Genomic DNA, 56,647 nt, shown 5'->3' with positions numbered 1-56,647 from the left:
ATTGCCGGCAGGATAGTCCCTAAGGTCATCAGGCGTATTCACATTCAGAAATAGCGATTCATCATCATCCAGCAGCACCGCATGTCCACCCTGATCGCGCAGGAACTGCATCAGGCGACGCTCACCAGCCTGCAGGTATTCACCGAGTGGCGTACGGAGATCGCGATGAATAAGCGCCAGAGTAGGATGATCCCGGGTTTGTGAGCGCACCCACACTGCGGGGGCATCGCCTCGTTGTTGCATCAGCCGCTCCACGAAGTTGAGCGGGATAGCGGGGGTGTCGCAGGCGCTGAATACCGCCCATTCCCCTTCAATCTCACGCAACCCACTGTAGATACCGGCCAGCGGACCGGGATAATCCTCAAAGACGTCCTGCACCACGCGGCATCCGCTTAACTGATAGCGATCAATATTACGATTCGCGTTAATCATGACAATGTCGACTTGTGGCCTGAGCCGTTCAAGGACATGCTGATAAAGCGGCCTGCCATCCAGCTGTACTAGCCCTTTGTCCTGACCACCCATACGGCGGCCCTGACCACCGGCCAGAATGATGCCGGTTAATATTGTCATGACTGTGCCCTCGCTGATGACGCACTGTGAAAGGAGAAATCTGAATGAAATGCCATCGTTTAAACGAGTTAATCGAGTTGCTGCAACCCGCCTGGCAAAAAGAGCCTGATCTTAATCTGGTCACATTTTTGCAGAAACTGGCTCAGGAATCTGGTTTCCGTGGCCCGTTAAGTGAATTAACCGATGATGTATTAATTTACCATCTCAAGATGCGTGACTCAGCCAGCGATGATGAGATCCCAGGCCTGAAAAAAGATTATGAAGTTGATTTTAAAACAGCACTGCTCCGCGCACGGGGTGTCATTAAACAGGACGAGTAGTGTTATCCTTGGCTGCTATTTGCAAGGGCAACTACAGGTAACATGATGAGCGACGCTGCTTTTAACTTCCAGACATTGAATCCCGACGTGTTGCTTGATGCGCTCTGGGAAACAGGAATTCGCGTCGAATCGGGTCTGACAGCCCTGAACAGCTACGAGAACAGGGTTTATCAATTCAGCGACGACGAAAAACGCCGCTATGTTGCGAAGTTTTATCGCCCACAGCGCTGGCGTGCCGAACAGATTGCTGAAGAACATCAGTACGCACTTGATCTGCTGGCTGACGAAGTGCCCATCGCGGCGCCACTGCGGTTAAAGGGTGAGACACTGCATAGTCACGCTGGCTTCTTCTTTGCCGTATTCCCCAGCCTGGGCGGACGGCAATATGAGACAGACAACGAAGATCAGATGGAGTGGGTAGGCCGCTTCCTGGGCCGCATTCATCAGACCGGGCGTAAAGCGCTGTTCAGGCATCGGCCTGCCATCGGTCTGGATGAATATCTGCATGAACCCCGGCAGGTGCTGGAGCACTCTCTGTTAGTGCCTGCATCGCTTAAAGTCGCACTGCTACAGGCTATCGATAAGCTGGGAAACACGCTGCAACAACAGTGGCACACCACGTGGCAGCCGCTACGATTACATGGCGACTGCCATCCGGGTAATATCCTGTGGCGTGACGGACCGCTGTTTGTCGATCTGGATGATGCCCGTAATGGCCCGGCCGTGCAGGATCTCTGGATGCTGATCAGCGGCGATCGTCAGGAACAGCGTATTCAATGGGATATACTGCTGGAGGCGTACAGTGAGTTCAGTGATTTTGATATTAATGAATTGTCACTGATTGAACCTTTACGCGCCATGCGCATGGTTTATTATCTGGCCTGGGTTGTCCGACGCTGGCAGGATCCCGCTTTTCCGCGCGCTTTCCCCTGGATGACAGATGAAGATTTCTGGCGCAGGCAAATTTCACTCTTTACCGAGCAGGAGAAGCTGTTGCAGGAACCTCCTCTGCAGCTGACACCGCAATATTAATGACGTAGTCAGGAGAATTTTTCACGATGAAAAAAATTTGGTTTGCACTGATGGGTTTAGTGCTGGCATTCAGCGCATCTGCTGCCCAGTTCACTGAAGGTAAACAATATGTGAGTCTGCCTAAACCTGTGGCCGGCGAACCTCAGGTGATGGAGTTCTTCTCCTTCTTCTGCCCGCACTGCTATCAGTTTGAACGTATTTATCACGTCAATGACGCGGTGAAAAAGAATCTGCCTGCTGACACTAAGATGGTGAAATACCACGTCGATTTTCTCGGTGGAGAGCTGGGGCCGGTCGTGACCCAGGCCTGGGCTGTCGCGATGGCGCTGGGCGTTGAAGATAAAGTGACAGCACCGATCTTCGATGGCATTCAGAAAACGCAGACCATCACCGATCCTGCCAGTCTGAAAGAGACCTTTGTCAAAGCGGCCGGTATCTCTGCGGCGGACTATGATGCAGCCTGGAACAGCTTCGCCGTAAAAGCGCTGGTTGCGCAGCAGCAAAAAGCCGCTGCTGATGTTGATCTGCGTGGTGTGCCTGCTATTTTCGTGAATGGCAAATACATGGTTAACAACGGCGGTCTTGATACCAGCTCTATGGATAATTTCGTCGCAGACTATGCGAACGTGGTTAAATTCCTGGTAAGCCAGAAGTAATCAGCCTCACACCCCCGTTAAACGCCAGCTCTGCTGGCGTTTTTTTTATGCCTTTGAACAACGGGCCAATTTTTGTCCATCTCCAGGGCATAAATTTAATATCCACACAAGGGATCGCGCTATTAAAAATAGCGATCGGGTCACGGAAATTAAATAAACCAATGAAATTTATGGTTTTTATTCAGGTTCCGATTATTTATTTTCCTGAAAAACAGCGCGTTATAATTTTTACGCACAAAGTTATCCACAGAACGATCGTTGCGATCCTGTCCCCAAAAGCGTGAAAAACTCCAGACGTGGCACGCCTTAGTTCACCATTTCTGCCTGGTTGTGGCATCCTTATAGCCCAACTCATAGCAACGAAGACTACACAGACTTATGGCGCAAATAGCAGAAAATCCCCTGATTCTGGTCGATGGCTCATCCTATCTTTATCGCGCGTATCACGCGTTTCCGCCGCTGACCAACAGTGCAGGTGAACCCACTGGCGCCATGTACGGCGTGCTCAACATGCTGAAAAGCCTGCTGGCGCAATACAATCCGAGTCACGTTGCTGTGGTATTCGATGCCAAAGGCAAAACCTTCAGGGACGAGCTGTTTGAGCATTACAAATCTCACCGTCCCCCGATGCCTGACGAGCTCCGTGCACAAATTGAGCCGCTGCATGAGATGGTGCGGGCGATGGGGCTGCCGTTGCTGGCTGTGAGCGGCGTCGAGGCTGATGATGTCATCGGTACGCTGGCGCTGGAAGCGGAGAAAAAGGGTCTCTCAGTACTGATCAGCACCGGCGACAAAGATATGGCGCAGCTGGTCACGCCCGCCATCACGCTGATTAACACTATGAGCAACACCATTCTGGGACCAGAAGAGGTTGAGCAGAAATATGGTGTTCCACCCGCATTGATCATCGATTTCCTTGCCATGATGGGTGATAGCTCCGATAACATTCCTGGCGTGCCAGGCGTCGGTGAGAAAACGGCACAGGCGTTGCTGCAGGGGCTGGGCAGCATGCAGACGATCTATGACAATCTGGACAAAGTGGCCGATCTCGGCTTTCGTGGTGCCAAAACCATGGCGACCAAACTTGAGCAGAATCGTGATGTGGCGTTTCTCTCTTATCAGCTGGCGACCATTAAGACAGACGTTGAGCTGGCGCTGCCCTGTGAAGAGCTCACAGTCACTGAGCCCGATACAGAGGCATTGCAGGCCCTGTTCAGTCGTTACGAGTTCAAACGCTGGCTGAGTGACCTGCAGGACGGTAAATGGCTGCAGGGTAAAAAGAGCACTACGCAGGCGCAAAAAGCGCAGGCCGATGAACCGGCCCCGGTGGCGGAAACCAGCAGCGTGTTACCGACCGAGGGTTATGTCACCATTCTGGATCAGGATCTCTTTGATAGCTGGCTGGAGAAGCTGAAAAACAGCGAGGTCTTTGCGTTTGATCTGGAGACCGACGCGCTGGATACCCTGAGCGCTAACATCGTCGGCATCAGCTTCGCGGTGGCGCCCGGTGAAGCCGCCTATCTGCCGGTTGCCCATGACTATCTTGATGCGCCTGATCAACTGGATCGCGCTACCGTTCTGGCACAGCTCAAGCCCTTGCTGGAAGATGAGAGCGCATGGAAAGTTGGCCAGAACCTGAAATACGATCGCGGCGTGCTGAAAAACTACGACATTGAACTGGCCGGTATCAAATTCGACACCATGCTTGAGTCCTATATCCTCAACAGCGTGGTGGGCAAACATGACATGGATAGCCTGGCCGCTCGCTGGCTTAACCATAAAACCGTGACCTTCCAGGAGATCGCCGGTAAAGGCAAAAATCAGCTGACGTTCAATCAAATCGCGTTAGAGCAGGCATCCCATTACGCTGCAGAAGATGCAGATGTGACCCTGCAGCTGCATCTGAAGATGTGGCCAGAGCTGGAGAAAGAAGCGGGCCCGAAAAAAGTCTTCGAACAGATTGAGATGCCGTTACTGACGGTGATTTCGCGCATAGAGCGCAACGGTGTGCTGATCGATCAGTCTATTCTGGCGCAGCATTCGAAAGAGCTGACGGCCCGACTGGCTGAGCTTGAGTTGAAAGCGCATGAGCTGGCGGGGGAACCCTTCAACCTCTCATCCACCAAGCAGCTTCAGGTGATTCTGTTTGAAAAACAGGGCATCAAGCCCACGAAGAAAACACCAGGCGGCGCGCCTTCAACCAGCGAAGAGGTGTTAGCCGAGCTGGCACTTGATTATCCGTTACCCAAAGTGATTCTGGAGCATCGCGGCTTATCCAAACTTAAGTCTACTTATACGGATAAATTACCGCTGATGATCAATCCGATCAGTGGCAGGGTACATACCTCTTATCATCAGGCCGTCACCGCAACCGGACGTTTATCCTCTGCCGATCCGAATCTGCAAAACATTCCGGTGCGTAATGATGAAGGACGCCGAATCCGTCAGGCATTTGTAGCGGCCAAAGGCCATCGCATTGTGGCGGCAGACTATTCACAAATCGAACTGCGTATCATGGCGCATCTCTCTCAGGACAAAGGATTACTGGACGCTTTTGCCCAGGGCGAAGATATTCACCGCGCGACGGCATCCGAAGTGTTTGGCGTGGCGCTGGATAAGGTCAGCGGCGAACAGCGTCGCAGCGCCAAAGCGATCAACTTTGGTCTGATTTATGGCATGAGCGCCTTTGGTCTGTCGCGTCAGCTGAATATCGGTGCGGGTGAAGCGAAAAAGTATATGGATCTCTACTTTGAACGCTATCCGGGCGTCCTGCGCTATATGGAGAACACACGCCAGCTGGCGGCGAGTAAAGGCTATGTCGAAACGCTGGAAGGCCGTCGGCTGTGGCTGCCCGATATTAAATCCGGTAACGCCATTCGCCGGAAAGCCGCTGAACGTGCCGCGATCAATGCGCCGATGCAGGGAACGGCAGCGGATATCATTAAGCGGGCAATGATTGCCGTGGATAACTGGCTGGAACAGCAAAACGACAATGCCGTCAGAATGATCATGCAGGTTCACGATGAACTGGTGTTCGAAGTCAAAGCCGAGGCGGTTGAAGAGGCGAGCCAGAAAATCCGTGCGCTGATGGAAGGTAGCGTGCAGCTCGACGTACCTTTACTGGTTGAGGTCGGTGTGGGTGACAACTGGGATGAAGCCCACTGATTCGATGCGTGTGGTCGGTTCTGAAGAACAGAACCGGCCCTGAATCAGGTATAAGAAAATCGTTTAGTTGACCGGTTTAGCGTGGTCAACGCTGGCACTGAGAGAAAACGCTTTTCTAACTGCTTATGGTCTAAACATTTTTTTCGTCATTAAACTACATCGCAACGCTATTTTTGTGACGTGCATGGTAAAAAAAGTCCTGTTTCATGTAAGTAAGCAACAAAAAAGCCTTTGTCACGCACAGAAAATCAGGTAAAGTTCGTCGCGTAGGGTACAGAGGTAAGATGTTCTATCTTTCAGACCTTTTACTTCACGTAATCGGATTTGGCTGAATTTAGCCGCCCCAGTCATTCTGTGACTGGGGCGTTTTTTATTGGGCTTTTTGTACCGTCAGCATCACCGGCACAAGGTTGCCACTCACTCTTCCGCGTCCTGATCTTCAACCGCAGGTTCAAGCGTATTAAACCAGCTGTCCAGCTTCTGACGAACCTTATCCACGCCGATTTTCTTCAGCGATGAGAAGAGCTCTACCTGCACATCACCAACAAATTCGAGTGCGGCTTCACGCACGACATTGAGCTGCGCTTTACGGGCACCTGAGGCCAGTTTGTCTGCTTTAGTGAGAAGCAACAGCACCGGAATGCCACTTTCCACTGACCACTGAATCATCTGCCGGTCGAGATCTTTCAGCGGATGACGGATATCCATCAGGATAACCAGTCCTTTCAGCGCCTGACGTTTTTGCAGGTATTCACCTAACGCGCGCTGCCACTTCAGCTTCATCTCTTCCGGGACTTCGGCATAACCGTAACCGGGCAGGTCGACCAGACGCTTACCTTCTTTCACTTCAAACAGGTTAATCAGCTGCGTACGTCCCGGCGTTTTACTGGTACGCGCCAGACCCTTCTGATTGGTTAACGTATTCAGCGCACTCGATTTTCCCGCGTTCGAGCGGCCAGCGAAAGCCACCTCAATTCCGGTATCGGCAGGCAGATGGCGGATATCCGGCGCGCTCATGACAAAGTGGGTAACGTGGTAATTCAATTCAGACAAGGTGACACTCCAGAAAACGCATTAAGGCAATGCGGGCGATTATACGCGTTATGACGCGAAAGTGCTCAATCGCATCTCGGTAACAAACTTTGTAAGAGATTTGCCATTCACGGTGCGGGTTATTTCGCTTTTTACTTTAATTACTAAAAATAAAAAAATATGTAATTCAACCCTTTATCTTAAAACGTTCTTTTTTTGAACTAACTATTTTTGACACTGACTTGAGGCTTTTACCAGTTGGTCTACATTAGTGTGCAGTGCACGGCAGCACACATCAGGATGATGCGCTCAGGGATACCAGGAGGGTTATGAGCGATGGAATGGAACAGGGTCAGGGATGCGGCCAGACAGGGATAAGGAATAGCTCAGGAGTTGAGCAGGCGCGGGATTAACCGGGATGTTACGAGCCGAAAAGGATTTAAAACATGATTCCTTCTTATGAAGGTATGAAATAAGGCGACAGCTTGAGCTGTCGCCTTTTTTCTTTGTCTACTTTCTGCTAGATTTCGCCGCAATTCTATACTGAATAAAAAAAGCCGGGACCGAATACTATGAAGCAACCTGCACGAGCTGCTAACGGCAAACCTGCCGTCAAAGCCAAACGCAAATCGCGTGACGATATCAACCATGAAGCACGCGATCGCAAACGTGATAAAAAGCATCGCGGACATGCATCTGGCAGCCGTGCTAATCCGGCTGCGTCCGAAAACAATGGCGGACGTCAGGCGGACAGCGTCAAAGATCCGCGCATCGGGAGTAAAAAACCGGTGGCCCTGATCGCTGAAGGAAAAACCGCTGCCGTTAAACCAAAGAAAAGCGCAGAAAAACCGGCAGCAGAGAAGAAAGTGCGTCTGACACCAGAAGAAGAGCTGGCGAAGCTGGAAAATGACGAACGTCTGGATGCGCTGCTGGATCGGCTGGAAAATGGCGAAACGCTGTCGGCTGAAGATCAGGGCTGGCTGGATGCCTCGCTGGATCGTATCGACGAACTGATGGAGCAGTTAGGCATTGTGATGGATGATGCCGAAGATGAGCAGGCTGAAGAAGATATGTACCGTCTGCTGAAAGGCAACTAAGCAAATTTGATCGGCATGCGTTACCCGCATGCCGCGCTTAGCAGGTAAACGACAATGTTTTGGCCTGGATCAATTTTCGCGCTGCTGGCGACATGTTATCTGCTGTGGTTATTGTTTAAACTACGACGCCTGTCGCGTCTGAAGCAACGTTTACGTCGGGTCTCATCCCGCTCACCTTTTATCTCCTCTTCTTCGCGACCTTCTCTCAGACGACGTCACCGGAAGGAGTGAGCATGCCATCGCAGCAGATTGAGTGGGATCAGGCGTTAATTGAAAAGTACAATTATGCCGGCCCGCGTTACACCTCCTATCCCACTGCGCTGGAGTTCAGCGAGCAGTACGCGGAAAACGACTTCCAGCGTGCCGTGGCGCGTTACCCTGATCGTCCGCTGTCGCTCTATGTCCATATTCCCTTCTGCCATCGTCTCTGCTACTTCTGCGGCTGCAATAAGATAGTGACGCGTCAGCGCCACAAAGCGGATCGCTATCTGGATGTGCTTGAGCAGGAGATTATTCAGCGCGCGCCGCTGTTTCGTCAGCGTCAGGTCACGCAGCTTCACTGGGGCGGCGGCACGCCAACCTTCCTCGACAATGCGCAGATTTCCCGGCTGGTGGGTTTACTGAAGCAGCATTTCAGCGTGGCCGATGATGCCGAAATGTCGATCGAAGTGGATCCTCGGGAAATTGCGCTGGATGTGATTGATCACCTGCGATCGCTGGGATTTAATCGTCTGAGCATGGGGGTGCAGGACTTCAACAAATCGGTGCAGGAGCGGGTTAACCGGGTACAGGATGAAGAGGTGATTTTCGGGCTGATGGCGCGTGCCCGTGAACAGGGGTTCAGCTCGACCAGCATTGACCTGATCTATGGTTTACCCCTGCAGACGCCCGCCAGCTTCGCCTGGACGCTGGAGCGGGTACTGGCGCTGAGCCCGGATCGTCTTAGCGTCTTTAACTATGCGCATCTGCCGGCGATGTTCGCGGCACAGCGTAAAATCAAAGAGGGTGAACTGCCATCGGCTCAGCAAAAGCTGGATATTTTACAGCAGACCATCGCAACCCTGACTCAGCAGGGCTACCAGTTCATTGGAATGGATCACTTTGCGAAGCCGCAGGATGAACTGGCTATCGCGCAGCGCAAAGGGCAGCTGCATCGCAATTTCCAGGGATACACGACGCAGGGCGACAGCGATTTGCTGGGGCTTGGCGTCTCTGCCATCAGCATGATTGGTGACAGTTATGCGCAGAACCAGAAAGACCTTAATACCTGGTACAATTGTGTGGAACAGCAGGGAAATGGCCTGTGGCGTGGCATCGCCTTAACCGACGATGATTGCCTGCGTCGTGACGTGATAAAAACGCTGATTTGCAACTTCTCGCTGAATTTTGCCGCGACAGAAGCGCAATGGGGAATTCGCTTCAGCGACTATTTTGCTGAGGACCTGGCGCTGCTGAAGCCGTTGATAGCCGATGGGCTGGTGGAACAAACCGCTACGGGGCTGGAGGTGACGGGAATTGGCCGGTTACTGATCCGCAATATTTGCATGTGCTTTGATCGCTATCTGCGTCAGAAAGCGCGTCAGCAGCAGTTCTCCCGCGTTATCTGAAGAAACGGGCTGGCAGACTACACCAGCCCGTACTGAACCGCTTATTCCATGCCCAGCTCTTTGAGCTTGCGCGTCAGCGTGTTTCGTCCCCAGCCCAGCAAACGTGCCGCTTCCTGTTTGTGGCCCTGCGTATGACGCAGCGCAGTGGTGAGCAGCGTGCGCTCCATCTCCGGCTGGGCTTCTGACAGCAGATTCTGATGACCGGAACGCAGAGCGCGATCGGCCCACTGTGCCAGCAGCGTTGCCCAGCTGTCAGGCAGCGACTGCACCGGATTCTCCGGCGTACTGGATTCAAACAGTTCTCCGGGCAGGTCCTGAATCAGGACTTCCTGACCCGCAGCCATCACGGTCAGCCAGCGACAGGTGTTCTCCAGCTGACGCACGTTACCTGACCAGTGCAGTCGGGTTAACGCTGTCTCGGTTTCCGGATGCAGAATCTTCGCTTCCACACCCAGCTCACGCGCCGCCACCTGCAGGAAATAACGCGCCAGACGCGGGATATCCTCACGACGCTCACGCAGCGGTGGCAGATGCACACGAATCACGTTCAGGCGGTGAAACAGATCCTCACGGAACTTGCCTTCCTGTACGCGTAATTCCAGATTCTGGTGGGTCGCCGCGATAATACGCACATCCACTTTGACCGGCGCATAGCCACCAACGCGATAGAACTGGCCATCGGCCAGCACGCGCAGCAGACGGGTCTGCACATCCAGCGGCATATCACCGATCTCATCCAGAAACAGCGTGCCGCCATCCGCCTGCTCAAAACGGCCCTGACGGATCTGGTTCGCCCCGGTAAAGGCGCCTTTTTCGTGACCAAACAGTTCTGATTCAATTAAATCTTTGGGGATCGCCGCCATGTTGAGCGCGATAAAGGGCGCTTTGGTGCGCGGGCTGTGGCGATGCAGCGCATGGGCCACCAGCTCTTTACCGGTACCGGACTCGCCGTTGATCAGCACACTGATCGACGAGCGCGATAATCGTCCGATGATGCGGAACACATCCTGCATCGCGGGCGCTTCACCGATGATATCGGTGGTGGGTCCGCTGACCGGCTGATTACGTGGCTGCTGCTGCTCCTGATAGTGGCTGATAGCACGCTCGACCAGCGCAACCGCTTCATCGATATCGAACGGCTTAGGCAGGTAATCAAAGGCACCCTGCTGATAGGCGCTGACGGCAGCGTCCAGATCTGAATGCGCCGTCATTATGATGACCGGAAGCATCGGATGACGCTGTTTAATCTGTTTCAGCAGCGCCAGGCCATCCATACCGGGCATGCGAATGTCTGACAGTAAAACGTCCGGGGTCTTGGTTGAGAGGGCATCCAGCACCTCGCTTGCGCTGTCAAAAGTCGCACAGCTCAAACCGGCTCCAGTGAGCGCGCGTTCAAGCACCCAGCGGATGGAGCTATCGTCATCGACGATCCAGACTATCCCTCGTTGCATAGAAACCTCACTGGCGAATAGGCAGGTAAACCGAGAATTCGGTGTGTCCCGGCCAACTGTTAAATTCTATTTTTCCTGAATGTTGATCAATCAGGCTACGGGCGATGGAGAGGCCTAAACCGGTACCGCCTTCGCGTCCGCTGACCATCGGATAAAACAGCGTATCCTGCAGCTGGGCCGGAATGCCGGGGCCATCATCTTCAATATCAATACGTGCCACCAGGCGATAACGCGTGCCGTGCAGCGTCAGCTGGAAAGCCGTGCGGGTGCGGATAATAATGGTGCCGCCATCGTCGCCCAGCGCCTGAAGCGCATTGCGCACCACGTTAAGCAGCACCTGTTCAATCTGATCGGGATCGTGCGGCAGTTCCGGCAGGCTGGGATCATAATCCCGTACCAGCGAGACATTCTCCGGCAGCTCCATCGACACCAGATTGACCACCCGTTCGGCCACCTGATGAATGCTCTGCGTGATGTGCATGCCCGGCTGCTGCGGCCCCAGCAGACGATCAACCAGATTCCGCAAACGGTCGGCCTGTTCAATAATCACTTTGGTATATTCATTCAGCGAGGGATCGGGCAGGGCGCGGGATAAAAGCTGTGCCGCGCCGCGCAATCCTCCCAGCGGATTTTTAATCTCATGGGCCAGGCCGCGAACCAGATCGCGAGCGGCCACCTGCTGGGCGTGCTGTAACTGCTCCTGACTGAGACGACGCTGATTATCCATCGGCGCCATTTCCATCAGGATTAAGCCATCGGGTAACCGCTGGGCGGTCAGCGACATAATGTGCGCGCGACCATCTACCACCAGCGTGACCTCACTGTCAGTAAATCCCTGGCCAGCCTCAAGACTCTCGCGCATCACCTCGATATTCAGCGAAAAGTAGCCGGTTAATTCCGGTAACGGCGTGCCGAACAATTTGCGTGAGCTTTGCGCCAGTAATTGCTGCGCCGCCGGGTTGGCGTAATGAATAACCAGATCGTTATCCACCAACAAAATACTGTTGATTAACGCGTTGAGAATCTGCCCTGCATCGGGCAGAGAGCCAGTTGCCATACAACGTTCCTCTGCACTAAAGAGGTGCATTTTAGTCTTTAAGCCGAAAAGAGGGCGAATGAACGGTGAATTCGCGGAGAAAAAAGCCCATCCGAAGATGGGCTAAAAGTTTCCACGGCAACAAAAAACGTCTGACCAGTTAAACGCTGTAGTAGAGCTCGAACTCAACCGGGTGTGGCGTCATGCGAACGCGATCCATCTCTGCTTTACGCAGTTCGATGTAAGCATCGATCGATTCGTCAGTGAATACACCGCCGCGGGTCAGGAACTCGCGGTCTTCGTTCAGTGCATTCAGCGCTTCTTCCAGAGAGCCTGCAACTTTTGGAATCTCAGCTTCTTCTTCCGGTGGCAGGTCATACAGGTTCTTGTCCATCGCATCGCCAGGATGGATTTTGTTGATGATGCCATCCAGGCCAGCCATCAGCAGTGCGGTGAACGCCAGGTATGGGTTAGCCGCTGGATCCGGGAAGCGCGCTTCGATACGACGCGCTTTCGGGCTGGCAACAACCGGGATACGGATTGAGGCTGAACGGTTACGGGCAGAGTAAGCCAGCATAACCGGTGCTTCGTAACCCGGGACCAGACGCTTGTAAGAGTTGGTGGTCGGGTTCGCCAGGGCGTTGATCGCTTTAGCGTGCTTGATGATACCGCCGATGTAGAACAGCGCCATTTCAGACAGGCCGCCGTACTTATCGCCGGCAAACAGGTTCTGGCCACCTTTGGAGAGTGACATATGGCAGTGCATGCCTGAACCGTTGTCGCCAAACATAGGCTTCGGCATAAAGGTCGCGGTTTTGCCGTAAGCGTGCGCAACGTTGTGAACCACATATTTGTAAATCTGAATTTCGTCCGCTTTTTTGGTCATGGTATTGAAGCGGGTTGCCACTTCGTTCTGACCCGCGGTCGCCACTTCGTGGTGATGCGCTTCAACAACCAGGCCCATCTGCTCCATGGTCAGACACATGGCAGAACGGATGTCCTGTGATGAGTCAACCGGTGGAACCGGGAAGTAGCCGCCTTTCAGACCTGGACGGTGACCTTTGTTACCGCCTTCGTACTCTTTACCGGTGTTCCATGCCGCTTCGATATCGTCGATAGCAACGTGTGAACCGGACGTCGATGAGCCGAAACGGATGTCATCGAACAGGAAGAATTCTGGTTCTGGTCCAAACAGTACGGTATCAGCGATGCCGGAAGAGCGCAGGAAATCTTCAGCGCGCTTAGCGATAGAGCGTGGATCGCGGTCGTAGCCCTGCATGGTGCCTGGCTCGAGGATGTCACAACGGATGATCAGCGTAGAATCTTCGAAGAAAGGATCCATGACCGCCGTGGTGGCGTCAGGCATCAGCACCATGTCTGATTCGTTAATGCCTTTCCAGCCGCCGATAGACGAACCATCGAACATTTTGCCTTCTTCGAAGAAGTCAGCGTTAACCTGGTGAGCAGGGATCGTAACGTGCTGTTCTTTACCTTTGGTATCGGTAAAACGCAGGTCAACAAACTTAACTTCATGCTCGTTCATCATCGAGAGAACGTGTTCAGCGGACATACTCAACTCTCCTGGAAATGGTCTTTCATTATCTACATGGCGAGGAAACGTCGTTTCCGGAATACGTTGCGGGAAAACAACTCCCTGACCAACCTCTTCCGGCACGCTCTTCAACCGACATCTGTCTGGCGTTTACGCTTGATTTAGATAAAGCGAATTCTGTGCCAACTTTTTTGATGATGCTTAAATCGCCTTGTGGTGCACCTTTTTGTCATAAAGCGGCTGCACCACGATCGTTTTATTGCACCACTGTGGTGCTTAATGGTCATCTGGTGGCACTATTTTGGTGCATCAGACCAACTTAGTGCATTTTCTGCACCGGTAACAGGGCAAATTGGCCTCCATGCAATAAACTTTCAGTGAAAAGTGTGATCGTGTTCAGTCTTCCGCTTAATCAGTGTACAATAACGCGCTATTTCTAATGCCTGAGGCAAAGCTGTGATCGAAAATTTGCGTAACATCGCCATCATCGCGCACGTTGACCATGGAAAGACCACCCTGGTTGACAAACTGCTGCAACAATCCGGTACTTTTGATGCCCGTACCGAAGCAACAGAGCGCGTGATGGACTCCAATGATTTGGAGAAAGAGCGTGGGATTACCATCCTCGCAAAAAACACCGCCATTAAGTGGAATGACTACCGTATCAACATCGTTGATACCCCGGGACACGCCGACTTCGGTGGTGAAGTTGAGCGCGTCATGTCCATGGTGGACTCGGTGCTGCTGGTTGTAGATGCGATGGATGGCCCTATGCCGCAAACCCGCTTCGTGACCAAAAAAGCGTTCGCGCATGGTCTGAAGCCGATTGTGGTTATCAACAAAGTAGACCGCCCTGGTGCGCGTCCGGATTGGGTTGTTGATCAGGTCTTTGACCTGTTCGTTAACCTGGATGCTACTGATGAGCAGCTCGACTTCCCTATCATTTTCGCCTCTGCGCTGAATGGTATTGCTGGTCTTGAGCACACCGACATGGCTGACGATATGACCCCGCTGTATCAGGCGATCGTCGACCACGTTGCACCTCCGCAGGTTGAGGCTGACGCCCCACTGCAGATGCAAATCTCTCAGCTGGACTACAACAACTACCTGGGCGTGATCGGCATCGGCCGTATCAAGCGCGGTAAAGTTAAGCCTAACCAGCAAGTCACTATCATCGATAGCGAAGGCAAAACCCGTAACGGTAAAGTCGGTAAAGTCCTGACTCACCTGGGTCTTGAGCGTATCGACAGCGACCTGGCAGAAGCGGGCGATATCATTGCTATCACCGGTCTGGGCGAGCTGAACATCTCTGACACCATCTGTGATCCACAGAACGTGCAGGCGCTGCCAGCACTGAGTGTCGATGAGCCAACAGTTACCATGTTCTTTAACGTCAACACCTCACCGTTCTGCGGTAAAGAAGGTAAGTACGTGACTTCACGTCAGATCCTTGAGCGTCTGAACAAAGAACTGGTTCACAACGTGGCACTGCGCGTTGAAGAAACCGAAGATGCTGACGCGTTCCGCGTATCAGGTCGTGGTGAGCTTCACCTGTCAGTTCTGATCGAAAACATGCGTCGTGAAGGTTTCGAACTGGCGGTATCCCGTCCGAAAGTTATCTTCCGCGAAATCGATGGCCGTAAACAGGAGCCATTCGAGAACGTTACGCTGGATATCGAAGAGAACAACCAGGGTTCAGTCATGCAAGCCATGGGTGAGCGTAAGGGCGATCTGAAAAACATGGATCCGGATGGCAAAGGCCGCGTACGTCTCGACTACGTGATCCCAAGCCGTGGCCTGATCGGCTTCCGTAACGAATTCATGACCATGACTTCCGGTACCGGTCTGCTCTACTCTACCTTCAGCCACTACGATGACATTCGTGCGGGCGAAGTGGGCCAGCGTCAGAACGGCGTACTGATCTCCAACGGTCAGGGTAAAGCAGTTGCGTTTGCACTGTTCAGCCTGCAGGACCGCGGTAAGCTGTTCCTGGGTCACGGTGCAGAAGTCTATGAAGGCCAGATCATCGGTATTCACAGCCGTTCTAACGACCTGACAGTTAACTGCCTGACCGGTAAGAAACTGACCAACATGCGTGCTTCAGGTACTGATGAAGCCACGACGCTGGTTCCGCCAATCAAGATGACCCTTGAGCAGGCGATCGAGTTCATCGATGATGACGAACTGGTAGAAGTTACACCACAGTCAGTGCGTATCCGTAAACGTCACCTGACTGAAAATGACCGTAAACGTGCATCACGTGGTCCTAAAGACGCATAATTGCGCCTTTAACTGATAAAGAGCCCCGCCTGCGGGGCTTTTTTTTTGCCTGAAATTCCTGCCTCTTCAGCCGGGCCAGCGATTATTTGTGGGATATGTCGCGCTTTTTACCTGCCCGCTGCCGTTTACGCTTTTCTCTCCGCGAGTGCCTGTTCAGCCTGCCCTTTTGCCGCTAGAGTGAATACTCCAGGGAACAGAAGGAGACACACCATGCTGTATATCTTTGATTTGGGCAATGTGATTATCGATATCGACTTTAACCGCGTGCTGGGTGTCTGGAGTGACCTTAGTCGTGTGCCGCTGGCCTCGCTGCAAAGCCATTTCCAGATGGATGAGGCGTTTGAACAACACGAACGTGGCGAGATCAGCGATGAAGATTTCGCGCTGGCGCTATGTGAAAAGCTGGAAATCGCGCTGAGCTATGAACAGTTTGCCGCTGGCTGGCAGGCGGTATTCGTTGACGTGCGTCCGGAAATCCTGGCGCTGATGAACCGGCTGCGGCTGGAGGGCCATCGGGTGGTGATCCTCTCTAACACCAACAAACTGCATTGCGAATTCTGGCCAACACAGTATCCGGACGTGCAGCAGGCAGCCGACAAGCTCTATCTCTCCCAGGAGCTGGGCATGCGTAAACCGGAAGCCCGGATTTATCAGCATGTGCTGGACGCAGAAGGTGTGGCTGCCGATCAGGCGGTATTTTTTGACGATAATCCACAGAATATTGAGGCGGCCCGCGCCCTGGGTATTGAAAGTGTACTGGTTACTGACAGTAAAACGGTACCCAACTGGTTTGCAGGTCAACAGTAATTCATGATGTCACGTAAATTTCGTCCCGGGCTGCATGCGTTCTGGTTGTGGCTCAAACTGTTGTGGAAACGCATTGATGAGGATGGCATGACGACCCAGGCCGGTAATCTGGCTTTTGTCTCATTGCTGGCGCTGGTGCCGCTGATTGCGGTGGTGTTTGCCCTGTTTGCGGCGTTTCCGGTCTTCTCTGATATCAGTGTGCAGTTGAAGCACTTTGTCTTTACCAATCTGATGCCGGCTGCAGGTAACACGCTGCAACGCTATCTTGAGCAGTTTGTGGCTAACGTAAACCGGATGACGGCGGTCGGAGCGGTCGGCCTGATTGTTACCGCCTTACTGCTGATGCATTCCGTCGATACCGCGTTAAACACCATCTGGCGCAGCAACAAGAAGCGGCCGATGGTCTATTCCTTTGCGGTCTACTGGATGATCCTGACACTTGGCCCGTTACTGGCCGGTGCCAGTCTGGCGATCAGCTCCTATCTGCTGTCGCTGCGCTGGATTAACGCGACAGGCGTCACCAGCCTGGTCGATCAGATGCTGCGTATTTTCCCGCTCCTGCTGTCGTGGCTCGCCTTCTGGTTGCTCTACAGCATCGTTCCTACCCAGCGAGTGCCGCCGCGCGATGCGCTGATTGGCGCGCTGGTTGCCGGTGCGCTGTTTGAGCTGGGCAAAAAGGGCTTTGCGCTCTATGTTACTATGTTCCCCTCTTATCAGCTGATCTACGGCGTACTGGCCGTGATCCCCATTCTGTTTCTCTGGGTCTACTGGACCTGGTGTATTGTGTTGTTAGGCGCTGAAATCACCGTTGCGTTAGCCGACTATCGGCAGTTAAAGCAGCAACACAAAGAGGAGCAACGCGAGGAAACATGATTGCATTGATTCAACGCGTACAGCGCGCCAGCGTCAGCGTCAATCAGGAAGTGGTCGGTGAAATCGATGCCGGTTTACTGGTTTTGCTGGGCGTGGAAAAGGGCGATGACAACGCGCGTGCGGAACGTCTCGCAGAACGCGTATTGGGCTATCGCATCTTTAGTGATGAGCAGGGCAAAATGAACCTGAGTGTTCGCAAGGCGGGCGGAAGCGTGCTGGTGGTGTCACAGTTTACGCTGGCCGCAGATACCCAAAAAGGGATGCGTCCCTCCTTTTCGGGTGGCGCCGAGCCCGCTGAAGCCGAGCGGCTGTATGAATATTTCAGCGACTGCTGTCGCAAGCAGGGCATCACCACGGCTAATGGCCGTTTTGCTGCGGATATGCAGGTCTCGCTGGTGAATGATGGTCCTGTGACGTTCTGGTTACAGGTGTGAGAACGTCAGCTGAGCGGCAGGGAACTGGCCACACATCCGAGCGGGAGAAACATTACATGTATCACCTTCGCGTGCCACAGACGGCGGAAGAGCTGGATATCTATTATCAGTTCCGCTGGGAGATGTTGCGTAAACCTCTGCGTCAGCCGCAGGGGTCGGAACGTGACGCCTGGGATGCGCTGGCGCATCATCAGATGGTGGTTGATGAGCAGGGAAATCCGGTCGCCATCGGCCGTCTCTATATTAATGCCGACAATGAGGCCGCTATCCGCTTCATGGCCGTTCATCCTTCGGTTCAGGGCAAGGGACTGGGTACCCTGGTGGCGATGACGCTGGAATCCGTGGCGCGTCAGGAAGGGGCTAAGCGGGTAACCTGCAGCGCCCGCGAAGATGCTGTCGCTTTCTTCGCTAAACTCGGCTACATCAATCAGGGCGAGATTACCGCGCCGCAGACGACGCCGGTTCGTCACTTTCTGATGATCAAACCGGTCGTCACGCTTGACGATATCCTGCATCGCGCCGACTGGTGCGGTCAGCTGCAACAGGCCTGGTATGATCATATCCCGCTCAGCGAAAAGATGGGCGTCCGTATTCTGCAGTTTACCGGGCAAAAATTTATCACCACCATGCCTGAAGCGGGCAACCAGAATCCACACCAGACGCTGTTCGCTGGCAGCCTGTTTTCGCTGGCAACGCTGACCGGCTGGGGGTTGATTTGGTTGCTGCTGCGCGAGCGTCATCTGGGTGGCACCATTATTCTGGCGGATGCGCACATTCGCTACAGCCACCCCATCAGCGGACGGCCTGGCGCGATTGCCGACCTGGGCTCATTAAGCGGCGATCTCGACCGCCTGGCTCGCGGACGTAAAGCGCGTGTGCAGCTCGAAGTTGAGCTGTTTGGCAATGATGAGTGTGGCGCGGTGTTTGAAGGGGTCTATATCGTCCTGCCCGCCGATCCTGACGGGCCGCTGGAAGAAGGGGGTTCCGGCGCGCGTATCAACTAATCATCAGGGCCGCTTCAGCGGCCCTGATCTGTTGTTAACGTACCTCGCCAGCCTGCATGGTCTGCTGCAGTTGCTGACTGTCGGTTGTCACCGACAAACTGCCATTAACCGTCGGGCGCAGCGGCTGATTTGCTGTTAATGCACCGTTCAGCTGCAGCTGCATATTACTGTCACCGGTTAACGGCAACGCGGGCCATCCCCAGTTCTGCAACACATTCACTGGTACAGCACGACCTGTCAGTTGCAGCGTCAGCGGACGGGCTGGCTGCTGGCCTACGGTGGCCGTCCCTTCGAGCAGGCCCTTATTACTGAACGCACTCAGCTCCGTAACCTGAATCTGCTGCTGGTCAGCGCTCAGCGCAATCGACGGATGACGCAGGTCGGTGCGATTAAAGGTTGATTCTGCTGCGTTCAGGCTGAGCTTACCCGACCAGATCCCCCACTGGTGCTGCTGCGCCAGCAGCAGGTTTTCACCGGATCCATCCAGTGAGGTCAGCTGGAAGGGAAAAGCCGGATTGATGTCGATTATCAGGTTTCGGTTAGAGGTGAAGCGAGTCACCTCTACGCTATCCAGCCACGCGGGCAGTGTCGCCTGCCAGCGATCGCCCCAGTCCTGCGGCAGAGTGTATTCCAGTCCCGCCACCGCCAGGTTTTTCAGTGTCAGGCGTTTATCGCTACGCGACCAGTCACCGTCAGCCCGAATCACCCCATTCGCCCAGCGTGAACTGAACTGCGTCAGCGCCACGCCCTGCGGTGAGAAGTCCAGGTTAACGATGGGGTCATTTAGTTCGAATCCACCGTTGATAAAATTGCTGGCATTCAGCGCCAGCGAACCATCGTTACTCTGCCAGTCATCACCCTGCCAGTTAACGTTTCTCAGCGTCAGATCCAGATCCGTTACCGCCCAGTCAGGCCCCTGCAGGCGGGCATCGGTCATGTCGAGCCGCGTAATGGCGATCGAGGGGACAACCTGCAGGCTATGCAGGAAATCTTTCAGGCTACTGGTGGTCTGCAGACGGATGTCGTTCAGTCGCAGCTGATTAATTTTCCAGTTGCCCTGGGCATCGCGCTCACCGTTGCCAGTCATAGAGCCACGCGCCAGGTCGGCACCAATATTGTCAAAGCGCATCCGACCCTGGGCAACACTGCCCTGGATCAGTACGTTTTCACCCGGCACGTTATTCAGTGTCATGCTGCCTGCGCTCATCTGGAAGCGGGCATCGCGGCCCAGCATATCAAGGGCAGTGGGTTTCCACGGCAGAATGCCGCCATTAACCTGCTGAGCAAACAGCGGTAACGCGCTGTTGGGGCTGTCGATACGCATATTGTTGAGTTGCAGGCGATCGGCCTGAATCGGTAGCGCGCTGCCTGGCGCCAGATTGGCCAGATTCACTTCTCCGTCGCGCAGCTCAAGGCTGCTGAAATGCAGCGGATCGCTGAACTGAATCAGTGCCAGACCGAGATCGACCCGTTTCGCCACCAGAACTGCAGGCTGTCCATCGTGACCAAAGCTGAAGTCATCCAGAATGATGTGAGAGGGAGAGGAGAAATTGTGTTCAATTTTACTCAGGGAGAGATGCCATTCGGTTTTGTCACTCACCCAACGGCTAAACCAGCCTGCACCCCACTGTGTCTGCAACAGAACATAGATCACGACCAGGGTGAAAAGCAGCAGCAAAAGTAAGGTGAGGAAAAACTTTCCAATAAATTTCATAGCATCCTTCCCGAGTTAAATCCGGTGAGAGGTTGTTATGCCTGAATTACCGTTACAGCTCAACAGCCTGGATGTAAATCCGAATAATTAGCAGGCAGGCCGAAGCCTGCCTCTGGCCTTACTTCTCTGGCGGAAAAATCAGGTTGAGTGCGATAGCGGTAATACCGCCCGCCGCAATACCGGAAGAGAGCAGGGTTTTCAGCCAGTCAGGCGCAAACTGCAGGATCAGCGGCTGCTGGGAAACGCCCAGGCCCACCGCCAGCGACAGCGCAATAATCATGATGGCGCGGCGGTTAAGCGGCTCGCGTGACACAATGCGGACACCCGAGGCGGCGATGGTGCCGAACATCACAATGGTGGCGCCGCCGAGTACCGGTTCAGGGATCATCTGCACCAGTCCGCTGACCGCCGGGAACAGCCCCAGCACAATCAGCATCAGCGCGACAACAAAGCCGACGTAGCGGCTGGCAACACCGGTCAACTGGATCACGCCATTGTTCTGACCGAAGCAGGAGTTCGGGAAAGTATTAAACAGCGCGGAGACAAAGGAGTTGAGGCCATTCGCCAGCACGCCGCCTTTCAGGCGTTTCATATAGAGGGGTCCGCTGACCGGCTGCTCTGACACATCCGAGGTGGCGGTGATATCGCCGATGGTCTCCAGAGAGGTCACCATAAACACCAGCATCAGCGGGATGAGCAGATTCCAGTCGAAGCCCAGCCCGTAATAGAGCGGGGTCGGCACCACGATTAGCGGCTGATCGATGGGGATGCCGGCAGCAGGCAGCATGCCCATCGCCCAGGCCAGCAGATAGCCCACCGCCATGGCAATAACCAGGGAGGCAACGCGCAGGTAGGGGTTCTTCTGCCGGTTAAGTAGCACGATCACCAGCAGCACAGCCCCTGCCAGCATCAGATTTTTCGGCGCACCAAAAGTATGATCGTTAATTGCGCTGAAACCGCCGCCAATGGAGGTCAGCCCTACCTGAATCAGCGACAGGCCGATAATCATCACCACGATACCGGAAACCAGCGGCGTAATAATCCGGCGCGCCAGGTGCAATACGCGTGACAGCACCATTTCGGTACAGGAGGCGAGCATCAGCGTACCAAACAGCGCCGCCATCATGGTGGGCACGTCAGCGCCGCCATTTTTTAGCGCCATGCCGCCCATAATCAAGGGCGTAACGAAGTTGAAGCTGGTGCCCTGAATTGACAGCAGGCCCGAACCCACTGGCCCCCATGTTTTGATTTGCAGCAGTGATGCCACACCCGATGCAAACAGCGACATGCTGATCACGTGCCGGGTATCCTCTGCGGGCAGCCCTAACGCCTGACAAATCAGAATCGCGGGGGTAATGACCGCGACAAACATCGCCAGCAGATGCTGACCGGCGGCAAACAGCGTTTGCGGCAGGGGAGGACGATCTTCAAGACGATAAATCAGTTCGCTTTGCGTGGCGGAAGGCTGTTCTGGCTGCGGATTAGTGGACATCTTCTGTTCTTCCCGAAAAATAATGTGGCGATTGTAATCATCCGCAGGCTAAAAGCAATCGTTTGCCCGGCAGGGATAAAAAAGCCGAATCAGAGGGGGATCGTTCAGACGTTGGTATAACGGGTGTTCTCTGGCAGCCAGCGTTCAATTAATGCGCTGGCCTGCTCGGGATAGTGCTGGTGGATGTGGCGCGCCACACGCTGAACTTCGGGCACCATCGCCGCATCGCGCAGCAGGTCGGCCACTTTAAATTCGGCATTGCCGGTCTGACGCGTGCCCAGCAGTTCACCCGGCCCGCGAATCTCCAGATCGAACTGGGCAATGACGAAGCCGTCATTGCTGTCGCGTAGCACCTGTAAACGCTTCTGCGCCGTCTTGCTCAGCGGCGCTTTGTAGAGCAGTACACAGTGTGATGCTACGGCACCACGGCCCACACGGCCCCGCAGCTGATGCAGCTGCGCCAGCCCTAACCGCTCCGGGTTTTCGATGATCATCAGGCTGGCATTCGGCACGTCCACGCCAACCTCAATCACGGTCGTCGCCACCAGCAGCTGCAGTTCATTCGCTTTAAACGCCTGCATCACCGCCTGTTTTTCCGCAGGCTTCATACGGCCATGCACCAGCCCGATGTTTAAGTCGGGCAGCGCCGTTTTCAGGGATTCCCAGCTGGCTTCTGCCGCCTGTGCTTCCAGCAATTCTGACTCTTCAATCAGGGTACAGACCCAGTAGGCCTGACGCCCTTCGCGGCAGGCATGCTCAACCCGCGCCACAATCTCATCGCGTCGGGTATCGGGGATAGCCACGGTGGTCACCGGTGTACGTCCCGGCGGCAGCTCATCGATGGTTGAGGTATCGAGATCGGCATAAGCGGTCATCGCCAGGGTGCGCGGAATTGGTGTGGCGGTCATGATCAGCTGATGCGGATGGAAGCCCTGCTCCTCACCTTTCTCCCACAGCGCCAGTCGCTGGTGGACGCCGAACCGATGCTGCTCATCAATAATGACCAGTGCCAGACCGTTGAACTGCACCTGCTCCTGAAACAGGGCATGTGTGCCCACCACCATCGCCACCTGACCGCTGGCTATCGCTTCCTGCTGTGCCTGGCGGGCTTTGCCTTTCTGTTTTCCGGCCAGCCAGCCCACTTCAATGCCCAGCGGCGCAAACCACTGGCGGAAGTTACTGGCGTGCTGTTCAGCCAGCAGTTCGGTCGGCGCCATCAGAGCAACCTGCTTACCATGTGCGATAACGTTCAGCGCAGAAAGCGCGGCGACCAATGTCTTACCCGAGCCGACGTCACCCTGCACCAGCCGCATCATCGGAAAGTCATTTGCCAGATCTTTCTCTATCTCCGCCACCACGCGTTTCTGCGCATTGGTCGGTGAAAAGGGCAGCGCTGCCAGCAGCTGGTCGCTAAGGTTGTGCCGGGGAAGCATCGGTAAAGCGTAATAGCGCTGAGCACCGGCGCGTACCGCCAGCATGCTGAGGTTGTGTGCCAGCAGCTCTTCCAGAATCAATCTGCGTTGTGCCGGATGACGACCACTCTCCAGCTCGCTGAGTTTTAGATCGGGTGGTGGACGATGCAGCGTGCGGAGCGCATCTGGCAGGCTGATTAAACCGCCGCTCAGTTCCTGCGGCAGCAGTTCGGCAATCGGGCAGCTCTCCAGCAGCGTCAGTGCCTGATCGGTGAGATTACGCAGCGTGGCCTGCCGAATACCTTCGGTGGTGGGATAAACCGGCGTTAAGGTCTCTTCCAGCGTCACATTGCTCTGTTCGCCCTGGATCCGGTATTCGGGATGGATAATCTCAGCGCCACGCTGACCGCGTTTAATTTCACCATACGCGGTGACGCGCCGGCCCGGCGACAGGTTGTTCTTCATCCCGGCATTGAAATTAAAGAAGCGCATCGTCAGTACGCCGCTGCCATCGCTAATCTGGCACACCATCATCCGGCGGCGACCAAAGGTGATATCTGTGTGCAGCACTTCGCCTTCTACTGTGGCCCAGATACCGGGCAGCAGATCATCAATGGCATAAAGTTGGGTACGATCTTCGTAGCGTAGCGGGAGATGAAGCAGGAGATCCTGAATGGTATGCAGGTCAATTTTGGCCAGCTTTGCCGCCTGGCTGGCACCGACGCCGGTCAGGGTACTGAGCGGGATGGCATCCAGCAGACGGCCTTTCATCTTCTTTTACCGGTCGATTGCATGGTTGCCCACCAGCTGGGATCGGCGTCGACTTCGCCCTGCGCATTGATGCGCGGATAGGGTAAACCTTTCTGTTTTGCGACCCGCGCCAGTACCGGGAATCCGCCTTCGAACAACAGACGTTGCTGCTCATCTTCGTCCAGCAGGCTGTAGTCGCGCAGGTACAGACCCGCGTTCTGCCGCTGCCGCTGTGCTTCATACAGGATCAGCGCGCAGGCAACCGAGACATTCAGCGACTGCACCATACCCACCATCGGAATCACAATCTGCCGATCGGCCAGCGCCAGCGCTTCTTCGGTGATGCCGGTTTTTTCCTGGCCCATCAGGATGCAGGTCGGAAGGGTATAATCGATCTCACGGAAATCCACGGCATCGGCAGAGAGATGGGTCGCTAAAACCTGCATCTTCTGTTGTTTGAGCTTTTTTACAGCATCGCCGATGGTGGGATGGGTGACCACTTTAACCCAACTGTTGCTTCCGGCAGATGCGGAAGCCTGAGTGCGCATCCGCTGGCTCGGCCAGACGGCATGCACTTCGTGGATGCCGACGGCGTCCGCCGTGCGGATCACTGCGGAAACATTGTGCGGTTTATGCACCTGCTCCATACAGACCGTGAGATCGTGCTGGCGCAGTGCCAGCATCGCCTGAATCCGGGCAAATCGTTGATCGTTCATGCCTAATTACGGTTACGATGGACTTTAATCACATCCGGCATCACGCGAATTTTACGCATGATATTCGCCAGATGGACGCGATCACGTGCGGTCAGGCGGATAAAGGCGCTGTAAACGCGGCCATCACGCTCTTCGGTATTCAGGCTCTGAATATTGGAACCGGCCGTGTTGATTGCCGCCGTCAGGTTAGCCAGTGCGCCCTGATGGTTAAACATGTCGACTTTGATTTCCGCCACGAACTCCTGCTCGGTGACTTTATCCCACTCGACCGGCATGAATTTTTCAGGCTCTTTCTGGTAGCCGCGAATATTCCGACAGGATTCATGATGCACCACCAGCCCTTTGCCGGGACTGACATGGGCAACAATCGGATCACCGGGAATCGGACGGCAACATTTGGCGAAGGTAATCAACACGCCATCTGCACCTTTGATCGGCAGTTTACCGCGCTTGCTGTTGCTGCTGATGGCGTTGCTGTCAGCCTGCAACAGGTTCTTCGCCACCACCACGCTCATCGCATTGCCCAGACCGATTTCTGCCAGCAGATCGTCAAGCGAGGTCAGCTTCATACGATCCAGCTCCTGCCTGATATTCTCCGGCGGGATCTCAGCCAGTTTACGGCTGCCGCCCAGCGCATGGCTGAGCAGGCGGCGACCCAGATTGACGGAGTCTTCGCGCTTGAGGTTTTTCAGCAGCTGACGAATTTTTGCGCGGGCTTTGGAGCTGACGACAAAGTTGAGCCAGGCGGCGTTAGGACGGGCGCCTGGCGCGGTGATGATCTCAATCGTCTGACCGCTGGTCAGGGTTTGCGACAGCGGATAAGGCTGGCGGTCAACGCGTGCGCCAACACAGGCATGGCCGATATCGGTGTGGACCGCATAAGCGAAATCCACCGGTGTCGCACCGGTTGGCAGCTCAACAATGCGGCCTTCAGGTGTAAAGACGTAGATCTCATCGGGAAAGAGATCGGACTTCACGCTTTCAATAAATTCAAACGAACTGCCCGCACTCTGTTGCAGCTCCAGCAGGCTTTGCAGCCAGCGCTGAGCGCGAATCTGTGCGGTGGTGCCACTTTCGCCCGCCTGTTTATAAGCCCAGTGCGCAGCGACCCCCATTTCCGCCATCTGATCCATATCCTCGGTGCGAATCTGTACTTCGACCGGCACGCCGTGCGGACCAATCATTGAGGTATGGAGCGATTGATAGCCGTTCGCTTTGGGGATGGCGATGTAATCTTTGACGCGGCCCGGACGCGGTTTATACAAACTGTGCATCTGGCCCAGAACGCGATAGCAGGTATCCAGATCTTTCACGATGACGCGAAAGGCATAGATATCCATGATCGAGTGAAAACGCTGCTCTTTCAGCGTCATTTTGCGGTAAATCGAGTAAAGATGCTTTTCACGCCCGCTGACGCGGCAGGGAATGCCCGCTTCCTGCAAACGGCCGTCGATCTCAGAAAGAATCTTCTGGATCATCTCTTTACGATTACCGCGCGCGGCTTTCACCACCTCTTTAATGACCCGATAACGGTTCGGATAGAGGGCCTCAAAACCGAGCTCTTCCAGCTCTGTTTTAAGATGATGAATACCCAGGCGGTGCGCCAGTGGACTGTAAATCTCTAACGTTTCCAGCGCGATGCGGCGACGTTTGTCCGGGCGTAATGCGCCGAGAGTACGCATATTGTGGGTGCGGTCAGCCAGCTTGATGAGAATGACGCGGATATCCTGCACCATCGCCATAATCATCTTGCGGAAGTTCTCTGCCTGCGCTTCTTTCTTGTCGCGGAATTTCAGCTTATCCAGCTTGGAAACGCCTTCGACCAGTTCCGCCACGCTTTTACCGAACAGTTGTTCCATGTCCTGGTAAGTGGCAGGCGTATCTTCGATCACGTCATGCAGCAGCGCGGCCATGAGAGTTTCATGGTCGAGCTTCATTTCCGCCAGAATACAGGCCACGGCAACCGGGTGGGTGATATAAGGCTCACCGCTGGAGCGTGTCTGTCCCTCGTGGGCATCACGTGCGACAAGGTAGGCTTGCTGGAGGCGCTTGATCTGCTCCTCTGGCAAGTATTTTTCAATCAGTTGATTGAGACTTTCAAACAGATACAAGGGCGACCTGCAGGTGGCTGTTAACGACGACCTTCAGCGATAGCGGTAACGGCCTGTAACTCAGCGGCTTCCTGCTCTTGCTGTTCCTGACGATCACGCACATCTAAAATCTGATTGGTGACCAAACCTTCTTCGATTTCGCGCAGGGCGATAACGGTAGGTTTATCGTTCTCTTCCGGAACCAGTGGATCTTTGCCGCCTACCTGCATCTGACGTGCACGACGTGCAGCGACCAACACCAGGTCAAAACGATTACCAACTTTTTCTACTGCGTCCTGAACGGTTACGCGTGCCATAGGTGTGCTACTCCACAGATGAAGAAATGACTGCGCATCATACTGAAACTGTATTCAGACTGCCAACAGTTTGCTGATTAAAGCATCGTGACGCGCCTTCTGACGCGCCATACGCAGACGTTCTGCGCGAATAATGGTTTTCAGATCGGACAGCGCCAGATCGAAATCATCATTCACAATTAAATAGTCATACTCGGCGTAGTGGCTCATTTCCGCTACCGCCTGAGCCATGCGACGCGTGATCACCTCTTCGCTGTCCTGGCCACGACCGCGCAGACGGCGATCGAGCTCTTCTTTCGAAGGCGGCAAAACAAAGATGCTGCGTGCGCCAGGCATTTTGGTGCGAATTTGCTGCGCACCCTGCCAGTCGATGTCGAGAAACACGTCAACGCCGGTTGCCAGCACCTGCTCAATAGCATGGCGCGAGGTACCGTAATAGTTGTCGAAAACTTTGGCATGTTCGAGGAAAGCCTCTTCCGCGATCATCTGCTCAAATTCATGCTTCTCAACAAAAAAGTAATGTTCGCCATGGGTTTCACCCGGACGCATACCGCGCGTCGTGTGCGAAACAGAGACCTGCGTATCATACAACGGCTGGGTCTTTAACAGCGCCTGAATCAGGCTGGATTTACCTGCGCCGCTGGGAGCAGAAACAATATAGAGCGTGCCTTGAGCCATGGTTTTCTTGAATTGATTAAAAGCGGAGTCGATTTCCTGCACAGTATACACAGCTTCCCGCCGCCACGCAGCGTTTGCGCAGCGGCAACACCCAACTTTTGCGCATCTTCGCGCAAATCTCTGTCGGACGACTGTAATTATTCCCTGATTGCGACGGCATCCCTTCCATAGCTGAACATCACCTCTGGCTGACGCTGAAGCACCGGTATTGAATGCTGCAAAACGTCAGGAGAGAGATCATGAAAGGATTCGGCTGGCCGCTGTTTGCGGCTGCTCTGTGGATCGTCCTATGGCCTGCACATAGCGCCCTTTGTCCCGTCTGGACACCCACCCGGGCGTCAGAAGAGATCCGTCGTCTGCAACAGCAGCTGCAGCACTGGGATGATGCTTACTATCGTCAGGGACAGAGTCCGGTGGCTGATGCAGATTATGACAGTCTGCAGCAGCGACTGAATCACTGGCAGCACTGCTTTAACCCTCCGCAGCCCGCTTACGCACCGCAACTGCCGGGTGAGGGTGAGCACCTGCATCCGGTCGCCCACACGGGCGTAAAAAAGATGCGCGACAAGCTGGCCCTGGCTTACTGGATGCAGGGGCGGCACGATCTCTGGGTGCAGCCGAAAGTGGATGGCATTGCCGTTTCCCTGGTTTATCGCCACGGCAGACTGGTTTCACTGTTGAGTCGTGGTGATGGATTACGCGGTGAAGAGTGGCTGGCTAAAGCCGCCTGGATCCCTGCGATTCCGCTGCAGATCGAGACCGGACTTGAAGAGGTTGTGCTGCAGGGTGAGCTGTTTCTGTCGATGACCGGTCATCAGCAGGCGGTTGATGGCGGCAGGAATGCGCGCTCACAGGTCGCTGGCGCCATGATGAGCAAGCAGCGGGTTCCTCTGCTGGATTCGCTCGATATTTTTATCTGGGCCTGGCCAGATGGCCCCGCCACGATGACGGAACGCCTTCAGCAACTCAGCCGCTGGGGACTGGGCGTTGCCGCAAACTGGAGCCACAGCGTTAAAGACGAAGAGGAGGTTGCAGCGTGGCGGAAGCGCTGGTTTCATGCTGAGCTGCCCTTTGTCACTGACGGTGTCGTCGTTCATCAGAGCCTGCGACCTGCGGGCAAAAACTGGCTGCCTGGAGAAGGAACATGGGCCGTTGCCTGGAAATATCAGCCTCCGGAAGTCAGCGCTGAAGTGCTCTCCGTCGATTTTCCAGTCGGCCGAACCGGGAAGATAGCCGCGGTACTTAATCTGCAGCCGGTACAGCTGGATGATAAGACGGTCAGGCGGGTCAATGTTGGATCGCTGCGTCGCTGGCAGGAGAGCGATATCGTGGCGGGAGATGTCATCACACTGAGTCTGGCAGGCCAGGGCATTCCCCGGCTGGAGCGGGTGATCTGGCGCGTGGCAGAGCGGCACTATCCTCAGCCTCCCGACGCGTCGCGCTACACGCCGCTGAGTTGTTACACCTTCAGCGCTGAATGCCAGAAGCAGCTACTGGCAAAATTACGCTGGCTCAGTCAGAAAACGGTACTGAATATTCCTGGCGTTGAGCGCAGCACCTGGCTGCACTTACTGGAAACCGGCAGTATGACGCACCTGTTCGGCTGGCTGACGTTAACACCGGAACAGATCGCCGCCGCAACGGGCCTCTCTCGGGAGCGGGCGGGTCAGCTCTGGCACCGTTTTAATCTCACCCGTCAGCAGCCGCTTCGTCGCTGGGTGGATGCCTTAGGTGTTTCACTGCCGCGGAAGGCCCTCAATGCGCTGCCCGATCAGCAGTGGGAGAGCTTAACGCAGCGGGATGTCAGGGACTGGCAAGCTTTACCGGGTGTCGGGGCGGCGCTGGCAAAGCGCCTGGTTACGCAGTTCCATGATGCCCGCCTGCAGACGCTGATCGCTTTTCTGAGACAGCAGGGAATTCCCGCATCCTCAATGCTCGGGATGGGGATAGTTGAAAATCGGCAAACCAAGACGGAAGCGCAGCGCCAGTAAACGGGCGAAGAATCCGAACAGCAGGGTAATGATAATCACCGCTTCATGCGCCAGTGTGGTTTTCAGCAGCAGGATATACATCCAGCCAGAGGCGAAAGCGATACCGGCGTAGAGTTCCTTCTGAAACACCAGCGGAATGCGATTACAGAACATGTCACGCAGTACGCCGCCAAAGACGCCGGTAATGACCGCACTTATCGCGGCAATAATCATGGCGTGTCCTGAATCGAGCGCAACCTGCGCGCCGATAATAGAAAAGACCACCAGTCCTAACGCATCGAGCACCAGAAACACTTTGCGCAGATGCGTCATCAGGGGTGCCAGGAAAGTGGTCACTACCGCCGCCGCTGCAACAATCATGATGTATTCGGGATGTTTCACCCAGCCCAGCGGATAGTGACCCAGCAGGATGTCGCGCACCGAACCGCCACCAATGGCGGTCACGGACGCGATAATGATGACACCGAACAGATCCATTTTGCGACGCCCCGCCGCCAGCGCACCCGTCATGGCTTCAGCAGTAATACCAATAATGTAGAGAACGGTCAGTAACATAGCAGACTCCAGTAAGACGGCGGCAAGACTACGGCATTGCTTGAGAGACGGCGCCGAAGATTTTCTGGCGATCGGCGTCCGGGATGAGCGCAGTTTATACCAGCCAGCGCTGGCGTCATCATAGAAAGACTTTTTTGCGAAGGGACTGCGGCAGGTGATTGAAAAAGTTGAGAGGAAACAACGTACAGAGGGTTTGCGCGTTCCGGCGTGGGGTTTTCCCACTCAGGGCGGGCGGTGAACTGACGACGATCGCCAGATAGCCGCTGGTCGAAAACCAGTTTATACAGGAGATAAAAAAGGGCTGGATGCTGCGGGAAAAGAATCGATCAGGTAAATATTGCGACAGACTAAATAAAAAGAAAAGGCGTGCTGGTTAACAGCACGCCAACGCATCGTTTCGGATGCTCAGAGCCCACCATACAGACTTATTTTATTATTTGTTTCTTGCACGAATTTTAGAAAATGCATTCAGGCTAAAACGGTATTCCGGCTGGAACCATGAACGACCGTAGTAGCAGTAAATCAGCATACGAATGGATGCCATCGCCAGGTAACCCCAGATCGCACACAATACTGAAGGGGTCAGCCAGACGGTAAATAAGGTGACGGCAAGTCCGGCTAATACCGAGGAGGTTTCAGCAAAAGCGATACGGGTATATTGTTTTTCGCGCTGTAATATCGCACGGTAATGCTGACCCTGTGGGATGATAATAAACACCACTGAGACCATCTGCAGCATTAATGCCAGTTCAGGCTGATCAAAAAGGCTGGTCAGCAGATGGCTGCCAGTAAATAACAGACCAAACACCGCGACCCCCATCAACATATTACCCCAGTAGATCGTGGAGAGGTCATTGATAGAGAGAATCGAGCGGCGGATCAGCGTATTTGAGAAGCCCCGATCGGCCAGAGTATCGATAGCCAGTAAAGCTATCACGGCGATCGCCAGCAGATTGAGCTCATTCGCCTGCAGAATCTGCGCCAGCAACGAGAGTTGTAATACGCCGATGCCAATAATTTTGATTGAAGAGAGCAGAGACCATTTTGCGCCATTCAGACTGCTTTCACGTATTGCCATAATATACTCGTTAGAGTCCATCGACTCTGTGAGAATTAAATAGTTGTGTAACGGCAAGGAGAGGTTGCTGTAACACCGTTAGTTAGTGCAATTTTTCCGGCCGAAGTCCTGAAAACGCTTTACAGGCTTGCCATGTTATTATGGATTCAATCAAATGATGCCTGGATAAAAAAGATATCCCTGGTAAAATCGCTGTTTCGTGTCATGGCGGAATTCCCTTCAGCGAATAAGAATTCCGCCAGATCACGAATAAATCCTGTTGTAGTTTTATATTCTCCTGCCAGCATCCTTGCGGCAATCTCAACGCATTCTTTTTCTGATAACAAAGGATACGTTGAGCGGTCCATGACTTTTTTCCTGCTTTATCATTATGGGTATTGCTGTGTGTGGAATGATTTATACATTGTTTTATTTAATTTAACACCATAAGAAAAGTCTGATTACGCGACCGCAGAAATAAATGGTTTCACTTTATGCATGATAAATATTAAATCCCCAGCAGATTGCTAATAAACGATTGTTAATGATTAATGTATGGGTCAGTCAGAAATTGTTTGTGCGGCAAACAAGGAGGCCCGAAATCAGAGGGGGGCGCCTGCCTTTCAGAGGATTTTGCCAGGATTTTTCCTGGCAGCGATGCTTAAGCAGGGTTGGTGATAAATGCGTAAGGATGATGAGTAATCAGATAAGCGCTTTATGCTTTATCGTCGAAAGTTTTTCTATTTTTTTTCATTAACGGCCAGTGATAAATGCAGAGAAAAAGGCGCGCTAAGTCATTGATTTATTGTGTAAGAAGCTGGTTGAGTTTCTCAAGATCGTTGCTAACCCATTCAATATCCTGCTTAAATTTCTCATCTGAAGTAAATGGCTGGCGATAAACCGTTACCATCACCTCGGCGCCCTGTTCGTTTGCTATCACGCGCATCGGTACGTAGATCTCCTTTCCCGAGCCGCTATCAATCCAGTGATCCATTACCCCAAACGGATTATGTGGCGAGAACCGGATCTTCACATTGCCCTGGGGGCCTTTAGCACGCCAGCGATTGCCATCGGGTTCTAACGCACTGTGCGTCAGCCCGGAAGCCCACTTTGGGAAAAACTCTGGCTTCCAGATGGTTTCATAAAGATCTAACCAGTGACGTGGAATCGTCAGGCTCAGAGTGCGAGAGGAGAGCATGTAACCTCCAGTGAATAAGCTAAAAAAGCATTAAAGCATGAGGCCAGGCTTGTTAAAACGCTGTAACAGCAGAAGTGTGGTGTTGAAAGGGTTTCGTACAAATGGCAGACAACGGATGATGCTGTCTGCCACTGACTCAGATGAAATTGCCGCGCGCAGAAACCACATGATCTTCGCTATGGCCGTTAGCGTGCCGCAGAACAAATCCGTCCGACTGCGCCATCACGGCACAACTGTGATTAGGGAAGATACGCAGCAGCGTGCCGACTTCAGGGCGGCGATCCTGATAAAGCAGAAAACCGTGCTCCTCAGATAATTTTGTCACTTCATAAGTCTGACCCGCTTCGTCGGCTGCCACACCAAAGCCGCTGGCATTGGTGCCGTGTGGCCCTTTATCCGAACTCAGCATTTTTGACCCGGCATCCACAATCGCGAAATGATCGTTCACCGCCACGACACGGGTAATGACGCTCATTGCCAGCTGATCGACGTGACTTAATCCGAGACGGCAGGCGGTAAGGTCCAGTAGTGCATAGTTTCCGGGCCGGATTTCATGAATGCAGGGTGCAACCTCTGCTGCCAGCGCCGTAGGCGTTGAACCTACAGAGAGAGGGCAGTCGGTAAAACCAGCCGCCTGCAGTTTTGCCTGTACTCGCTGCATCAATGCCGTTTCCTGCCGGGCGACATCCGCAATGGCCGTGGCATTCCCGGCACCATAAGCGTGGCCAGCATGTGACACTAATCCGGCAAAGCGTAACCCTTTGTCCTGCAGCGCCTGAGCAATCAGCACCGCTTCATCTGTATCAGGATTGACACCTATCCGATGTAATCCAACATCAACCTTAATCGCTACCGCCAGGTCGCATTCCGGTTGCTGCTGGCAGGCATCAGCAATAGCCGCCACGCCCTGCAGTCTGTCCGCAATCAGGGTGAGCTTTGCCTGATGAAGCACAGCGTGGCGCAGCAATTCAGCCACGCTTTGCGGTTGCACAATCGGGTAGGCTAATAGCAGATCACGAACACCGCCCTGAATAAAGCTGATGCCTTCGCTGGGCTTAGAGACGGTCACACCCTGTGCACCGGACGCGATCTGACGCTGCGCAATCCAGACGCTTTTATGCGTTTTGATATGGGGTCGCAACGCGACGCCTGCCGCACTGGCTTTGCGCTGCATATGCTGCAGGTTCTGCTCCAGGCGCTCTGCATCCACTTCAATATAGGGCGTAAGGCGATCATCAATCAGCGGACGCTGCCACTGCTGTGTATCGTTGATATCCATAAGATTGTCCGGCATTGACGAGGTAAGAGGATTCATCATTCCTTAATTATCTCTTTGATACCAGCCTGCCGGACGCAGACAGGTGTGCTGAACAGCTGAAACTGCAGTGGTAGCTATAACGGCAGAGTCAGTATGAGAGCACAGCAAACGAGGATGAGAGAGTGGACGTAGAGCAGATGTCGTTCAGCAGATTAAAACAACAAAGCAGGCGCGAGGCCTGCTTTATCAGTTAACTCAGACGTAGAGCGACTCTTCACCCGGTGGCCGGGTTTTGAAGCGACGATGCAGCCAAAGATACTGTTCGGGTGCGCGAAGGATCTGATTTTCGATCACTTTGTTCATATAAGCTGCAGCTGCAGCCTCGTCCGTATGAGGATAATTTTCCAGCATCGGTTCGATGATCAAATGGTAGCCATCATTTCCTGGATTACGAATCAGCATAATCGGCACCATCGCTGGCTTCGCCAGACGCGACAGAACAAAAGTCCCGTTAGTCGTGGCGGCTTTTTCCACCGCAAACAGCGGCGCAAAGGTGCTGCCTTTGGGGCCGTAATCCTGATCAGGCGCAAACCAGACCGATTCACCCTGTTTCAGGGCATTAACCATACCGCGTAGATCACGACGGTCGATCATCGCTTTATTTGAGCGCATCCGCCCTTTGGTCTGCACATACTCCATCGCCTGGTTATTGTGTGGGCGATACATCGCCATCATTGGCTGACAGAGTCCGCTGATGCGGCCGCCCAGCTCCAGTGACATGAAATGCACACCAATCAGCATCACGCCTCGCTTTTCTTTCTGCGCGGCATGCAGGTTTTCCATTCCCGATACTTTAAACAGACGTCTTACCGCACGGTCAGACCAGAACCAGGCAATACCGGTTTCAGCCAGCGCCATCCCAAGCGACGCGAAATTGCCGGCAATCATATGTTCTGTTTTTTCTTCGCTGATGCCCGGAAAGCAGAGTTCGATGTTACGACGGGTAATACGCTCGCGGCGCTGCAGGAAATGGCGAGAGATTTTGCCGGCACCGGCACCGAGACGGATAAGAACAGGATAGGGGAGCTGGACCAGTAGCCAGAGTACGCCAAGGCCAAACCAGGTAAACCAATAACGCGGATGCAGCAGCGAACTGCTAAATTTTCCGGTGTTTTTCATTAACAACCTTCATGGGATAGAGGGATGCATCGCACAAAGAGCACTTCCATGAGTCTTAAGGCGGTACAGCTGTACTGATTTCGACCAACATTTTATCAAAAAGTGCCTTCAAAGAAAGGGAAACTCCGGCATCTACAGGATTGACCTGTTTCATGGAGAGGCGTTAATACCGGCTATAAAAGTACATTAAGCCGATAAAATCATTATTTTTCAAATAATTAATCTAAGCCTGAAAGAAGCTTTAATTGTAAGCGAGGCCGTTTCAGGAACAGTCTGGAAATGATTATTTATTTATCTTTACCTGATTCTGATGCTGGCCGCGCTGAAAAAGCGATCAATTGACGGAAGGAGCTAACTCTTTAAGTGCTGACAGCGCCTGACAGGGGAACAAAGCGCTACTGCGAGCGCTTTGTTGAGTGGAAATTACTCGATATTCTGAATCTGCTCGCGCATCTGCTCAATCAGCACCTTCAGTTCAATAGCTGACGTGGTGATTTCAGCGTTGATCGACTTCGAAGCCAGCGTGTTCGACTCACGATTGAACTCCTGCATCATAAAGTCGAGACGGCGGCCAACTGCTTCTTTCTTTTTCAGGATGTTGTAAGTCTCTTTAACGTGCGCATCCAGACGATCCAGCTCTTCAGAAACGTCAACACGCTGCGCCATCATCACCAGTTCCTGCTCAAGGCGATTGTTTTCCAGCTGGACTTCAGCATCTTCCAGTTTGGCGACCAGCCGCTCACGCTGCCATTTGATCACCTCAGGCATCTGCGCGCGCACTTTGCTGACTTCCTGCGAGACGCCTTCCAGACGCTGCTCAATCATCGCTTTCAGGGCGGTACCTTCGCTTTCACGTGCCGCAATAAAGTCATCAAGCGCACCATCCAGTGCCTGCAACAACTGGGTGTTGATGGCATCCAGATCCTGTTCCTGCGCAGACATCACACCCGGCCAGCGCAGAATATCCAGCGGATTAATCGCGCCTTCGTCGCTCTGCATTTTTACCCAGTTGGCAGCCTGCACCAGCTGTTTCGCCAGCGTTTCGTTGAGCATCAGTTCGCCCTGTGCGCTGGGATCGGCATCAAAACGGAGGTTGCACTCAATTTTACCGCGCGTCAGACGCTGGCGAATGCGCTCGCGGATAACCGGCTCCAGCCCACGAAACTGTTCCGGCAGGCGGATGTAGGTTTCCAGATAACGCTGGTTCACGGAACGCAGCTCCCAGGCGGCGCTGCCCCATTCGCCTTTGGCTTCGCTGCGGGCATAAGCGGTCATACTGCGGATCATAAGCGGTACTCATTTGCGGAAAGATGGGTGAAGTATAGCGAGGCGAGCCACGGCATAACAGGCATAAGCGTCGCACAGGAAAATAACGAACCATTTCCGCTTTCAGCGACAGCCACTTATGATGACCATTGACCCTTTGTGAGGATGACTGATCTATGTCTCGCGTTATTGCCCTTCCTGTTGTGATGGCTCTGCTGCTGGCAGGTTGCCAGGCACGCCACTCGCCGCCCACTAAACCGCAACCTATCTGTGCGGGTGGCGACATGATGATGCAGACCACGTTGTGGTTTGGACTGAGCAAGCCTGATGGCGGCAGGGTGAGTTCACTCGACTGGATGAACTTCGTGGATAATGAGGTCACGCCACGGTTTAAAGCGGGCCTGTCGGTCTATGATGCCAAAGGGCAATGGCTGGGCGAGAACGGTCAGCTGGCACGGGAGAACAGTAAGGCGTTGATGCTGATCCACGGGATCGACCCCGCCACCAACGTTGATATTGAGGCGTTACGCAGCCTCTATAAAAAACGGTTTGGTCAGGAGTCGGTTATGCGGGTGGATGCACCCGTCTGCGTCGGATTCTAAGGCGAAAGCGGGCGGCAGAATTGCCGCCCGTTGAATAATCAGATAAACAGACCGGCAAAGGCTGCGGAGAGCAGACTGACCAGCGTGGAGCCATAGACCAGCTTCCAGCCAAAACGGGAAACCACATTTCCCTGTTTCTCATTCAGGCCTTTTATTGCGCCCGCCACAATGCCGATAGAGGCAAAGTTAGCGAACGAGACCAGGAACACCGACAGAATACCCAGTCCACGCGCACTCATGCCTGCCGCGACTTTCTGCAGTTCAATCATCGCCACAAACTCATTCGCCACCAGTTTGGTTGCCATGATGCTGGCCGCCTGCAGGGCATCGGCTTTGGGAATGCCAATCAGCCAGGCCAGAGGATAGAACAGGTAGCCGAGCAGTTGCTGGAAGCTGTAGCCGAACACCGCCGCAAACAGCGCGTTGACGGCAGCAATCAGGGCAATAAAGCCAATCAGCATGGCCAGAATAATCATCGCGACTTTGAAGCCTGCCAGGATGTACTCACCCAGCATCTCAAAGAAGCTCTGCTCTTCATGCAGTTTATCCAGCGCGATAGGCTGCTCATCCTGGCTTTTCATCGGGTTGATGATCGACAGGATAATAAAGGTGCTGAACATGTTAAGCAGCAGTGCCGCAACCACATATTTCGGTTCGATCATCGACATATAAGCACCGACAATCGACAGCGAAACGGTAGACATCGCGGTCGCTGCCATGGTGTAGAGCCGGCGCGGCGGGATATCACCCAGAATCCCTTTATAAGCGATGAAGTTTTCCGACTGCCCAAGAATCAGCGTGCTGACGGCGTTGAACGACTCCAGCTTGCCCATGCCGTTAATCTTCGACAGCAGCGTCCCGAAAATACGGATCAGCAGCGGCAGGATGCGCCAGTGCTGCAATATGCCGATCAGTGCCGAAATAAAGACAATCGGGCAGAGCACGCCAAGGAAGATAAATGCCAGCCCCTGTTTGCTCATTCCGCCAAACACGAACTCCGTGCCCTGTGCGGCAAAACCCAGCAGCGTCTCAAAGAAACCGGCGAACGAGCCGACCAGCGCCAGACCCCCGGCAGAGTGAAGGAAGAACCAACCCAGCGCGGCTTCCACCACAATCAGTTGAATAATAAAGCGCAGGCGAATCTGTTTACGGTCATGACTGACCAGCAGCGCAAGGGCGAAGATCACCACCAGCGCCAGCAGGAAATGAAGAATGGCGGCCATATGTCTTTTTTATCAGAGAGAAAGGAACGCGCATTTAGCCACAGCTGGCGGGGAATTTCATCTGATGCCTGCGTCAGACCAGCGTAAGAGACAGCGGACAAGGAAGTCCGTATAATGCGCAGCCAATCATTAGCAAGCCGGAGAATACCCATGCGTCCAGCAGGCCGTAGCGCACAACAGGTGCGTCCAGTCACATTGACCCGCAATTACACCAAACACGCAGAGGGTTCCGTTCTGGTGGAATTCGGCGAAACGAAAGTGCTTTGCACTGCCTCGGTAGACGAAGGGGTTCCGCGTTTCCTCAAAGGCCAGGGCCAGGGTTGGGTAACGGCCGAATATGGCATGCTGCCGCGTTCGACCCACAGCCGTATGGCGCGTGAAGCCGCAAAAGGCAAGCAGGGCGGCCGTACGCTGGAGATTCAGCGTCTGATCGCCCGTTCACTGCGCGCCGCGGTTGATCTTAAAGCGCTGGGTGAATTTACTATTACGCTCGACTGTGACGTGATCCAGGCCGATGGCGGCACTCGCACCGCATCAATCACCGGAGCCTGCGTGGCGCTGGCTGATGCGCTGAACAAGCTGGTGGCCAGCGGCAAACTGAAAGCGAACCCGATGAAGGGCATGGTCGCGGCGATTTCAGTGGGCATCGTCAAAGGCGAAGCGCTGTGCGATCTGGAGTATGTTGAAGACTCAGCCGCAGAAACCGACATGAACGTCGTGATGCTGGAAGATGGCCGCATGATCGAGGTGCAGGGCACTGCCGAAGGCGAACCGTTCAGCCATGAAGAGTTGCTGACGCTACTGGCGCTGGCTCGGGGCGGAATTGAGGAATTAATTCAGGCGCAGAAAGCAGCGCTGGAAAATTGATGTAACAGGCGACCTCAGAGTCGCCTTTTCTTTATTTGAGGAGTGAGAAATGAAAGCCTGGCAGCGTCAGTTTATTGAATTTGCCCTGAACAAGCAGGTGCTGAAGTTCGGTGAGTTCACTTTGAAGTCCGGGCGTAAAAGCCCCTATTTCTTTAATGCTGGTCTGTTTAACAGCGGACGGGATTTAGCGCTGCTGGGACGCTTCTACGCGCAGGCGCTGGTGGATGGCGCTGTTGATTTTGATCTGCTGTTCGGCCCGGCCTATAAAGGCATTCCGATTGCCACCACCACGGCGGTGGCGCTGGCGGATCATCATGACCGCGATGTGCCTTACTGCTTTAACCGTAAAGAAGCGAAAGATCACGGCGAAGGTGGCCTGCTGGTTGGCAGTCCGCTGCAGGGCAAAGTGATGCTGGTGGACGATGTGATCACCGCAGGCACCGCGATTCGTGAGTCGATGGATATTATCGGTGCGCACAACGCCACTCTGGCAGGCGTGCTGGTCTCGCTTGATCGTCAGGAGCGTGGACGCGGAGAAATGTCGGCGATTCAGGAAGTGGAACGTGATTACGGCTGCAAAGTGACCGCGATTATAACGCTGGCAGACCTGATTGCCTGGCTGGAAGAGAAGCCTGAGATGGCCGATCATCTGGCCCAGGTACGTGCCTATCAGAAAGCGTACGGGATTTAACAGAGGCGGGCGCAATGCCCGCCTTCTTTTACGCTTTACGCCAGCTGGGCGGCAATCAGCGGCCAGCGAGCCTCAAAGTCTGCGGTAGGACTGAAACGAAACTCAGAACGGACATACCGTGACAGTAAACCCTCACAGAATGCCAGCAACTGACTTGCCAGCAGCGCCTCATCAGCCTGAAAGGCTTCGCCCTCGCGCATTTTCCGTTCCCGCATCACCTGTCGCAGCTGCACTTCAATCCGCTCAAACAGCTGATTGATGCGTCCCTGCAGTCGGTCCTGCTCAAACATCAATGCATGGCCGGTCAGAATGCGCGTCAGTCCCGGATTACGCTCACCAAATCCCAGAATCAGTTGCACGATCAGACGCAGACGCGTCATGGTCTCTTTTTCATCCTTGAGGATCAGATTGATGCGGGTAATCAGACTGTCTTCGATAAACTCAATCAGGCTATCGAACATTCGTGTTTTACTCGGGAAGTGACGATACAGCGCCGCTTCGGAAACGCCCACCGTGGCTGCCAGTTTGGCTGTGGTAATGCGCTGGCTGCCATCACCCGACTCCAGCATCTGCGCCAGCGCCTGCAAAATCTCTTCGCGACGATTCCGCTTCGCGACTTTTTTTTCTGCCATGACCTTAAAGACCCCTGAAATTCACCTAAAAACAGGCAACACCTACGCATCTGCCACAGGAACGCGTCCTGTGGCGATGAGGAAAAAATAACGGGCGTAAGTGAAAGTCGGTAATGCGGGTTACTGGCGACCGGAGTGGCCGAAGCCGCCTTCGCCGCGCAGGCTGGCGTCGAAATCTTCGACCAGGTTAAATTCCGCCTGCACCACTGGTACAAAGACCAGTTGTGCCATGCGATCGCCGGGCTGCAGCGAGAAGCTTTCCTGGCCGCGATTCCAGACCGAGACCATCAGCTGTCCCTGATAGTCGGAGTCAATCAGACCCACCAGGTTGCCCAGCACGATGCCATGTTTATGGCCAAGGCCTGAGCGCGGCAGGATCACAGCGGCCAGATCGGGGTCGGCAATATGAATCGCCAGGCCGGTCGGAACCAGCGTTGTGGTGCCTGGTGCGATGTCGAGAACATCATCAATGCAGGCGCGTAAATCTAACCCAGCGGAACCTGAAGTCGCGTAGGTCGGCAGTGGAAACTCTTTGCCGACGCGCGGATCCAGGATTTTAACGTCTATTTTTTTCATCATAACGGCTGACAATCTCGTCTATTAATTGTTGGCCAAGGAGAGACTTATCGCTGAGCGGTAAGCGTTTTTCTCCATCCTGCCAAAAAAGGTGAAGAGCATTGGTGTCGCTATTAAACCCCTGTCCGGCTTTAGCGACGTCGTTAGCGCAGATCAGATCCAGATTCTTGCGCACCCGTTTTTGCCGGGCGTATTCTTCCACATTCTGTGTTTCAGCAGCAAATCCAACGACGAACGGCCGGTTTTCCTGAAGTGCAGCGACGCCGGCAACAATATCGGGATTCTTTACCAGGTTCAGCGTGACGTTATCATCGCCGCCCTGTTTCTTGATTTTATCGGCCGCAATATCGGCTGCCCGGTAGTCTGCCACGGCTGCGCTTGCAATGAAAATATGTTGTTTATCTATCTCACTCATGACGGCGGCCTGCATCTCCAGCGCGCTGGTCACATCAATTCGCCGCACACCCGCTGGCGCAGACAGGTTGACCGGGCCGCTGACCAGCGTGACCTGTGCACCGCGTCTGGCGGCGGCGTCGGCAATAGCAAAGCCCATTTTGCCGGAGCTGTGGTTAGTGATGTAGCGCACCGGGTCCAGCGCCTCACGGGTAGGGCCGGCGGTAATCATAATGTTGAGATGTTGCAGATCGTTGACGGGCGTGGCCCACTGCACCGCATGGTCAACAATCACCAGCGGGTCGAGCATCCGGCCCGGCCCGACATCGCCGCAGGCCTGGCTGCCGCTGTCCGGTCCCCAAATCAGCACGCCACGCGCCTGCAGGCTCTGCAGATTATGCTGGGTCACCGCCGCACGATACATCTGCTGATTCATAGCGGGCACCACTGCCACGGGTGAGGCCGTCGCTAACACGGCGGTCGTCACCAGATCGTTTGCCATACCGGCAGTAATACGGGCAATCAGGTCAGCAGTGGCCGGTGCCAGCACAATAAGGTCGGCCCATTTTGCCAGTTCAATATGACCCATCGCCGCCTCCGCTGCCGGATCAAGCAGATCGTCAAATACCGGATAGCCGGAGACAGCCTGCAGGCTGAGCGGAGTAATAAATGCTTTCGCACCCTCTGTCATCATCACGCGGACATCAGCACCGCGATCGCGCAGGCGGCGCACCAGCTCAGGTGCTTTATAAGCAGCAATACCGCCGCTCACGCCAAGAAGAATTTTTTTGCCGGCTAATCCCATCATGATGTTGGCCTCACTAAGCTCTCTGCCGCTCGCGGCGGCGAATGCACGGACTTTATCACAAAAGCGCGGATGCGCCTTTTCACTGACTGCGTTTGCGAGCCGTCTCGTAGATTGCAGCTTCACTGATAGCTGCACTCTTCATGATGGGCCATGCTGAGGCTCATCTCAGGGAGAGCGGACATGAAAATAAAGGGACCACGGGAAAAACTCCGGAAGCTGGGTGCGCATGCCCTCAGCGATACCGAACTACTGGCCATTTTTCTCCGTACCGGATCGCCTGGACAGAACGTCCTGGAGCTGGCCGGACAGATGCTGGACGGTTTTGGCTCGCTTTATCAGCTCATGACGTCAGACAAAGCGGCATTCGGTGAAATCAAAGGGGTCGGCGATGCCAAGCTGGCACAGCTTCATGCGATTGCCGAACTGGCGAAGCGTTTTTTCGCCAGTAAGCTGGCCCGCGAAAGCGCAATGGAAAATCCACAAATCACGCGCCAGTATCTGCAAAGTCTGTTAGCCCATCAGGAGCGTGAGATCTTCATGGCACTGTTTCTGGATAATCAGCATCGGGTGCTGCGGGCACAAAATATGTTCTCTGGTTCCATTAACAGCGTGGAAGTTCACCCCCGCGAGATCGTCCGGGAAGCGCTGAAGCTCAATGCTGCCGCTCTGATACTGGCGCATAATCACCCGTCGGGCATGGCGGAGCCGAGCCGTGCAGACCGTGAAGTGACCCATAAAGTCAGCGAAGCCTGCCAGCTACTCGACATCCGTCTGCTCGATCATCTGGTGATTGGTCATGGCGAATATGTCTCCTTTGCCGAGCGGGGATGGCTCTGACAGGGGGAAATTTCACGCCAGGTGGCGGCTTTTTGCCCGATCATTCGGGATCTTTATCTGTTCGGGACTTGAGCACTTGGGCTGAGCGGCGTATACTACGCCACCTTTGAGAATCTCGGGTTTGGCGGTTAGGCCAGCTTAGCGGGTTCCATGGAATTCGCCTGGCGGGCTGCAAGCCTGACGAGGCGGCCCAAACCTAATTTTTAAAGCTCGAGCTGATTTGATTTTTGGAGATATTGACATGTCACGAGTCTGCCAGGTAACTGGAAAGCGTCCGGTGACGGGTAACAACCGTTCCCACGCAATGAACGCGACGAAACGCCGTTTCCTTCCGAACCTGCACTCACACCGTTTTTGGGTTGAGAGCGAGAAGCGCTTCGTTACTCTGCGTGTATCTGTTAAAGGTATGCGTATTATTGATAAAAAGGGCATTGATACGGTGTTAGCCGATATGCGTGCCCGTGGTGAGAAGTACTAAGGTACTAAGGAACTGAATCATGGCTAAAGGTATTCGTGAGAAGATCAAGCTGGTTTCCTCTGCTGGTACAGGTCACTTCTATACCACCACGAAGAACAAACGTACTAAACCAGAGAAGCTGGAACTGAAAAAGTTCGATCCGGTTGTACGTCAGCATGTGCTCTACAAAGAAGCTAAAATTAAGTAATTTTAGCGTTCTGCTAAAAACCCGGCTCCGGCCGGGTTTTTTGTTTGTGTAAAACGCTGAGGAGAAGGTATGCCAGAGTTGCCAGAGGTTGAAACCAGCCGTCGCGGTATCGAACCGCATTTGGTCGGTGAAACCATCCTTCACGCCGTGGTGCGTAATTCACGTTTGCGCTGGCCTGTTTCGCAGGAGATCCTGGCGCTGAGCGATCAGCCGGTGCTCAGTGTGCAGCGCCGGGCTAAATATCTGCTGCTGGAGCTGCCGCATGGCTGGATCATTATCCACCTTGGCATGTCCGGTAGCCTGCGCGTGCTGTCAGAAGAGCTGCCAGCGGCGAAGCATGACCATGTTGATCTGGTCATGAGCAACGGCAAAGTGCTGCGCTACACCGACCCGCGCCGCTTTGGCGCCTGGCTCTGGAGCAGCGATCTGGCGGGCAGCAGCGTGCTGGCACATCTCGGGCCGGAGCCGCTTAGCGAGGAGTTTGACGGCGCTTACCTGTTTGAGAAGTCACGCGGCAAGCGGACGCTCATCAAGCAGTGGCTGATGGATAACAAAGTGGTGGTGGGCGTGGGCAACATTTACGCCAGCGAGTCACTGTTTACCGCCGGGATCATTCCCGATCGTGCTGCCGGCAGTCTGTCGCAGGCCGAAGCGGAACTGCTGGTCAATACCATCAAAGCGGTGCTGTTACGCTCCATTGAGCAGGGCGGAACCACACTGCGTGACTTCTTACAGACCGACGGTAAACCCGGCTATTTTGCACAGCAGTTACAGGTTTATGGGCGGGCAGGCGAACCCTGCCGGGCATGCGGTACGCCGATTGTCAGCGGCAGACACGGGCAGCGCAGCACCTACTGGTGCCCGAACTGCCAGCATTAAGCCAGTTTAGCCAGCAATGCCTGATGCACCGGCGCGGGCAGGAAGGCGGTCACATCGCCGCCGTGACGCGCCACCTCTTTGACCAGCGAAGATGAGATAAACGAGAAGCCTTCAGACGGCATCAGGAAAACACTCTCCAGCGTTGGCAGCAGGTGACGATTCATCTGCGCCAGCTGCATTTCATATTCAAAGTCTGACACCGCACGCAAGCCACGAACCAGCACATTCGCCTGCTGGTCACGGGCGAAATTCGCCATCAGGTCGCTGAATCCGACCACCTCAACGTTGGGCAGATGGGCTATCACTTCACCGGCCAGCGCCACGCGCTCATCCAGGCTGAACATTGGTTTTTTGCTGGGGCTGGCGGCAACGGCCAGAATGACCTGATCAAACATCTGCGCTGCCCGCGTCACGATGTCGAGATGGCCGAGCGTCACAGGATCGAACGTTCCGGGATAGATGGCTTTCGTGATCATACTCGCCCTTTTGCCGAAGCATGATTCAGCGCCCAGAGGGCTGAATATTTATTGAAGGTATATTGCGCATTGACCACCGCCAGAATCCAGCCCTGCTTTCCGTCGAGAAAACCGGCACGCAGCAGCAGGGTTTTCATAAACGCGCCCAGCGTATGGCTGAACAGAGAAAACAGGCTGCAACGCTTACCGCGCCGATGGCGTTCCGTAGCCCAGGCTTCGGCATAAGCCAGCTGCTTGCGCTGAAAGGCGATTAAATCGCGGCAGGTCAGATGCTGCAGATCGCCGGGTAATGCCACCACCGGCGCGCCGTCACTTTGCAGTGATTCATGCACCAGATTGTCATTGTAGCGGAAGGTGCGTGGGTAGAGTCGCATGACGCGGTCAGGATACCAGCCGCTATGGCGCATAAAGCGGCCGAGAAACAGATTACTGCGGCCCAGGCTATAAACCGTACGGCTGGGTGGCGCGACCAGCACCTGCTCAATCGCGGCGCGCAGTTCAGGTGTCACGCGTTCATCCGCATCGATCATCAGAATCATGTCGCCGGTGGCATAGTGCTGCGCGCGCTGGCGCTGGATACCATAGCCCTGCCAGTCATCATTGAGGTAGACCTTCGCCCCAGCCTGCGTGGCGATCTCGACACTGTTGTCATGGCTGCCTGAGTCCAGCACGATAATTTCATCGGCCCAGCTGACCGAGGCCAGGCATTCAGGCAGCAGTTCCGCTTCGTTTTTGGCGATCATCACCACGGAAAGACGTTGGCGTGCTGACATTAGTGGGCCCGTGGTGGCAGATGCGGTTCGAGTAACTGTAGCAGACGCTGTAGCGCACCCTGATTCTGGTGCAGCACGTCTACCGCATGACGTCCGTAATAACGGCGGTAATCATCATCCTGTAACAGGTTGGTGACCTCTTTTTCCAGCGAAATCACGTCGGTGACGGTGATCAGCCCCTGGCCTTCCTGCAACTTGCTGCAGATATCTTTGAAGTTCCAGATATGGGGTCCCATCAGAACCGGAAGCGCATGGGCAGCAGGCTCCAGCGGGTTGTGTCCACCCCGTTCAACCAGGCTGCCGCCGACAAAGGCCAGATCGGCAATGCCGTATAGCAGCATCAGTTCGCCCATTGAATCTCCGATGACCACCTGCGTTGAGCCAGACGGGATCTCGCCGCTGCTGCGCAGGATAAAACTGAAGCCGCGTTCCTGCGTCAGTTCACGGGCATCGTTAAAACGCTCGGGATGGCGGGGCACCAGAATCAGCAGCAGATCCGGGAAGGTCTGCAGCAGGCGGCGATGGGCATCCAGCACAATGGCCTCTTCACCTTCGTGCGTGCTGGTGGCGATCCACACCGGACGGCGCGGCGCCCACTGACGACGCAGCGTCACTGCTCTGGCGGCCAGTTCTGGCGTCACGGAAATATCAAACTTCAGGCTGCCGGTAATCGTTAGTTGAGAACGTTTCAGGCCCAGGCTCAGGAAGCGGTCGCCATCTTCCGCATTCTGCGCCGCGATAAGCGTGATGCTCTGCAACAGTCGGCGCATGAATTTACCCAGCTTGCGGTAGCCTTTGGCCGATCGGGCCGAGAGGCGGGCATTGGCGATCACCAGCGGAATATTACGCTGGTGCAGAATGCGGATAATATTCGGCCACAGCTCGGTTTCCATGATGATCACCAGGCGTGGGTTGACCGTATCCAGAAAACGATTAATCGAACCCGGCAGATCATAAGGCAGATAGACGTGATGCACATCTTTGCCAAATGCAGATTGCGCGCGTTCAGAGCCGGTAGGCGTCATGGTGGTGACGGTAATCGGCAGGGTCGGGTAACGATGACGCAGAGCGCGCACCAGCGGGATCGCAGCCAGGGTTTCACCCACAGAGACCGAGTGCAGCACAATGCCGTCGGGCTTAACTTTGCCGACACAATAGCCATAGCGTTCTGCCCAGCGTTTGCGATAGGCAGGCGCTTTACGACCGCGCAGCCACAGGCGCAGCCAAATCAGTGGCTGAATTAAGTAGAGCAATGCGGTGTAAAAGGTCGTCATAGTTACCGTTACAGCAAATTCGCGTCTAAAAGCAGATTAAAATCAGATGGCGGCATGTTATCAGAAACCCCGCATGCACTCATCCCACATTGTCAGTTGCTGCTCAGGACCTGCTGATAAAGCGAAGTCAGCGCCTGCGCCAGCCGTTGTGGACCATAAGGTTCAATTTTGCGCCGCGCCGCGTCACCCATTCGTGAATCGACGGAAAGCGCCGGTATTGCATTAACAGCCTGATTTAACCCGTTGATATCCAAAGCATCACAGACGAAGCCTTCCTGACCAGCGGTAATAAATTCTGCGCCACCGCAGCCAGTGCTGGTAATCACCGGTAAGCCGCAGGCCATCGCCTCCAGTACCACATTAGGAAAAGGATCGTAGAGGGTGGGCAGCAGCAGGCCATCAGCCGCGTGATAGAACGGCTGCACATCCTGCTGTACGCCGACAAAGCGCAGGCGGTCCAGACAGTTAAGCTGATTTGCCAGCTGCTGATACCGCTGCAGTTGCTTATCCTGACCCACCACAATCAGATAACGGTCGCTGGCAGCCAGCGCCTGTATCGCCGCTTTCAACCCCTTGCGTTCAAAGCCGGAGCCGACATAAATCAGTACGGTGGCCGCATCGGGCAGCGCCAGCTGCTGACGGGTGGCGCGACGTGCAGCTTCCGTGGAGGGCTGGAAACGGCTGGCATCGATAGCATTATGAATAACGTGGATTTTTCCGGCGTCGAGCGAGAAACAGCGCAGGATATCGCGCTTTACCATCTCAGAATTACAGATCACCGCTTTCAGCGTCGGAGAGTTAAACATCTCCGCTTCCGCCTGCAGGACATAGCGATGATAAGGGCTGAGCACAGCACTCAGTCGTTGCCACGATGAGACGATGCGGGCGCGCTGTTCCAGCCAGACGCGATGAACACCATCACCCGCGCGAAAAATATCACAGCCCGCGATGCGCTCGTGGCTTTGCACAATATCGAACTTTTCGCGCTCCCAGCAGGCGCGTGCTGCAAGGGCAAAACCGCGCTCACGGGATACCCGGCCCAGCTTTGCAGGATTACAGATATGCAGATGCCAGTCAGGATTGGGTGTGCCCTGCCAGCTGCGGGTAATGATGTTGAGATCGAGCTGCTCGCTGCCCAGCGCTTCCAGCGCGCGCGAGATAAAACGCTCGGCACCGCCATCCGGACGATATTTCTGCCGGACAATCGCCAGCCGTAACTTACTCATTCAGATAGCTCCTCGCTGCCGCGACCACATCCTTCACCGGAATGGCCGACAGATAACGCTGGTCTGTTTTGGTGTCGATGGAATCGGGTGAGGGCAGCGGGCCATAATCCCCCGCCCAGATGACATGATTATTGTCGCCCCATGGCCGCCAGTGCTGCAGCTTGGTCGGGCCAAACAGCGCAATACAGGGCGTTTCAAGTGCGGCGGCCATGTGCATTGGTGCAGAGTCGACACCAATAAACAGCCGGGCATGATCGATAAGCGCCGCCAGCTGCGGCAGAGTAAACTGACCGGCCAGCGAAACCACATCCGGCGACGCACACAGTGCCCGAATGCGGTTGATCATTGCCAGCTCCTGTTTGTCCGGCCCGGCGGTCAGCACCACTTTGCGGCCCGGCTGCGCCAGCTGATCGAGCGTGGCAGCAACGCTCTCCTCTTCCCAGCATTTAAAGCCCCAGCGTGAGGTCGGCTGCACCACAATATAGGGCGCGGTTACCTGGTGTTCTGCCAGTCGGGTCAGCACAATTTGCTGGTCAGCGTCGCTGTAGTGCATTGAGACACGTGCGCCGTCGCTGCTGATGCCGAGGGGTGCCAGCGCCGACATATTCTGCTCAACGGTATGCAGCTTGCTGTGATTGTGTGTGGAGACCAGCTGATTGTGACACCATCGCCACAGGACGTTATCACGTTTTTTATAGGCAAAACCGATGCGAACGGGTGCCGCAGAGAGCCGCGTAATCAGGGCAGCCCGCCACTGATCGGCCAGATTAATCACCAGATCATAATGTGCGTCACGTATGGCGCGAATTAATGCACGCTCATGGCCCAGCTTGCGCCAGGTGCCCTCCTGCTTCCATTTACGATCGATGACGTGCAAATGGCGGATAGCCGGATGCGCTTCCAGCATCGGACGCGTCTCCTGATAGAGCAACACGTCGATGCTGGCCTGCGGATAACGCTCATGAAGCGCATTGATGGCGGGCGTTGTGAGCAGCATGTCACCATGATGGCGCAGCTTAATCAGTAATATATTTTTTGGAGAGATGTTTGCTGGAGTCAGGCTGGCCATAAACAAGAGTTCTCAGAATTCAGTGAACCGATTGTAGGGCAAACCCTTTTTAGGATAAAGCCAGCCTCAAAGGTTATTTATCACGCCAGCGATAGAGCCGGGCCAGCCACAACAGCAACTGATACCACTGCTTAATTCCCCGGGCGTTGCGTAACATGCGCAGGTGTGTCCGGGTGGCGAACAGCTCGGCAATGATTGCCTGGCGTGCGCGGGCGTCAGGCTCACGTCTTACACTGTGGCAAACGCTGAGCGCTTCATGGGTCACCTGATAGTGAAACGACGGGTAGATCTTCACGCGGTCACGATAGCGGTCATTGAGCTCTTCCAGCAGTCGCGCAATCTTCATGTAGTGACGCTGATACTCTACGTTGCGCTCGCCGGTACGTTTGCGATTGCTGATTGAGGCGTCGTGCATATAGTAGCGATAGAGTACCGCTTCGGTATAACGCACGCGTTTTGCCAGCAGCATAAACTCGGTGGTCCAGGGAATATCCTGATGATGCAGGCCGGGTTCAAACTGCAACTGATGCTGCTCAATCAGTTCCCGGCGATAGATGCCCAGCCAGACCACATGCATATAACGATGGGTTTTCAGCGCGGTATTCAGCCAGTCGGCACCGCTCAGTACCGGCGTGCTGCGCAGGCGATCCAGCGGAATCAGCGGCTTTACCCGCTGGCTGTGTTTGAAAAACCACTCGGCGTTGCACTGTGCCGCATCCAGATTATCTGCCTCCGCCAGTGTCACCAGCGTCTGATACATATCGGGTTGCATGGTGTCATCCGCATCAGGGAAGGTGACATATTTCCCGCGGGCAATCGCCAGTCCGGCGTTGCGGGCGCGCGAGACGCCGCCATTTTCCTGATGTATCACACGAATGTGAGAATGCTGCTGTGCATACTGATCGGCGCGCTCGCCTGAGCCATCGGTTGAACCGTCATCGACGATAATGATCTCAAGCAGAGTCAGCGTCTGCGCCAGCAGTGACTGCATGAACTCATCAAACATGCTGCCCGCATTGTACATCGGGGTAATGATACTCAGCAGAGGAGAAGTACTCATGACAATATCTGCACCAGTATTGTATTCATTGCGAAAAGGCGTTGCCTCGTCATAAATCATTTCCAAATCAGCAGAGTGAAATCAGGGAGTTCACAATTATAAAACGATGTTGCATCCCTGCTTTACTAAAAACCACGCCCGATAATAATAATGCGCTATATGCGCTTTTTTTACGCAATGTGGCCGTGCAGGTAAACAGATTATTATGCTGGCTTGCTGTCAGCGCCGTTATTACAGAGGTCGTGGCAAACAGCTGGCGGGATAAATGGCGGGAAAGTCAGGCGCTGAAATAACAGCGCCCGTATCAATCTGATAAACCTGAGTGTGCTATTGCTCACTCTGCTTAAAAAACTTGAGACTGACATACTTCATCATCCAGCTCAGGCTTTCAGCATACTGTTTCTGATGCCATTTTACGCGGGCGAATCGCTTCATCTCTTTATAATGCTTTGGCGTATCAAGCGGTTGTGAAGCCCAGGGTGAGCGCTGGTAATAGCTATAGTAGCGCTGGGAAAGATCGCTGCCAGCCCATGCATGCCAGGGTTTGCATTTACCGGTGTAGTGAATCATTACCGTCTCTTCAGGCACGCCCGTGTGATCCCAGACTTTATTGGCGATGATGTCATAAATGTGGTTATAGCGGTCTGGCAGGATCAGGACCTCATCCTCCAGCACGATATTCAGCGCATCCTGATCGGGAAAACCAAACTCTGCGCCCCGCGTTACCAGCACGTCGGTAATGCGCGCGGTGGTCTGCCTTTCGAGCCAGCGTGGAATATTAATCAGCATAAAGCCGGAGTTGAAATAGTGGTGGTGCTTCAGCCCCAGCCTTGCGCACTGGTTATGTCGCGCTCGCGGTGTGTCATTACAGGCTGCCAGCGTGTAATCAGTGATATCCAGCGTGAACAGGGGAGAGTAGTCGCCCACCACCAGGGTGTCAGCATCAATATAGATCACCCGATCGCTGTAGCTCGCCACGGTTTCCGGGATCAGGAAACGGTAGTGGATACTTTTGGGATAGCGTCCGACCGCAGGCAGCTGATCAACCCAGGCACGGTTAAAGATATGCAGCGTGATCGCCAGACGATGGCCCGTGGCCAGTGAACGCAGTTTTTCCACATCCTCTTCGCAAAGCGAGTCTGAAAAAACATGGGCGTGGAAAGCGGTATCAGGATGATGGCTGAGAAGTGAAAACAACGTAATGCCCAGGCCACGCGCGTAGGCGTAGTTGATGCCAAACGCAACATGAACCGGATTATCATCCGTGTCAGCAAGCGTGTTAACCAGCAGCTGACTTTGCTGAACGGCCTCAGCAAGAGGGGTAATTGCCATTACGCTTCACTATTCCAGATTATGAGTAATAAACGTTTGTATTCTAGTCAGTTTATCGTGATCCAGCCCGAATAATTTTTCAGCAGGCTGATCAAACTGAAAACGGGTGGCAAAAACGAACGTCGACGCAGCAATATTATCCGGTCCGATAAACAAAACGTTATTGACCGGACGCTGTTCCCGGACTTCACACGGGCCATAAAGCATGATCACCGGTATCTGCTGCGCATCCGCAATATAAGCATTGCCAGAGTCAGAGGAGATGTAGAAATCCATCTGTGCAATGGCCCACGGAACCTCTTCCAGTTTTAGCTCACCAATCAGACTGACGATATTGTCTTTCGGGCCGGTCAGGCTCAGTAACTCATCCAGCCACGGCTGCTCAGCCGGTGGGCCAAACACATAAAAGGTGCAGGGCAGGTCAGCCAGTGACGCCATCAGATGCTGCCAGATGCTGGCAGGAATGGTTTTAGCCCGATTTCCGGCAGAAATACTGATGCCAATTTTAATACCGCTGCGCGGATTAAGCAGCGCGGCGGGCGGCGCAGGCGGCTGCCAGAGCGGTGAGGTCGCATGCTTAGGGAAATCGGTGTAGCGGTAGTCTCGATTAATCAGCTTCAGGTAGCTGTCGAGCGTTAAATCCGTTTTGGTGTGGTCGACAATACCGCTGGCGCTGCGATAGAAGGTCTTATGGTAGGACTTACGCACATAGGTGCGCAGAAACTGCTTGTTCGGTGCGTTGCAGAGCGCGGCGAAAAACAGGTTCACGCTGTTTGGCTGCACCAGATAGACGTTGTCATAGCGGTTCATCAGAGTGAACGCGAGCTTCAGTTTGGCAAAAAAGCTGCGCTTCGCCTCTTCAATCAGGAAATAGCGGCTGACCGTGTCATCATGACGCGCCAGCGGCTCCACCGCTTTGCTGATAAGCAACTCAGACTGACCCAGCGCACGCAGCATCGGGGTGATATTAATAAAATCACCAATCTTCGCCGTCTGGATGATCAGGCTGCGTCCGGTTGGCCGGTAAAACAGCCGCATTATGGCCCGGAAAGGCAGCAACAGCAGGTAGATCAGCACATAGTTCATGGCATGTTTTCCGTAATAACGGCCCGCAGTTTCTCTGCCACCGTGTCAGCAGTCAGCTCCGCCAGATTATGATTCGGGGCGCTCAATGCCTGTTGGTTCTGCCCGTAACCGCCAATCAATCCAGGATCGGTCGGACCATACAGCGTGAGGTTGGGGCGATCCAGTGCCGCCGTCAGATGGCTCAATCCGGTATCCACTGAGACCACCGCCCGTGCGCCCGCCAGCTGTTGTGCTATCGCTTCCAGCGTCAGCTTAGGCAGTACATCGACATGCTCAAATCCTTCTGCAAGGCGCTGCGCACGCTGATGCTCATGTTCAGCACCCCAGGGCAATTTCACCCGCAACCCGCTGGGCTGCATCTGCTCAATCAGCTGTCGCCAGTGTGATTCCGGCCAGTGCTTGTTGTCACGCGTCGTGGCATGCAGAAAGACCAGGTAATGATGTGCGTCAGCGGGCAGATGATGCAGGAAGTGTCCAGCAATTGCGTAGTCACCCTGACTTTGCGGCTTTTCATAGCCCAGGCTTTTGGCGAACAGTTCGCGCGTCCGCTCAACCGCGTGCTGTCGCTTACTGACCTCATGGCGGATGTCATACCACCAGCTGGCGAACGGCTCACGTGCGCTACGGCTGTCCTGTCCATGTTTCACCCCTTTCGATAATCGGGTGACCAGCGCGGCACTTTTGATCAGGCCCTGTGCATCAATCACGATATCGTACTCACGTGACTGTAACGCGCGCTTAAACAGCACGCGCTCTTCACGCTGCTGACTGCCAAACCAGTGTTTGCGCCAGCGGCGAATCGCAACCGGTAACACCTTATCTACTGCGGGATGCCAGCCAGGGATCTGTGCGAAATTCTCTTCCACTACCCAGTCGAAACGGATGCCGGGAATGGCATGCATTGCATCGGTCAGTGCCGGGAGCGAATGCAGCACATCGCCCATTGATGAGGTTTTAACAATCAGGACGTGCATGGCACCTCCTGTGGCGCGAGCAGTTCGCTCAGCGTCTGATGTACACGTTCAGGCTGAATATCGATCAGGCTCTGGTGATAGCCCTGTTCGGCATCGCCTTTGCGCACTTTGTGATAGCCGGTAATCAGGCGAATAATTCGCGCCTGCTTTGCCAGCGGCGGCGTAAAGTCAGGGCTGCTTGGTCCATAGAGCGCCACCAGTGGACGATCCAGCGCCGCGGCGATATGCATCAGGCCGGAGTCGTTGCTGACCACGGCACGGCATTGCGCCAGCAGAATCACCGCCTGTTCCAGCTGAGTTTCACCCGCCAGATTACGGCAGTGGCCGCGAGCCTCTTCGGGCAGCGCCGCGATAATCTCTTCGCCGGTCGGGCGATCTTTGGCGGAGCCAAACAGCACGATCTGAAAGCCTTCAGCAATCAACTGGCGGGCCAGCGTGGCGTAGTGATAGTGCGGCCAGCGTTTGGCCGGACCAAATTCAGCACCCGGACAAAAACCGATGACCGGACGGGTCGCGGCGAGCTGAAACTGTGCGGCCGTTTCAATTTTTTCCTGCTCTTCAACCTGCAGTTTTGGCCACAACAGCGGCTGAGGCAGCTGCGCCGCCGACGCAACAGGTGTGTCGTAGCCCAGCGCAACGTAGCGCTCAACCATCAGCGGAAACGCGGCTTTATCCAGCACGCGCAAATCATTCAGCAGGCCATAGCGCATTTCACCGCGCCAGCCGACGCGGCGTTTTATTCCGGCAAAGAAGGGGACCAGCGCCGACTTGAAGGAGTTAGGCAACACATAAGCACGGTCGTAGTGACTGGCGCGCAGCACTTTGCCCAACCGGCGACGCTCACCGATTTCCAGTGCGCCATGCCCAAGCGGCATCGCCAGCGCCTGATTCACCTCCGGCATGCGTGACAACAACGGACGGCACCATACAGGTGCCATCACGTCAATCACCGCATCGGGATGTTCGGCCTTGAGGGTGCGATAGAGACTTTGCGACATCATCATATCGCCGACCCACGACGGGCCGATTACCAGAATTTTCATCGCCGGAGCAGCTTCCTTTATGCGTTACGGTTCAGCCAGACCATATAGTCAGCGACGCCCTGCGCCACCGTTTTAAATGGCTTGTCGTAGCCGGCCGCACGCAGCTTAGTGAGATCGGCCTGAGTATAGGCCTGGTACCGTCCTTTGAGTTTTTCCGGGAACGGGATGTACTCGATCTGACCTTTCTGGTGGAACTTCAGTACTGCGTCAGCCACTTCCTGGAAGGACTCGGCGCGGCCTGTGCCACAGTTGTAAATCCCGGAGACGCCATTTTCCCAGCACCACAGGTTCACTTCCGCAACATCATCAACGTGGATGAAATCACGTTTAAAGCCGTCGCTGCCTTCAAACAGTTTTGGATTTTCATCGTTGCTGATCTGCGTGTTCAGATGGAAGGCAACGCTTGCCATGCTGCCCTTGTGGCCTTCACGCGGTCCATAGACGTTGAAATAGCGGAAGCCGCATACCGGCGAGTTCGCTTCCGGCAGCATCTGACGGACGTAATGGTCGAACAGCATCTTAGAGTAGCCATAAACATTAAGCGGCTGCTCATACTGACGCTCTTCAATGAAATTCTCGTTGCGTCCGCCGTAGGTCGCTGCGGAAGAGGCGTAGAGGAACGGGATCTCGCGCTCAAGACAGAAGTGCAGCAGCTCTTTGGAGTACTGATAGTTGTTCTCCATCATGTACTTGCCATCCCACTCGGTGGTGGAGGAGCAGGCGCCCTGATGGAACACCGCTTCGATCGGGCCTAAATCATCGCCCGCCATCACGCTCATCAGGAACTCTTCTTTGTCCATGTAATCGACGATATCCAGGTCGACTAAATTGGCAAACTTGGTGCCATCCTTCAGATTATCCACCACCAGAATGTCGGTGTGACCGCGATCGTTCAGCGCTTTGACGATGTTGCTGCCAATCATTCCTGCGCCGCCAGTTACGATAATCATGTTGTTACCTTCAACGTTGTGGGGTGAAACAGGAGGTTTCACACACGAATACCTCACATCATAACATTTCATCAGGGTGCAGACAGCCAGATGACTCTGTAACGCTTTGTGCGTACATCCTTGCGGCGTGAACTATGCTGCAAAAATGACATTCTGTTGGGCGATTTATCGTGAAGAAGCGGCCTGTTCAGTAAGATATGCCAGATTTTTGCCATCTGAGGAGAGCAATGATGCCTGCGCAATTTTATCAACAACTTCGTCAGCAACTTGATGATGCACGTCAGGAAGGACTGTTTAAACAGGAGCGGATCATCACCTCTGCCCAGCAGACGGAGATCGCGGTTGGCGGCGCTCCGGCGGTGATTAACTTCTGTGCCAATAACTACTTAGGTTTAGCGAACCATCCGGCGCTGATTCAGGCGGCGAAAGAGGGGATGGATTCGCATGGTTTTGGTATGGCGTCGGTGCGCTTTATTTGCGGCACGCAGGATAGTCATAAGCAGCTGGAAAAGCGGCTGGCAGACTTTCTCGGCATGGAGGATGCCATTCTTTACTCCTCCTGTTTCGATGCCAATGGCGGCCTGTTTGAAACCCTGCTCGATGCGCAGGATGCCGTCAT

Annotated in this window: 54 protein-coding genes (2 of these 54 only partly in view); 20 read left to right on the top strand and 34 right to left on the bottom strand. The window is 54.5% G+C overall.

Annotated features, from left to right (window positions below; translation table 11 throughout):
- A protein-coding gene (mobA, locus tag HFD87_RS20425; protein ID WP_163850195.1) for a molybdenum cofactor guanylyltransferase MobA crosses the window boundary here: on the bottom strand, positions 1 to 573 show its 5' portion. 33 nt of this gene lie to the left of the window's left edge; the window shows 573 of its 606 coding nt (coding positions 1-573); its start codon is at positions 571 to 573; its stop codon lies beyond the left edge, outside the window.
- Between the two features lie 44 nt (positions 574 to 617).
- Here mobA and HFD87_RS20420 point away from each other — a divergent pair, with 44 nt between their 5' ends.
- From HFD87_RS20420 to polA, 4 genes are all read left to right on the top strand, one after another.
- The gene (locus HFD87_RS20420; protein WP_033759287.1) at positions 618 to 893 is read left to right on the top strand and encodes a YihD family protein; all 276 of its coding nucleotides are present in this window, start codon (positions 618 to 620) and stop codon (positions 891 to 893) included.
- Between the two features lie 45 nt (positions 894 to 938).
- Complete coding sequence (locus HFD87_RS20415) at positions 939 to 1,925, top strand: serine/threonine protein kinase (RefSeq protein ID WP_010258460.1); 987 nt, start codon at positions 939 to 941, stop codon at positions 1,923 to 1,925.
- Positions 1,926 to 1,951: 26 nt separating this feature from the next.
- Entirely contained in the window at positions 1,952 to 2,581 is a 630-nt protein-coding gene (gene dsbA / locus HFD87_RS20410) for a thiol:disulfide interchange protein DsbA (protein WP_010672112.1), read from the top strand.
- 378 nt (positions 2,582 to 2,959) lie between these two features.
- Positions 2,960 to 5,746 (top strand): DNA polymerase I, encoded by a 2,787-nt coding sequence (gene polA, locus HFD87_RS20405; RefSeq protein WP_033766527.1) that lies wholly within the window; start codon positions 2,960 to 2,962, stop codon positions 5,744 to 5,746.
- 417 nt (positions 5,747 to 6,163) lie between these two features.
- On the opposite strand, the gene yihA is transcribed toward polA, so the two are convergent.
- Entirely contained in the window at positions 6,164 to 6,799 is a 636-nt protein-coding gene (yihA, locus tag HFD87_RS20400; protein WP_010258448.1) for a ribosome biogenesis GTP-binding protein YihA/YsxC, read from the bottom strand.
- A gap of 551 nt (positions 6,800 to 7,350) precedes the next feature.
- Here yihA and yihI point away from each other — a divergent pair.
- A complete protein-coding gene (gene yihI, locus HFD87_RS20395) occupies positions 7,351 to 7,875 on the top strand; it encodes a Der GTPase-activating protein YihI (RefSeq protein WP_010258445.1) in 525 nt (174 codons plus the stop codon).
- Between the two features lie 233 nt (positions 7,876 to 8,108).
- Positions 8,109 to 9,482, top strand: coding sequence for an oxygen-independent coproporphyrinogen III oxidase (gene hemN, locus HFD87_RS20390; protein ID WP_052271766.1), 1,374 nt, complete (start codon positions 8,109 to 8,111; stop codon positions 9,480 to 9,482).
- Between the two features lie 41 nt (positions 9,483 to 9,523).
- Here the strand turns inward: hemN and glnG are convergent, their stop codons facing one another.
- The 3 genes from glnG to glnA all read right to left on the bottom strand — a co-directional run bounded on the left by glnG (position 9,524) and on the right by glnA (position 13,539).
- Positions 9,524 to 10,933 (bottom strand): nitrogen regulation protein NR(I), encoded by a 1,410-nt coding sequence (glnG, locus tag HFD87_RS20385; protein WP_010258440.1) that lies wholly within the window; start codon positions 10,931 to 10,933, stop codon positions 9,524 to 9,526.
- 7 nt (positions 10,934 to 10,940) lie between these two features.
- Positions 10,941 to 11,990, bottom strand: coding sequence for a nitrogen regulation protein NR(II) (gene glnL, locus HFD87_RS20380; protein WP_008926971.1), 1,050 nt, complete (start codon positions 11,988 to 11,990; stop codon positions 10,941 to 10,943).
- A 139-nt stretch (positions 11,991 to 12,129) separates the two neighbouring features.
- The gene (gene glnA / locus HFD87_RS20375) at positions 12,130 to 13,539 is read right to left on the bottom strand and encodes a glutamate--ammonia ligase (RefSeq protein ID WP_010258434.1); all 1,410 of its coding nucleotides are present in this window, start codon (positions 13,537 to 13,539) and stop codon (positions 12,130 to 12,132) included.
- Positions 13,540 to 13,977: 438 nt separating this feature from the next.
- On the opposite strand from glnA, the gene typA reads away from it, so the two are divergent.
- The 5 genes from typA to fabY all read left to right on the top strand — a co-directional run bounded on the left by typA (position 13,978) and on the right by fabY (position 18,919).
- Complete coding sequence (gene typA / locus HFD87_RS20370) at positions 13,978 to 15,801, top strand: ribosome-dependent GTPase TypA (protein ID WP_010258429.1); 1,824 nt, start codon at positions 13,978 to 13,980, stop codon at positions 15,799 to 15,801.
- Between the two features lie 210 nt (positions 15,802 to 16,011).
- Positions 16,012 to 16,608, top strand: a complete 597-nt coding sequence (gene yihX / locus HFD87_RS20365; RefSeq protein ID WP_010258428.1) for a glucose-1-phosphatase — start codon at positions 16,012 to 16,014, stop codon at positions 16,606 to 16,608.
- Positions 16,609 to 16,611: 3 nt separating this feature from the next.
- Positions 16,612 to 17,481, top strand: coding sequence for a virulence factor BrkB family protein (locus HFD87_RS20360; protein ID WP_111535052.1), 870 nt, complete (start codon positions 16,612 to 16,614; stop codon positions 17,479 to 17,481).
- Complete coding sequence (gene dtd / locus HFD87_RS20355; protein ID WP_167423842.1) at positions 17,478 to 17,915, top strand: D-aminoacyl-tRNA deacylase; 438 nt, start codon at positions 17,478 to 17,480, stop codon at positions 17,913 to 17,915. The genes HFD87_RS20360 and dtd overlap by 4 nt, the downstream gene beginning before the upstream one ends.
- A 56-nt stretch (positions 17,916 to 17,971) precedes the next feature.
- Positions 17,972 to 18,919: a fatty acid biosynthesis protein FabY gene (fabY, locus tag HFD87_RS20350; protein WP_010258423.1), complete on the top strand. Its 948-nt coding sequence runs from the start codon at positions 17,972 to 17,974 to the stop codon at positions 18,917 to 18,919.
- A gap of 34 nt (positions 18,920 to 18,953) precedes the next feature.
- Here the strand turns inward: fabY and HFD87_RS20345 are convergent, their stop codons facing one another.
- From HFD87_RS20345 to gmk, 7 genes are all read right to left on the bottom strand, one after another.
- A complete protein-coding gene (locus tag HFD87_RS20345) occupies positions 18,954 to 20,633 on the bottom strand; it encodes an AsmA family protein (protein ID WP_167423841.1) in 1,680 nt (559 codons plus the stop codon).
- Positions 20,634 to 20,751: 118 nt separating this feature from the next.
- Positions 20,752 to 22,125, bottom strand: a complete 1,374-nt coding sequence (locus tag HFD87_RS20340; protein ID WP_167423840.1) for an NCS2 family protein — start codon at positions 22,123 to 22,125, stop codon at positions 20,752 to 20,754.
- 104 nt (positions 22,126 to 22,229) lie between these two features.
- Complete coding sequence (recG, locus tag HFD87_RS20335; RefSeq protein ID WP_010258417.1) at positions 22,230 to 24,308, bottom strand: ATP-dependent DNA helicase RecG; 2,079 nt, start codon at positions 24,306 to 24,308, stop codon at positions 22,230 to 22,232.
- On the bottom strand, positions 24,305 to 25,003 hold the full coding sequence (trmH, locus tag HFD87_RS20330; protein ID WP_010258414.1) for a tRNA (guanosine(18)-2'-O)-methyltransferase TrmH: 699 nt from the start codon (positions 25,001 to 25,003) through the stop codon (positions 24,305 to 24,307). Before trmH ends, recG begins: the two co-directional genes overlap by 4 nt.
- A gap of 2 nt (positions 25,004 to 25,005) precedes the next feature.
- Positions 25,006 to 27,114, bottom strand: a complete 2,109-nt coding sequence (spoT, locus tag HFD87_RS20325) for a bifunctional GTP diphosphokinase/guanosine-3',5'-bis pyrophosphate 3'-pyrophosphohydrolase (protein WP_010258411.1) — start codon at positions 27,112 to 27,114, stop codon at positions 25,006 to 25,008.
- 20 nt (positions 27,115 to 27,134) lie between these two features.
- The gene (rpoZ, locus tag HFD87_RS20320; RefSeq protein ID WP_003851346.1) at positions 27,135 to 27,410 is read right to left on the bottom strand and encodes a DNA-directed RNA polymerase subunit omega; all 276 of its coding nucleotides are present in this window, start codon (positions 27,408 to 27,410) and stop codon (positions 27,135 to 27,137) included.
- A gap of 54 nt (positions 27,411 to 27,464) precedes the next feature.
- Positions 27,465 to 28,088, bottom strand: coding sequence for a guanylate kinase (gmk, locus tag HFD87_RS20315; protein WP_010258405.1), 624 nt, complete (start codon positions 28,086 to 28,088; stop codon positions 27,465 to 27,467).
- A gap of 239 nt (positions 28,089 to 28,327) precedes the next feature.
- Here gmk and ligB point away from each other — a divergent pair, with 239 nt between their 5' ends.
- Positions 28,328 to 30,079, top strand: coding sequence for an NAD-dependent DNA ligase LigB (gene ligB / locus HFD87_RS20310; RefSeq protein ID WP_167423839.1), 1,752 nt, complete (start codon positions 28,328 to 28,330; stop codon positions 30,077 to 30,079).
- Here the strand turns inward: ligB and HFD87_RS20305 are convergent.
- From HFD87_RS20305 to HFD87_RS20275, 7 genes are all read right to left on the bottom strand, one after another.
- Positions 30,017 to 30,634, bottom strand: a complete 618-nt coding sequence (locus HFD87_RS20305; RefSeq protein ID WP_010258398.1) for a trimeric intracellular cation channel family protein — start codon at positions 30,632 to 30,634, stop codon at positions 30,017 to 30,019. The genes ligB and HFD87_RS20305 overlap by 63 nt on opposite strands.
- 433 nt (positions 30,635 to 31,067) lie before the next feature.
- Positions 31,068 to 31,712 (bottom strand): oligosaccharide flippase family protein, encoded by a 645-nt coding sequence (locus HFD87_RS20300; protein WP_010258395.1) that lies wholly within the window; start codon positions 31,710 to 31,712, stop codon positions 31,068 to 31,070.
- Between the two features lie 146 nt (positions 31,713 to 31,858).
- Positions 31,859 to 32,059, bottom strand: coding sequence for a hypothetical protein (locus tag HFD87_RS20295; RefSeq protein WP_010258393.1), 201 nt, complete (start codon positions 32,057 to 32,059; stop codon positions 31,859 to 31,861).
- Between the two features lie 434 nt (positions 32,060 to 32,493).
- Positions 32,494 to 32,889 (bottom strand): hypothetical protein, encoded by a 396-nt coding sequence (locus tag HFD87_RS20290; RefSeq protein WP_010258391.1) that lies wholly within the window; start codon positions 32,887 to 32,889, stop codon positions 32,494 to 32,496.
- Positions 32,890 to 33,025: 136 nt separating this feature from the next.
- Entirely contained in the window at positions 33,026 to 34,168 is a 1,143-nt protein-coding gene (locus tag HFD87_RS20285; protein ID WP_167423844.1) for an alanine racemase, read from the bottom strand.
- 234 nt (positions 34,169 to 34,402) lie between these two features.
- On the bottom strand, positions 34,403 to 35,326 hold the full coding sequence (lpxP, locus tag HFD87_RS20280; RefSeq protein WP_167423838.1) for a kdo(2)-lipid IV(A) palmitoleoyltransferase: 924 nt from the start codon (positions 35,324 to 35,326) through the stop codon (positions 34,403 to 34,405).
- A 423-nt stretch (positions 35,327 to 35,749) separates the two neighbouring features.
- On the bottom strand, positions 35,750 to 36,613 hold the full coding sequence (locus tag HFD87_RS20275; protein WP_033766535.1) for a YicC/YloC family endoribonuclease: 864 nt from the start codon (positions 36,611 to 36,613) through the stop codon (positions 35,750 to 35,752).
- A gap of 155 nt (positions 36,614 to 36,768) precedes the next feature.
- Between HFD87_RS20275 and HFD87_RS20270 the strand changes: the two genes are divergently transcribed.
- Positions 36,769 to 37,194 carry a DUF3574 domain-containing protein gene (locus HFD87_RS20270; protein ID WP_010672099.1) on the top strand — a complete coding sequence of 142 codons (426 nt, stop codon included), beginning with the start codon at positions 36,769 to 36,771 and terminating at the stop codon, positions 37,192 to 37,194.
- A gap of 38 nt (positions 37,195 to 37,232) precedes the next feature.
- Here HFD87_RS20270 and HFD87_RS20265 read toward each other — a convergent pair whose 3' ends face one another.
- Positions 37,233 to 38,417: a NupC/NupG family nucleoside CNT transporter gene (locus HFD87_RS20265; protein WP_031591888.1), complete on the bottom strand. Its 1,185-nt coding sequence runs from the start codon at positions 38,415 to 38,417 to the stop codon at positions 37,233 to 37,235.
- 150 nt (positions 38,418 to 38,567) lie between these two features.
- On the opposite strand from HFD87_RS20265, the gene rph reads away from it, so the two are divergent.
- Entirely contained in the window at positions 38,568 to 39,284 is a 717-nt protein-coding gene (rph, locus tag HFD87_RS20260; RefSeq protein ID WP_010258378.1) for a ribonuclease PH, read from the top strand.
- 49 nt (positions 39,285 to 39,333) lie between these two features.
- Positions 39,334 to 39,975: an orotate phosphoribosyltransferase gene (gene pyrE, locus HFD87_RS20255; protein WP_031591887.1), complete on the top strand. Its 642-nt coding sequence runs from the start codon at positions 39,334 to 39,336 to the stop codon at positions 39,973 to 39,975.
- 35 nt (positions 39,976 to 40,010) lie between these two features.
- Here the strand turns inward: pyrE and slmA are convergent, their stop codons facing one another.
- The 3 genes from slmA to coaBC form a co-directional block, all read right to left on the bottom strand.
- A complete protein-coding gene (gene slmA, locus HFD87_RS20250) occupies positions 40,011 to 40,607 on the bottom strand; it encodes a nucleoid occlusion factor SlmA (protein ID WP_010258372.1) in 597 nt (198 codons plus the stop codon).
- Between the two features lie 120 nt (positions 40,608 to 40,727).
- The gene (dut, locus tag HFD87_RS20245) at positions 40,728 to 41,186 is read right to left on the bottom strand and encodes a dUTP diphosphatase (RefSeq protein WP_022624903.1); all 459 of its coding nucleotides are present in this window, start codon (positions 41,184 to 41,186) and stop codon (positions 40,728 to 40,730) included.
- Positions 41,164 to 42,384, bottom strand: coding sequence for a bifunctional phosphopantothenoylcysteine decarboxylase/phosphopantothenate--cysteine ligase CoaBC (gene coaBC / locus HFD87_RS20240; RefSeq protein ID WP_060681328.1), 1,221 nt, complete (start codon positions 42,382 to 42,384; stop codon positions 41,164 to 41,166). The genes dut and coaBC overlap by 23 nt, the downstream gene beginning before the upstream one ends.
- A 180-nt stretch (positions 42,385 to 42,564) precedes the next feature.
- On the opposite strand from coaBC, the gene radC reads away from it, so the two are divergent.
- From radC to mutM, 4 genes are all read left to right on the top strand, one after another.
- Positions 42,565 to 43,221, top strand: coding sequence for a DNA repair protein RadC (radC, locus tag HFD87_RS20235; protein ID WP_010258361.1), 657 nt, complete (start codon positions 42,565 to 42,567; stop codon positions 43,219 to 43,221).
- Positions 43,222 to 43,462: 241 nt separating this feature from the next.
- The gene (gene rpmB, locus HFD87_RS20230) at positions 43,463 to 43,699 is read left to right on the top strand and encodes a 50S ribosomal protein L28 (protein WP_006121249.1); all 237 of its coding nucleotides are present in this window, start codon (positions 43,463 to 43,465) and stop codon (positions 43,697 to 43,699) included.
- A gap of 19 nt (positions 43,700 to 43,718) precedes the next feature.
- Positions 43,719 to 43,886, top strand: a complete 168-nt coding sequence (gene rpmG, locus HFD87_RS20225) for a 50S ribosomal protein L33 (RefSeq protein WP_003024094.1) — start codon at positions 43,719 to 43,721, stop codon at positions 43,884 to 43,886.
- 69 nt (positions 43,887 to 43,955) lie between these two features.
- Positions 43,956 to 44,765 (top strand): bifunctional DNA-formamidopyrimidine glycosylase/DNA-(apurinic or apyrimidinic site) lyase, encoded by an 810-nt coding sequence (mutM, locus tag HFD87_RS20220; protein ID WP_010672095.1) that lies wholly within the window; start codon positions 43,956 to 43,958, stop codon positions 44,763 to 44,765.
- Here the strand turns inward: mutM and coaD are convergent.
- From coaD to rfaD, 11 genes are all read right to left on the bottom strand, one after another.
- On the bottom strand, positions 44,762 to 45,241 hold the full coding sequence (gene coaD / locus HFD87_RS20215; protein WP_010258279.1) for a pantetheine-phosphate adenylyltransferase: 480 nt from the start codon (positions 45,239 to 45,241) through the stop codon (positions 44,762 to 44,764). The genes mutM and coaD overlap by 4 nt on opposite strands.
- A complete protein-coding gene (locus tag HFD87_RS20210; protein WP_033773160.1) occupies positions 45,238 to 46,014 on the bottom strand; it encodes a glycosyltransferase family 2 protein in 777 nt (258 codons plus the stop codon). The genes coaD and HFD87_RS20210 overlap by 4 nt, the downstream gene beginning before the upstream one ends.
- Positions 46,014 to 47,288, bottom strand: coding sequence for a lipid IV(A) 3-deoxy-D-manno-octulosonic acid transferase (gene waaA, locus HFD87_RS20205; protein ID WP_010258275.1), 1,275 nt, complete (start codon positions 47,286 to 47,288; stop codon positions 46,014 to 46,016). Before waaA ends, HFD87_RS20210 begins: the two co-directional genes overlap by 1 nt.
- Before the next feature lie 92 nt (positions 47,289 to 47,380).
- On the bottom strand, positions 47,381 to 48,514 hold the full coding sequence (locus HFD87_RS20200; RefSeq protein ID WP_167423837.1) for a glycosyltransferase family 4 protein: 1,134 nt from the start codon (positions 48,512 to 48,514) through the stop codon (positions 47,381 to 47,383).
- Entirely contained in the window at positions 48,507 to 49,583 is a 1,077-nt protein-coding gene (gene rfaQ / locus HFD87_RS20195; RefSeq protein WP_010672090.1) for a putative lipopolysaccharide heptosyltransferase III, read from the bottom strand. Before rfaQ ends, HFD87_RS20200 begins: the two co-directional genes overlap by 8 nt.
- A gap of 73 nt (positions 49,584 to 49,656) precedes the next feature.
- Positions 49,657 to 50,643 (bottom strand): glycosyltransferase, encoded by a 987-nt coding sequence (locus HFD87_RS20190; RefSeq protein WP_191914759.1) that lies wholly within the window; start codon positions 50,641 to 50,643, stop codon positions 49,657 to 49,659.
- 327 nt (positions 50,644 to 50,970) lie between these two features.
- Positions 50,971 to 51,975: a glycosyltransferase family 8 protein gene (locus HFD87_RS20185; protein WP_010672088.1), complete on the bottom strand. Its 1,005-nt coding sequence runs from the start codon at positions 51,973 to 51,975 to the stop codon at positions 50,971 to 50,973.
- Between the two features lie 9 nt (positions 51,976 to 51,984).
- Positions 51,985 to 53,061: a glycosyltransferase family 9 protein gene (locus HFD87_RS20180; RefSeq protein ID WP_167423835.1), complete on the bottom strand. Its 1,077-nt coding sequence runs from the start codon at positions 53,059 to 53,061 to the stop codon at positions 51,985 to 51,987.
- The gene (rfaC, locus tag HFD87_RS20175) at positions 53,058 to 54,035 is read right to left on the bottom strand and encodes a lipopolysaccharide heptosyltransferase RfaC (RefSeq protein ID WP_010258262.1); all 978 of its coding nucleotides are present in this window, start codon (positions 54,033 to 54,035) and stop codon (positions 53,058 to 53,060) included. Before rfaC ends, HFD87_RS20180 begins: the two co-directional genes overlap by 4 nt.
- A complete protein-coding gene (gene rfaF / locus HFD87_RS20170) occupies positions 54,023 to 55,078 on the bottom strand; it encodes an ADP-heptose--LPS heptosyltransferase RfaF (RefSeq protein ID WP_167423834.1) in 1,056 nt (351 codons plus the stop codon). Before rfaF ends, rfaC begins: the two co-directional genes overlap by 13 nt.
- Positions 55,079 to 55,095: 17 nt before the next feature.
- Entirely contained in the window at positions 55,096 to 56,028 is a 933-nt protein-coding gene (gene rfaD / locus HFD87_RS20165) for an ADP-glyceromanno-heptose 6-epimerase (protein WP_010258257.1), read from the bottom strand.
- Between the two features lie 230 nt (positions 56,029 to 56,258).
- Between rfaD and HFD87_RS20160 the strand changes: the two genes are divergently transcribed.
- Positions 56,259 to 56,647, top strand: partial view of a glycine C-acetyltransferase gene (locus HFD87_RS20160; RefSeq protein WP_031292635.1) — the 5' portion only. Its footprint extends 808 nt past the window's final position; only the first 389 of its 1,197 coding nucleotides appear in the window; its start codon is at positions 56,259 to 56,261; its stop codon lies beyond the right edge, outside the window.

The organism is Pantoea sp. EKM21T, from assembly GCF_011800405.1.
GTDB classification, from domain to species: domain Bacteria; phylum Pseudomonadota; class Gammaproteobacteria; order Enterobacterales; family Enterobacteriaceae; genus Pantoea; species Pantoea agglomerans.
The sequence above is the reverse complement of the archived record's forward strand: the minus strand, read 5'-3'. Positions and strand labels throughout refer to the sequence as shown.

What these genes read in the sequence shown, in the direction of transcription:
- HFD87_RS20420 (WP_033759287.1), top strand. Translation starts at nt 618, where the DNA reads ATGAAATGCCATCGTTTAAACGAGTTAATCGAGTTGCTGCAACCCGCC.
- HFD87_RS20415 (WP_010258460.1), top strand. Translation starts at nt 939, where the DNA reads ATGAGCGACGCTGCTTTTAACTTCCAGACATTGAATCCCGACGTGTTG.
- dsbA (WP_010672112.1), top strand. Translation starts at nt 1,952, where the DNA reads ATGAAAAAAATTTGGTTTGCACTGATGGGTTTAGTGCTGGCATTCAGC.
- polA (WP_033766527.1), top strand. Translation starts at nt 2,960, where the DNA reads ATGGCGCAAATAGCAGAAAATCCCCTGATTCTGGTCGATGGCTCATCC.
- yihI (WP_010258445.1), top strand. Translation starts at nt 7,351, where the DNA reads ATGAAGCAACCTGCACGAGCTGCTAACGGCAAACCTGCCGTCAAAGCC.
- hemN (WP_052271766.1), top strand. Translation starts at nt 8,109, where the DNA reads ATGCCATCGCAGCAGATTGAGTGGGATCAGGCGTTAATTGAAAAGTAC.
- glnG (WP_010258440.1), bottom strand. Translation starts at nt 10,933, where the DNA reads ATGCAACGAGGGATAGTCTGGATCGTCGATGACGATAGCTCCATCCGC.
- glnL (WP_008926971.1), bottom strand. Translation starts at nt 11,990, where the DNA reads ATGGCAACTGGCTCTCTGCCCGATGCAGGGCAGATTCTCAACGCGTTA.
- glnA (WP_010258434.1), bottom strand. Translation starts at nt 13,539, where the DNA reads ATGTCCGCTGAACACGTTCTCTCGATGATGAACGAGCATGAAGTTAAG.
- yihX (WP_010258428.1), top strand. Translation starts at nt 16,012, where the DNA reads ATGCTGTATATCTTTGATTTGGGCAATGTGATTATCGATATCGACTTT.
- HFD87_RS20360 (WP_111535052.1), top strand. Translation starts at nt 16,612, where the DNA reads ATGATGTCACGTAAATTTCGTCCCGGGCTGCATGCGTTCTGGTTGTGG.
- dtd (WP_167423842.1), top strand. Translation starts at nt 17,478, where the DNA reads ATGATTGCATTGATTCAACGCGTACAGCGCGCCAGCGTCAGCGTCAAT.
- fabY (WP_010258423.1), top strand. Translation starts at nt 17,972, where the DNA reads ATGTATCACCTTCGCGTGCCACAGACGGCGGAAGAGCTGGATATCTAT.
- HFD87_RS20345 (WP_167423841.1), bottom strand. Translation starts at nt 20,633, where the DNA reads ATGAAATTTATTGGAAAGTTTTTCCTCACCTTACTTTTGCTGCTGCTT.
- HFD87_RS20340 (WP_167423840.1), bottom strand. Translation starts at nt 22,125, where the DNA reads ATGTCCACTAATCCGCAGCCAGAACAGCCTTCCGCCACGCAAAGCGAA.
- recG (WP_010258417.1), bottom strand. Translation starts at nt 24,308, where the DNA reads ATGAAAGGCCGTCTGCTGGATGCCATCCCGCTCAGTACCCTGACCGGC.
- trmH (WP_010258414.1), bottom strand. Translation starts at nt 25,003, where the DNA reads ATGAACGATCAACGATTTGCCCGGATTCAGGCGATGCTGGCACTGCGC.
- rpoZ (WP_003851346.1), bottom strand. Translation starts at nt 27,410, where the DNA reads ATGGCACGCGTAACCGTTCAGGACGCAGTAGAAAAAGTTGGTAATCGT.
- gmk (WP_010258405.1), bottom strand. Translation starts at nt 28,088, where the DNA reads ATGGCTCAAGGCACGCTCTATATTGTTTCTGCTCCCAGCGGCGCAGGT.
- ligB (WP_167423839.1), top strand. Translation starts at nt 28,328, where the DNA reads ATGAAAGGATTCGGCTGGCCGCTGTTTGCGGCTGCTCTGTGGATCGTC.
- HFD87_RS20305 (WP_010258398.1), bottom strand. Translation starts at nt 30,634, where the DNA reads ATGTTACTGACCGTTCTCTACATTATTGGTATTACTGCTGAAGCCATG.
- HFD87_RS20300 (WP_010258395.1), bottom strand. Translation starts at nt 31,712, where the DNA reads ATGGCAATACGTGAAAGCAGTCTGAATGGCGCAAAATGGTCTCTGCTC.
- HFD87_RS20295 (WP_010258393.1), bottom strand. Translation starts at nt 32,059, where the DNA reads ATGGACCGCTCAACGTATCCTTTGTTATCAGAAAAAGAATGCGTTGAG.
- HFD87_RS20290 (WP_010258391.1), bottom strand. Translation starts at nt 32,889, where the DNA reads ATGCTCTCCTCTCGCACTCTGAGCCTGACGATTCCACGTCACTGGTTA.
- HFD87_RS20285 (WP_167423844.1), bottom strand. Translation starts at nt 34,168, where the DNA reads ATGGATATCAACGATACACAGCAGTGGCAGCGTCCGCTGATTGATGAT.
- lpxP (WP_167423838.1), bottom strand. Translation starts at nt 35,326, where the DNA reads ATGAAAAACACCGGAAAATTTAGCAGTTCGCTGCTGCATCCGCGTTAT.
- HFD87_RS20275 (WP_033766535.1), bottom strand. Translation starts at nt 36,613, where the DNA reads ATGATCCGCAGTATGACCGCTTATGCCCGCAGCGAAGCCAAAGGCGAA.
- HFD87_RS20270 (WP_010672099.1), top strand. Translation starts at nt 36,769, where the DNA reads ATGTCTCGCGTTATTGCCCTTCCTGTTGTGATGGCTCTGCTGCTGGCA.
- HFD87_RS20265 (WP_031591888.1), bottom strand. Translation starts at nt 38,417, where the DNA reads ATGGCCGCCATTCTTCATTTCCTGCTGGCGCTGGTGGTGATCTTCGCC.
- rph (WP_010258378.1), top strand. Translation starts at nt 38,568, where the DNA reads ATGCGTCCAGCAGGCCGTAGCGCACAACAGGTGCGTCCAGTCACATTG.
- pyrE (WP_031591887.1), top strand. Translation starts at nt 39,334, where the DNA reads ATGAAAGCCTGGCAGCGTCAGTTTATTGAATTTGCCCTGAACAAGCAG.
- slmA (WP_010258372.1), bottom strand. Translation starts at nt 40,607, where the DNA reads ATGGCAGAAAAAAAAGTCGCGAAGCGGAATCGTCGCGAAGAGATTTTG.
- dut (WP_022624903.1), bottom strand. Translation starts at nt 41,186, where the DNA reads ATGATGAAAAAAATAGACGTTAAAATCCTGGATCCGCGCGTCGGCAAA.
- coaBC (WP_060681328.1), bottom strand. Translation starts at nt 42,384, where the DNA reads ATGATGGGATTAGCCGGCAAAAAAATTCTTCTTGGCGTGAGCGGCGGT.
- radC (WP_010258361.1), top strand. Translation starts at nt 42,565, where the DNA reads ATGAAAATAAAGGGACCACGGGAAAAACTCCGGAAGCTGGGTGCGCAT.
- rpmB (WP_006121249.1), top strand. Translation starts at nt 43,463, where the DNA reads ATGTCACGAGTCTGCCAGGTAACTGGAAAGCGTCCGGTGACGGGTAAC.
- rpmG (WP_003024094.1), top strand. Translation starts at nt 43,719, where the DNA reads ATGGCTAAAGGTATTCGTGAGAAGATCAAGCTGGTTTCCTCTGCTGGT.
- mutM (WP_010672095.1), top strand. Translation starts at nt 43,956, where the DNA reads ATGCCAGAGTTGCCAGAGGTTGAAACCAGCCGTCGCGGTATCGAACCG.
- coaD (WP_010258279.1), bottom strand. Translation starts at nt 45,241, where the DNA reads ATGATCACGAAAGCCATCTATCCCGGAACGTTCGATCCTGTGACGCTC.
- HFD87_RS20210 (WP_033773160.1), bottom strand. Translation starts at nt 46,014, where the DNA reads ATGTCAGCACGCCAACGTCTTTCCGTGGTGATGATCGCCAAAAACGAA.
- waaA (WP_010258275.1), bottom strand. Translation starts at nt 47,288, where the DNA reads ATGACGACCTTTTACACCGCATTGCTCTACTTAATTCAGCCACTGATT.
- HFD87_RS20200 (WP_167423837.1), bottom strand. Translation starts at nt 48,514, where the DNA reads ATGAGTAAGTTACGGCTGGCGATTGTCCGGCAGAAATATCGTCCGGAT.
- rfaQ (WP_010672090.1), bottom strand. Translation starts at nt 49,583, where the DNA reads ATGGCCAGCCTGACTCCAGCAAACATCTCTCCAAAAAATATATTACTG.
- HFD87_RS20190 (WP_191914759.1), bottom strand. Translation starts at nt 50,643, where the DNA reads ATGAGTACTTCTCCTCTGCTGAGTATCATTACCCCGATGTACAATGCG.
- HFD87_RS20185 (WP_010672088.1), bottom strand. Translation starts at nt 51,975, where the DNA reads ATGGCAATTACCCCTCTTGCTGAGGCCGTTCAGCAAAGTCAGCTGCTG.
- HFD87_RS20180 (WP_167423835.1), bottom strand. Translation starts at nt 53,061, where the DNA reads ATGAACTATGTGCTGATCTACCTGCTGTTGCTGCCTTTCCGGGCCATA.
- rfaC (WP_010258262.1), bottom strand. Translation starts at nt 54,035, where the DNA reads ATGCACGTCCTGATTGTTAAAACCTCATCAATGGGCGATGTGCTGCAT.
- rfaF (WP_167423834.1), bottom strand. Translation starts at nt 55,078, where the DNA reads ATGAAAATTCTGGTAATCGGCCCGTCGTGGGTCGGCGATATGATGATG.
- rfaD (WP_010258257.1), bottom strand. Translation starts at nt 56,028, where the DNA reads ATGATTATCGTAACTGGCGGCGCAGGAATGATTGGCAGCAACATCGTC.